The following is a 57,671-nucleotide window of genomic DNA, read 5'->3' on the forward strand; positions in this document are numbered from 1 at the left end:
GACACCGTTAGCCGGACGTGTCCTGTCGGCAGGACGCGCCGGTGCGCAGGTTCACGGAGGCGCCGGCGATGACCGAGTCGAGCCGGTCGCGGGTGTGTGTCAGATCCGCGATGTGCCGGTCGATCTGATCACGCTCGACCGTGAGGCGATCCAGAAGCTCGGGCGTGGCCCGGCCGTCGATGACGCAGGGCGTGAGCGCGGCGATGATCTTACTGGACAGACCGGCCGCGTACAGCTCCCGGATCAGATTGATCCGGTCGACCGCGGCCTCCGCGTAGTGGCGCTGGCCGCTGTCGCTGCGCTCGGAGACCAGCAGATCCTGCTCCTCGTAATACCGCAGCGCCCTGGTGCTGACGCCCGTGCGACGAGCCAGTTCCCCGATGCGCATGTCCCACTCCACGTCCCTGCGATCCGCGTCACAGCCACTTGCCTTTGACGTCAACGTCAGGTTTTAGCGTAACCAATGCGCCCTTCTCCCGGAGCTTCCTCCCGGAGAGCCCCGCTTCCCGAGGCACCGCACGCATGCCCGCCCGCCCGCACCTTCGCACCCCCGCACGCCCGCACCTCCGAAAGAGACACGCATGACCACGTATTCGGCGACCGGCCTCACCGGCCCCGCGCCCACCCCGACCGTCTCGGTCAAGCCGCTCGTCCTGCCCGCGCCGCACCGAGGCGCGGACCTGCGGGTACGGATCTCCGCCCCGGTCACCGGCACCCGTCTGCCGATCGTGCTGTTCGCGCACGGCTTCGGTTCCGACCTGGACGGCTACGGGCCGCTGGTCGACCACTGGGCCGCGCACGGCTTCGTGACCGTCCAGGCCACCCATCTGGACTCCAAGCGCTTCGGCCTCGCCGGGGACGACCCCCGTACGCCCGACCTGTGGCGCTACCGCGTCCAGGACATGAAGCGCGTCCTGGACGAACTCGGAACGCTGGAGGCGTCCGTGCCGGGCCTGGCGGGCCGGACCGACCACGGCCGTGTCGTCGCGGCGGGACACTCCTTCGGCGGTCAGACCGCGGGCATCCTGGTGGGGCTGCGCGTCAAGGACCCGCGGACCGGCCTCGCCGAAGACCTGTCCGACCCGCGGGTCATGGCCAGCGTCCAGCTCGCCACCGCGGGCAAGGGCGGCGCGGAACTCACCCCCTTCGCCCACGAGCGCCTTCCCTGGCTCCGTGACCAGGACTTCTCCCACATCACCGCCCCCGGACTCGTCGTCGCGGGCGACAAGGACGACCTCCCCCTCTCGACCCGGGGTCCGGCGTGGACCACCGACCCCTACACGCTCAGCCGAGGCGACAAGAGCCTGCTCACCGTCCGCGGCGGCGAGCACTTCCTCGGCGGCATCTCCGGCTACCGGTCGGCCGAGACCACCGACGAGGACCCCGGCCGCGTCGCTCTCGTCCAGCAGGTCACCGTCGCCTACCTGCGCCACATCACCGGCGACGACCACACCGACTGGGAGACGGCCCGCTCCGTCCTCGCCGCCGCCCACCCCCTGGGGCACCTGGAGTCCAAGTGGCCCGTACGGCGCCGGGCCGCCTCCGACGATCGCGGCGACGCCGCTGATCCGCTGACGGCCCGCTCCTGTGCGGCGGCATCGCCGAGCCCGCGTGGACGGTGACGCGTGCGGACCAGCCCGTCGCGGACCCCGGCGCGACGGCCTCAGCCGAGGACCGGGGGGCGTGGTTGCCGGCCGGTGTCGGCGCTGTCCTCGCTCGTGAGGATCGCGCTCGCGATCACGTCGAAGAGGTGGTCGGCGCGGGGGGCGAGGGAGGGCTGGTCGCCGAGCCAGGCGAGCATGGCGACGAGGGCGAACAGGTCGGCGCCGTCGATGTCGTCGCGTGCCACGCCCGCGGCCTGGGCGCGGGTGAGGAGCCGCGCTCCGGCCGCGCGCAGGGTGACGCACGAGGCGTGGAGCGCGGATTCGGCGTCCTCGATGGCGGCGGCCATCAGGACGGTCACACCCCGGTACTCGGTCGTCCAGGCGACGCAGTCGCGCAGCCACGAGACGAGGGCGTCCTCGGGTGACCCCTGTGTCTCCAAGTCGGCCGCCCGCGCCGTCAGTTCACCGAAGCTCGTGTGGAGCAGGGCTTCGAGCAGGGCCTCCCGGGTGGGGAAGTGCCGGAGCAGTGTCGCCAGGCCCATGCCGGACCTGCGGGCGATGTCGCGCAGCGAGACGTCGACACCCTGCTCGGCGATGACGGCGCCCGCGACGTCGAGCAGGTGGTCGCGGTTCTTCCTGGCGTCGGCGCGCATGGGTCCCTCTTGACTATCCGGATCAGTGGTCCATATATTCGGATCAGTGGTTCGGATAGGTGGACCACTGATCCGTTCAGCGTATCCCCCGGTGGGGGCAGGAGATTACGATGCCCACGAAGATGCCGTCAGACACGATGCGGGCGATCCGGCTGCACGAGCACGGCGGCCCCGAGGTGCTGCGTGAGGACCGGGTGCCTATTCCCGAGCCGGGACCGGGCGAGGTGCTCGTCCGCGTCCACGCGGTGGGCGTCAATCCTCCGGACTGGTACCTGCGCGGCGGGCTGACCTCGGTGCCGGGGGAGCCGGAGTCGACCGTCAGGCTGCCCGCCGTTCCGGGAACGGACGTGTCGGGTGTCGTCGAAGCCGTCGCTCCGGACGTGGACGACCTCGCCGTGGGCGACGAGGTCTTCGGTCTTCTGCGCTTCCCCGGCTTCCACGGCAGCGCCTACGCCGAGTACGTGGCCGCGCCCGCGTCGGACCTCGCGCGCAAGCCGTACGGCATCGACCACGTGCACGCCGCCGGGGCGCCCATGGCCGGGCTCACGGCGTGGCAGTTCCTCATCGAGGCAGGACACGACCATCCCTCGCCCTTCCAGGCGGCGCGGCACCGCCCGACGGCGCTCGACGCCGACAGCAAGGTGCTCGTCAACGGTGCCGCGGGCGGCGTGGGGCACTTCGCCGTGCAGTTGGCGAAGTGGAAGGGCGCGCATGTCACCGCCGTGGCGTCCGGCGCGCACGAGGCGTTCCTGCGCGATCTCGGCGCCGACCGGTTCATCGACTACACCAAGAGCCGTCCCGAGGAACTGGTGCACGACGTCGACCTCGTACTCGACGCCGTCGGCGGCCCCGACAGCAGGCGGTTCCTGCGCACCCTCAAGCGCGGCGGCGCCCAATTCCCCGTGCTTCCCGGGGACTTCGACGCCGAGGAGACCGCGAGGCTGGGCGTCACCGTCTCGACCGCCCAGGTCCGCTCGAACGGCGCGCAACTCGCCGAACTGGGACGCCTGCTCGACGCGGGCACGGTACGCGTCGCCGTCGACAGCACCTTCCCGCTCGCCCGCGCGCGGGCGGCGCACGAACGGGCCGCCCGCGGACACCTCCAGGGCAAGATCGTGCTCACGGTCGAGCAGGTCACGGCGCCGCGTTGAACAGCTTCCAGTTCCCCTCGGAGACGATCTCGACGCCGTCGTCGGTCACCTTGATGGCGGTCTGGTTGTCGATGGCGTACGCCGGGGCCTTGAGCGAGGCGGCCCACCGCTCCGCCTCGGCCATGGTGTTCTCGGGGCAGCCCGGACTGTCGAGGTGCGGGAAAAGGGAGAAGTCGACGACTCCCAGGGCGCGGTCGTCACCGGTGGGCGGCTGCCAGGCGACGAAGTGCTCCCCGACGCGGGGAGTCAGCACCATGCTCCCGGCGCTGAGCCCCACATAGACCGTGTCGTGCAGCGAGGGGAACAGGTCGGCCAGGCCGGACTCCCGCATCCAGTGAGACAGGTACAGCGCGTCGCCGCCGTTCACCAGCAGGACGTCCGTCTCCCGGACCCAGGAGACCCACCGCTCCGTGTCGATGCCGGGCAGCGCCGTGAGCTCCAGTACGCCGACCGACTTCCAGCCCAGCCCGGTCATGGGGTGAAGGGACTGTCCGCTGATGAAACGCCACGGCCCGCCCGGATCGCCGTACGGGCCCCCGTACCCGGCGGTGGGAATGCACAGGGCGTTGGCCTCGGCGATCGGTTTGCCCAGGAGATCGAGGAGCGCCGCCAGAATGCTGGCGTTCTTGACACCGGAGTCGGTAAGGAGAAGCTTCATGACGCCCCCGCACTGATCGCTCTGTGAAAGTGAGCGAGCGACGCTAACACACCCGCTGTCGGCAGAGCAGACGCGCCGAGACCGGCCGCCTCACGGCCGGGTCCAGGCGGTGTCGCGCAGCAGCCGGAGGCCGTTGAGGGCGACGACGAGAGTGGAGCCCTCGTGGCCCGCGACCCCGAGGGGGAGCGGGAGAGCGGCGGTCAGGTCCCAGACGGCCAAGGCGGCGATGAACACCGCGGCGATCGTCAGATTCTGGATCACCAGACGGTGGGCGGCGCGCGAGAGCTTCACGACGGCCGGGACGGTGGCCAACTCGTCGCGGATCACCACGGCGTCGGCGGTCTCCAGCGCGAGGTCGGACCCGGCCCTGCCCATGGCGACGCCGGTGTGTGCGGCGGCCAGCGCGGGCGCGTCGTTGACGCCGTCGCCGACGACCAGCACCTTGCGACCGCGTGCCTCCCACGCGCGTACGGCCGCTGCCTTGTCCTGTGGCAGCAGGCCGGCGCGTACGTCGGTGATGCCGACCTCTGCGGCCAACTGCCGGGCGGCCCGTACGTTGTCGCCGGTCAGCAGGACCGGGGGGAGGTCGGTCATACGGGCGAGGGCGGCGACGGTGGCGGCGGCGTCCGGGCGCAGCCGGTCCGCGATGCCCAGCACTCCCAGCGGCGTACCGTCGCGCAGCACCGCGACGGCCGTACGCCCGGCGGCCTCCACCTCCCGCACTGCCTCGCGCACGCCGTCCCGCAGCCCGTCCCGCGCCGCCTCGCCGGTCCCGAGGGGGAGGAGGCGGGCGGGGGAGCCGACCTGGACCGTGCGGCCGTCGACGGTGGCCGTGACGCCCTGGCCGGGGGCCGAGGTGAAGCCGTCGGCGGCGGACAGCGGAAGGCCGCGCTCGCGGGCCGCGCCCACCACCGCGCGGGCCAGCGGGTGTTCGCTGGGGTGCTCGGCCGACGCGGCGAGCCGGAGCAGGGCGTCCGCTTCGAGGCCGCTGCCGGGCAGCGGCCGGATGTCGGTGACGCGGGGCGTCCCCTCGGTGAGCGTGCCGGTCTTGTCCAGCGCGACGCTGTCGGTCTGCCCGAGGCGCTCCATCACGACGGCCGACTTGACGAGAACCCCGTGCCGGCCAGCGTTGGCCATCGCGGACAGCAGCGACCGCCCCGTGGACCTGCCGGAGGCGGTCGCGGCCGACTGAGGCCGCGCGCGTGCCGTCAGCGCCGGGCGGTCGGTGAACGACGGTCCTACGGCCTCACGCGTCGGCCTCCCGGGCCGCCCGCTCCAGGCGGTCACGGTGGTTCTCCCACCAGGCCGCGTCGCCCGGCGGCAGGCTGCCGTTGTTCTTGTTCATGCCCACCGCACCGTCGGTGAGTTCGCGCAGGATGTCCGCGTGCCCCGCGTGCCGGTGGGTATCGGAGATCACCCGCACCACGGCGTGATGCAATGTCACCTCGTCCCGGCCGTCGGGCCACCACGGCACCCGGCCGGTCGCGTCCAGGGCCAGCGCGTCGATCGTCGCGTCCGCATGGGCCCACGCCCGGTGGTAGAGGCCCACGATGTACTCGCGTGACTCGTCGGCGGCGGCCCACATGTCCGCGTTCGCCTCGGCCCCCGCGTCGAGCCAGGGCAACGGCTCGCCCGAGGGCCGCCCGAAGGTGTCGCCGAGGTAGCCGAACTCCACGCTGGCCACATGCTTCACCAGGCCGAGCAGATTCGTGCCGGTCGGTGTCATCGGGCGGCGCACTTCGTACTCCGAGAGCCCTTCCAGCTTCCACAGCAGGGCGTCGCGCGCGGACTGGAGGTAGAAGCGCAGGTCGGTCTTGGCATCCGTAACGGTCATGCGGCCAGTCTCGCGCCAGCCCGACCACCGGTCACGCCGTTTACGCCGTCGGTGCGGGGCCCGCGCCGGGCGGCGGTTCCGCGACGCCGACGAGGAACCCGGCCCTGGTACGGACGCTGACCGACCACTTCAGCGCGGTGAGGTCGTCGGTGAGCGTCCGGGCGTCGTGGAACACCTTGACGATGCGGTACCGACCGCCGTCGTCGGTCCTGCGCAGCGCCGACGGGGTCGCATGGCCGGTGAGGACGTCCTCGTACGTCGCCGCGCCCGGGCCGTCGTCGACGAAGACGGCCCTGCCGCCCGGGGCGAGCGCGGCGGCGACGGTGCCCCAGAACCCGGGCAGCCGGGCGGGCGGGACGTGGGAGAGCCAGAAGACGAAGAAGACCGTGTCGTAGCGGCGCGGCGGCTGCCACGCGAACACGTCGGCCTCGACGAACCGGACGGTGGAGGACCCGGTACGGGTACGGGCGATGGCCAGCACCTCGGCCGCCGCGTCGACCGCCGTCACCGACCGCGCCCGCGCCGCGAGCCTCGGAGTCCACTGGCCCGTTCCGCAGGCCAACTCCAGCACGTCCCCGGTGATGGGGAGTTCGTCGACCACCTCCAGCAGGTCCCGCAGTTCTTGGTACTGCGCGTATGTCCGGTCGTACTCGCCCGCCCGCGCCCGGTAGTACGCCATCTGCTCCGCCACGAGGGCGTCGTCGTCCATGGGTGGGTCCTCTCGTCCGGTTCCTGCCGGAGCCGCGTGGGCTCCGCTCGTCGGCTGGTCTCCACCGGCACTGTCGACCTTCACCTCCGGTCAAGGTCAAGGGTCCCGGCGGGCGCCGCCGTTCTCTCACCCTTCGGTGAACCGTCAGGGACACCGGTAGCTTCTGCGTCGTGACCTTGATCGAGACGCGCGGCCTGGTGTCGATGACGGACGGGGCGCGGCTGCGGTGGACGGCGCTGGGGACACCACGCGGCGGACGCCCGTGGTGATGCTCCACGGCGGTCCTGGGCTGCCGGACTATCCGGGCGAGGTAGGCCGCCATGGTGACGGACCTGGCGCCGGTGTACCGGTACGACCAGCGCGGCACCCGCCACTCGCCGTAGCAGGGCCCACCTGGGGCGATTCGTGCGCGCTGCGGCGGAGGTGTGGGCCGCCGCGCGCGCCGGGTTCAGTACAGCGGCAGGATGAGGGTGATCCGCTTGCCGCGCGGGGTGCCGTCGGGCGCGGGGTCGTGCGGGGTGACGGTCACCCGCAGGGCGAGCTGCTGGATCAGACGCCAACCGAATCCGCCGCCTACGTAAGGGGCTTCGGTGCCCGGCGGGCGTTCGGTGAGGCGGGGGAGCGCGGGGCTCAGGTCGTCGATGCTCACCTCGACGCCGAGCGGTACGAGGCGGGCCTGGCAGTGGGTGATACCGCCGCCGTGCACGATGGCGTTGGTGGCGAGTTCCGAGGTGGCGAGCACCGCGTCGCCCATGGCTCTGGGATCGCACGGCTCGGGGTCGGCGGCCACGGTCTCCCGCACCAGAGCGCGTACGGCGGCGGCCGTGAAGGGGGCCCGAAGCGCTCGCATACCGGTGGGGGGCGTTTGCGTGGAGCGCTGCCCACCACCCGGCGGCGGCCTGTCAGCGGCCATCTGATCTCCAGGAATTCGACATCGGGTCGCAACGGACGGCGACGGTCCGGGGAGGTCGCCCGCGGTGCGCGGTGACACCTGCGGACGTTTTTCCCAGGTCTGTCGTCAACGGGGCGTCTTGCCGACGTGCCATGACCGAAACGCATCCGGCACAGTTCGGACCCGCGCAGTTTGCCACCGGTCGCACGGGCAAGGCGACGAGGTTGACCCGGTCGGCCTTCCGAGGGCCCCGGTCGCCCCCGGAGGCCCTGGGGCACCTCCGGTACGGCTGTGACCTGCGGATCTGCCGTGGTGGGCCGCTCTGGGCGCGGCGTCTCCCGCTGGGGATGCAAGGATGGTGCCCATGGACAACGTGTACTTCGACATCTCCATTGACGGCGCTCCGGCCGGTCGGATCGTCTTCCGTCTCTTCGACGACGTCGTGCCCGAGACGGCGCGGAACTTCCGTGAGCTGGCCACCGGCGAGCACGGCTTCGGCTACGCGGGCTCGGCGTTCCACCGGATCATCCCGTCCTTCATGCTCCAGGGCGGCGACTTCACCAGCGGCGACGGCCGCGGCGGCAAGAGCATCTACGGCAACAAGTTCGCGGACGAGAACTTCAAGCTCAAGCACGACCGCCCGTTCCTGCTGTCGATGGCGAACGCCGGGCCGAACTCCAACGGCTCGCAGTTCTTCGTCACCACCGTGGTCACCGACTGGCTCGACGGCAAGCACGTCGTCTTCGGCGAGGTCGTCGAGGGCGAGGAACTGGTCAAGCAGATCGAGGGCAAGGGCTCGCGCAGCGGCACGCCCTCCGCCAAGGTCGTCATCTCCGCATCCGGCACCGTCGCGTAAGCACCCCACCAGCGACCTCGTAGGCCCGAAGGCCCCCGGCGACCCGCCGGGGGCCTTCCGCGTTCGCTGAGCGGGGCGGGCGGGACCGGGGGAAAATCGAAGAGCCGGGAGCGGGGTCCCGGCGGGACCGGGAACCGAAGCGGGGGAGCGAGAGCCGGAGAGAGGTCACCGAATGTCGACATCAGCGAGCCCTGAAGGGACGACGGCCACGACTCAGGCCGGGACGACGGCGGAGCCGCAGGCCGAGATGAAGGCGGTTCAGTACCGCACCGTGGGCGCCGCCCCCGAAGTGGTGACCGTCCCGCGCCCCGAGCCGGGCCCCGGCCAGGTGCTGCTCAAGGTCACGGCGGCCGGGGTGTGCCACTCCGACATCGCCGTCATGAGCTGGCCCGCCGAGGCCCTGCCCTTCGCGCTGCCGCTCACCCTCGGCCACGAGGGCGCGGGCACCGTCGCCGCGCTCGGCGAGGGCGTCGGCGGGCTGGAGCCGGGCGAGTCGGTCGCCGTCTACGGCCCGTGGGGCTGCGGCGGCTGCCTGATGTGCGCGCAGGGCAAGGAGAACTACTGTCTGCGCGCCGAGGAGCTGGGCATCCGCCCGCCCGGCCTCGGCGCGCCCGGCGCCATCGCCGAGTACATGATCGTCGACGACCCCCGGCACCTGGTGCCGCTCGGTGACCTCGACCCCGTCGCCTCGGTGCCGCTGACTGACGCGGGCCTCACGCCGTACCACGCGATCAAGACCTCGCTGCCGAAGCTGGTCCCCGGCAGCACCGCCGTCGTCATCGGCACCGGCGGCCTCGGCCACGTCGCCGTGCAGCTGCTGCGCGTGCTCAGCCCGGCCCGCGTCATCGCCCTCGACGTCAGCGACGAGAAGCTGGAGCTGGCGCGCGCGGTCGGTGCCCACGAGACCGTCCTGTCCGACGCCGACGCGGCCGACCGGGTCCGCGCGCTGACCGACGGCGTCGGCGCCCAGGCCGTCTTCGACTTCGTGGGCGCCGCCCCCACGGTCGCCACCGCCACCGCGTGCGCCGCCGTCGAGTCCGACGTGACGATCGTCGGCATCGGCGGCGGCAGCGCCACGGTCGGCTTCGGCACCGTCGCCTACGACGCGGCCGTCCGCGCCCCCTACTGGGGCTCGCGCGCCGAGCTGATCGAGGTGCTCGACCTCGCCCGCTCCGGCGCGGTCGAGGTCCACGTCGAGACGTACTCCCTGGACGACGCTCCGCTCGCCTACGAGCGGCTGCACGCCGGGAAGATCAACGGCCGCGCGGTGATCCTGCCCTGAAGGTCGACCTCACGTTGAGCTTCTGGGACCTTGTGGGACGTCCTGAGATCTTCGGACCGGGTACGGCCGAGGACCGCTCAGACCGGCTCGTCCGCCGGCGCCGGTGCCGGGACCTTCGCCGTACCGCCGCCCGTGGCGCGCACGTGCCGCGCCGGGATGAACGCGGCGATGAACAGCGCCGCGACGGCCGCGCCGCAGGCGACGGCGAAGGCCACCCGGAAGCCGCTGAGCGAGGGCAGCGGCGCGCCGTGGTACGTGGTGGTCATGTGGGCGAGGATCACGCCGACGACCGCGCTGGACGACGAGGTGCCGATGGACCGCATCAGGGTGTTGAGCCCGTTGGCGGCGGCGGTCTCCGCCAGCGGCACCGCGCCCATGATGAGCGCGGGCATGGCCGCGTAGGCGAGGGCGATCCCGCAGCCGATGACGGAGGCGACGACCACCACCTGCCACACGGCGTGGGTGAGGAACAGGCCGAGCCCGTAGCCGACCGCGACGACCGCCATGCCGATCATCAGGGACACGCGCGGGCCGCGGGCCGCCGAGATCCGCGCCGACAGCGGCGACACGGCCATCATCACCAGCCCGGACGGGGCCAGGCACAGACCGGCCACGAGCATGGACCGGCCGAGCCCGTACCCCGTCTCCTCGGGGAGCTGGAGGAGCTGGGGCAGGACCAGCGACATCGCGAAGAGCGAGAAACCGGCCATGACGGAGGCGATGTTGGTGAGCAGCACCTGCGGCCTGGCCGTCGTGCGCAGGTCCACCAGCGGCGCGGTGGTGCGCAGTTCGAACATGCCCCAGCCGACGAGTACGACGACGGCCGCGGCCAGCAGTCCCAGCGTGGTGCCCGAGGCCCAGCCCCAGTCGCCGCCCTTGGAGATCGCCAGCAACAGGCAGACCAGGCCCACGGACAGCCCGATCGCGCCCGGCACGTCGAACCGGCTCGGCGTGCGCACCGGGGACTCCGGCACGAGGAACAGGACCAGCGCCATCGCCGCCACGCCGAGCCCCGCGGAGGTGTAGAACAGCGCGTGCCAGTCGGCGTGCTGCGCGATCAGCGCGGCGCTGGGCAGGCCGAGCGCGCCGCCGATGCCCAGCGACGAGCTCATCAGCGCCATCGCGGAACCGAGCCGTTCCGCGGGCAGTTCGTCACGCATGATGCTGATGCCCAGCGGGATGACGCCCGTCGCGCCGCCCTGGAGCGCCCGGCCCACGACCATCGGGACCAGCGACGAGGTGAAGGCGCAGACCAGCGAGCCGACGACCAGCAGACCGAGGCTGAGCAGCAGGACGCGGCGCTTGCCGTACATGTCGCCGAGCCGTCCGGTGACCGGGGTGGCGACCGCTCCGGCGAGCAGGGTCGCGGTGATCACCCATGAGGTGTCGGAGGCCGAGGCGTGCAGCAGGCCGGGCAGTTCGGGCAGCAGCGGGACGACCAGCGTCTGCATGAGGGCCACCACGATGCCCGCGAAGGCCAGCACGGCGACGACCGCGCCACTCGCGGGCCGGTGGACACCGGCGGTGTGACCGGCTGCCGGTATGCCGGTGCCGCTTGCTGAGTCGGACATGTCGTCGCCTTCGGTGGGGGTCGTCGGGCCGCGGGCCGTGGACGACGTGGGCAGGGAGATGTGCATGATACATAGGATGTGCGTCACGCACATTGCCCAGGTCGTGGGTACTCTCGGGGGGCGGGAGCACGGACGTCACGGCGCGCGCCCCGGGTTCGTACGTCCCACGTCGTGCGTCCATACGTCATGCGGAGGCGGTGTGCTGGAGCGGCTGGAGCGGGAACTGATGCTGGTGGCCCGCCACCATGTGCTGACGCGCCGGGACAGCTCGGCCGAGCGGCTGGACAAGTCCGCGTATCTGCTGCTCGCGCGCCTCGACTCGGAGGGCCCGATGTCCATCGGACAGCTCGCCGACGCCTTCGCGCTCGACACCTCGACGGTCAACCGGCAGACCGCCGCCCTCCTGAGGGCCGACCTCGCCGAGCGCGTCCCCGACCCCGACGGCGGCCTCGCCCGCAAGCTCCGCATCACCGAAGAGGGCGCCAAACGGCTCGCGGCCGACCGCGCGTTCTACATCGCGGGCATCGACAGCGTCCTGACCGACTGGTCGCCGCAGGATGTGGAACTCCTCAGCGACATGCTCGCCCGCTTCAACCGCAGCATCGAGTCCCGCGAAGGGCGGCAGTGGCCGCGGCCGTGAGACCGCGCTCGGCGGACCGTCCGCGCGAGGGCGTACGGCCGGTCAGCCGAGCAGGGCCAGCAGACGGCCCGCCTGCCGCCGCGCCGTACCCGGCGGATTGCGCCGGGCGGCGGGATCTCCCGAGGCCAGGTCCTCGAAGGACAGCAGGAACAGCCACACCAGCGCGATCAGCCGTCGGCAGTCCCGCAGCCGTACGGTCTCCGCCGCCGTCAGCTCGACGTGCGACAGGAACGCCGCGACGTCCAGCGGGTGTTCCACCCAGCTCGCCACATGCTCGGTGATCTCCGCCAGTTCATAGGCGCGGTCGCTGCGGCCGGAGTCCTCGAAGTCCACGACCCGCACACGCGAGCCGTCCCAGAGGTAGTTGGCGAGATTGCCGTCACCGGGGCCGAAGACCGCGGGCACGGCGGTCTGTTCCGTACGGTCCGGGCCCGACGCCTCCAGCCAGGCGAGGCCCGCGTCGACAGCGCCCTCCACGGCCGCGTCCACCCGTCCCCGCACCCGCGGCGCCCAACCGCGCAGCCGCGCGCCGAGTTCGGCCGGGCCTTCCGGCCGTACGGGCACCCGCGCGAGGACGTCGGCGGGCAGCGCGCTGTGCAGCGCGTTCACCGTCCGCGCGAGACGCGTCAGCCGCTCGCCGTCCAACGGCGCGCCCCGGAGCGGCACTCCGGGCAGCAGGGACATCGAGACCACCGGCCCCGCGTCGCCCAGGTCGAAGGAGTACGGCCGCGGCGCCAGCCCCGGCGCGTGCCGGTCGAGCAGCGTCAACGCCCGCCACTCGCGCACGGCGCGCTCGTGGGCGGTGGCCGGGAACCGCTTGGTCACGCCGTCGGCCGCGAACGTCACCGCGTGCGTGCCCCACTGATGCGCGCCCATGGCAACCGATCCTGCCAGGCCCGCCGTTGGACCCGCCGGGAGGCGGCGCGGGAAACGCCGTGTGCGAAGTGCCGCCGCTCGCCGCTCGATTGATTTGGCAATCTCTTTACAACCCGGCGCCACCCCGCGTCGTCTCTCCCCTGCGAATCCCCTTACGGCCCGGCCGGCGCTCGTTCCGGAGCGCGGCAGCCGGGGGGAGAAGGGAAGACCGGACATGCGCATGAGTTCACTCGCCGTCGGCGCCGCCGCGTTCTCGACCGCGGCCAGTTTCGCCGTACTCGGAGCGTCCCCGGCGACCGCCGTCGCCCCCGCGAGCGACACATCGAGCACTCCGATGTGCGCCACCTCCCAGCTCACCGCGTCCCTCGGCGGTGAGGACGCCGGAGCGGGCAACCTCTACCGCTACCTGGTGCTGACCAACCACAGCGGCACCACCTGTCACCTCACCGGATTCCCCGGCCTGTCACTGCTCGACGCGAGCGGCAAGCAGATAGGCGCGCCCGCCACCCGCGAGCACAACGGCTACGCGGCGGTCGTGCTGCGCCCCGGCGGCAAGGTGAGCGACACCATCCACACCATCAACCACCAAGGCACCTGCCTGCCGACCTCCACGAGCCTGCGGATCTACCCGCCGGGGAACAAGGCGTCGCTGGTCTTCGCGGGGAAGATCACCAACTGCGACAACCAGTTCTCCGTCACCCCGCTCGTCGCGGGCACCGGCGGCAACCCCTCCAACTCCGCGCCCGCGCCGACGCCCGCCACCACGTCCTCCGGCTCCGGCTCGCAGGTCACCGCCGTACCCAGCGGCGCCCCCGACACCGGCCTCGCCGAGACCGCGCACTCCTCGGGCACCCACGACAAGGACACCCTCGCGCTGGCCGGCGCCGGTGTGCTGGCCGTCGGCGCCCTCGGCCTGGTCACCGGGATGCGCCGCAGGTCGCACGGCCGGGCACAGGACTGACCGTTGCCGACCGTCACCTCCCTCAGCCGTTCCGTCCCGGTACGGGCCTGGTGCGTGCTCGCCGCCGCCGTACTGGTGCTGCTGAGCGGCTGCCAGTCCGACCCGCCCGCTCGGGCCACCCCGGGCGGGACGGAGCGGACACCGTCCGCCTCGGCGTCCGCGACCTCGACGCCGTCGTCCGGCGGTACGACCCCGGCGACCACCGGGGCCGTACCGCTGGCCCGCTCGGTCCCGGTCCGGCTGCGGATCGCGGCCATCGGCGTCGACACCCCGGTGATGTCACTGGGGCTCAACTCCGACGGCACCGTGGCCGTACCGCCGATCGAGGCGCGCTCGCCCGCGGGCTGGTACAGCGGCTCGCCGACGCCCGGCGTCACCGGACCCTCGGTGATCCTCGGCCACGTCACGGTCGGACAGTACGGCGACGGCGTCTTCCGCCACCTGTCCGAGCTCGCCGCCGGCGACCGGATCGAGATCGGCCTCAAGGACGGCGCCACGGCCGCCTTCACCGTCGACTCCGTCCAGACGGTCGCCAAAGCGCGATTTCCGACGGACCGCGTGTACGGGAACGTCGACCACCCCGCTCTGCGTCTCATCACCTGTGGCGGCACCCGGATCACCGGGAGCGGCTATCAGGACAACGTGATCGTCTACGCGTCCCTGTCGTCGGGAGCGGGAACCTGAACAGGACCCCGCACCCGTCCGCCGTCCGGACACCGACCGCTCGTACGCACCGGACCCGGTCCGCGCGTACGTCCCCGGCGCCGGCCCCGAACCGGGGCCGGGGCGGGGCGGACGGCACCGGGCGGCCCGGGAGGTCTGCCCCGGCGCCACCGGGGCAGACGACGATCACCACGAGGACGACGAGTGAGGAGAGCGGCCATCCGGTCCCAAGAGCGCGCGGCCGCCGAGCTGTTCGAGGCCGTCTATCCGCGCCTGGCGGGCTGGTGCCGCCGTCTGGTGGACGACGACGGGACCGCGCACGAGATCGCGTCCGAGGCCTTCACCCGGCTGTGGGCGCGCTGGACCAAGGTCGAGGAGCCCAGCGGATACCTCTATGTGACCGCGGCCAACCTGGTCAGGGACCACTGGCGCAGACTGGAGCGCGAGCGCCGCGCCATGCGCCGATTCACCACGGAGGAAGCCGTGAAGGAGCAGCAGGACAGCAGCGACCCCTCGGTGCGCATGCTCGTCCAGTCCCTCCCGGAGCGACTGCGCGACCCGGCACTGCTGTACTACTACGCGGACCTGCCCGTACAGCAGGTGGCCGCGCTGCTCGGCCGGAACGAGGGCACGGTCAAGGCCGACCTGCACGCGGCCCGCGAACTGCTGCGCGCCAGGCTGGGGGAACACCATGACCGGACTGTCTGACGACGGTCCCGGCGGGGAGCCCTTCGACCCGCTGGAGCCGCTGCTGCGCCCGCCCGCGGTCTATCTGCCGCCGCCCGCGGGCTCGTTCGAGCTGATCCGCCGCCGCGCGGCCAGGCGCCGCCGCTCCCGCGCGATGGTCGGCGGCACGCTCGCCGCCGCCGTCATCACCGGTGCCTTCTACGTGGCCGGCGCGCTCAACAGGGACGACTCGCAGGAGGTCGTCCCCACACCGGCCAACAGCAGCGGGCCCGTCACCACGGCCCCCGGACCGACGACCCCGCCCGTCGTGCCGCCGCCCGCGCCCACCCCGACGCGGACCACGCCCACCAAGGGCCCGGGCGACGGTACGACCGTCACGTCCGAGCCGTCAGGGACCACCCCGCCCACCTCGCCGACCAGCACCAGCACCGGCACCGACTCCGCCGCCACACCGCTGTGCACGGCCGCGCAGCTCACCGCCTCCCTCGGCGACGGCGACGCGGGCGCGGGCAACCTCTACCGCTACCTGCTGCTCACCAACCACAGCGATACGGTCTGCCATGTCACCGGCTTCCCCGGCCTGTCGCTGCTGGACGCGAACGGCAAGCAGATCGGCGCCCCCGCCACGTACCAGAATCTCCCGCACGGGCCCGTCGTGCTGCGGCCCGGCGAGTCCGCGAGCGACACCATCCACACCGTCAACCAGCAGGGGACCTGCCTGCCGACCTCCACGAGCCTGCGGATCTACCCGCCGGGCAGCAGGGCGTCGCTGGTCTTCCCGGGGAAGATCACCAACTGTGACAACGAGTTCGTGGTCACCCCCTTCACCGCGGGCGCGACGGGAAACCCGCCGTCCTGACGGGGACGGCGGGGGTCGGTCCGCGCCGGCGCCGGCTCAGTGCACGTCTGGCGGGCTGGAGGTCGCGGGCGGCATCGAGTAGGTGGGGGACGCGGGGGAACCCGAGCGGACGCCCGGCGGTTTGCTGGGCGGCATCGGCGCCGCGGTGATCAGCACCCTGCCGTACGCCGCCATCGCCGCCGTCATCACGAGCAGGATCATCAGCCAGCGCAGGTGCAGCCGGGCGGGGACGCTGAGCAGCCACGACAGCATCCCGCCGGACAGCAGCAGCCCGGAACGACGCCTGCGGTTGACGCCGCGACGGCTCATCGGCGCCCCCTCCCGCCGGTGGGCCGGGTATGGGGCAGGGTGCGTCCGATCTGGTCGCGGTAGCGCAGGAGTTCCAGCGGCATGTCGAAGGCGACGGCCGCCACGATCTGCGGACCGTACGCGGTCTGCCGGGAGTAGCGGACGAGGAAGCGGTCGGAGCGCATCGAGCCCGCCATGACCTCGGTGTCCGTGCCGAGCGCGGGGATGCCCACCGCCTGGATCCGGATGCCGTGCTGTTCCGACCAGAAGCGCGGCACCGGAGTGAAGCGCGCCGCGCGTCCGGGGCCGCGCAGCAACGAGTCGGCGGCGTGCTGCCCCATCTCCACGGCGTGGATGAGATGTTCGACCCGGCGCGGCTCGGTGTCGAACCGCGGGTTCGGCCAGCGGGCCACGTCCCCGGCCGCCACCACATGCGGCGTGGTCCTGCCCCACTGGTCCACCGCGTGGCAGGTCGGCCCGCAGAGCACGCCGTCGGAGATCTCCAGACCGCTGCCCCGCAGCCACTCGGTACGGGGCTGGCCGCCGAGACCGAGCACCACGAAGTCGCAGTCGAGGACCGCGCCGTCGTCGAGCCGCAGCCGCAGCCCGTCGCCGTGGTCCTGCCAGTCGGTGATCTTCGTGCCGAGGCGGACGTCGACACCCGCGCGGCGCTGGAGCGAGCCGACCACCGCGCCGACCCTGGCGCCGAGCACCCGGCGCAGCAGCGGCGCGCTGTGGACGACGAGCGTCACGTCCATCCCGTTCTCCCGCGCGGTGCAGGCGAGTTCGCAGCCGATGAAGCCGCCGCCGAGGATCACCACCCGACGGGCGCGCGCCGCGTGCATCGCCCGCCGTATCGCCGCCGCGTCCTCGATCGTGCGGACGGTACGGACCCGGTCGCTGAACACCGGCGCCTCGGGCAGCCGCTTGGCGTCCACACCGGTCGCCACCACCAGCCCGTCGAACGGCAGATACTCCCCGCCGCGCAGTTCGATCGCGGACTTCGCCAGGTCCAGCCCCGTCATCCGGGTGTCGAGCAGCCAGTGCGCGTCCAGCGCCGCGTCCGCCCGGAAGGGCAACTGCTGCTCGGCGAGCCGGCCCGACAGATACTGCTTGGACAGCGGCGGACGGCTGTACGGCCGGTGCGGCTCCTCGCCGACCATCACCAACTCCCCGTCGAAACCGCGCTCCCTGAGTCGGGTCGCGGCGCTCAGCCCGGCGAGCCCGGCGCCCGCGACGACGATCCGCCGCAGGCTCGCCCGCGCCGCGGAGCCGCTGCGCAGCGGCCTCGCCGCCCGCCGCCCGATCGCGGCGGGACCGCCGGACGGGCTCTGCCCGCCGTGGACGGTGATGGCCTGCATCGGGCAACACCGCGCCGCCTGGCGGGCCTTGGCCGCGTAGTCGGCGGGTACGCTGCGCGTGTAGTGCAGCGAACCGCTCTCGGCGATCCGGAAGACCTCGGGCGCCTCCTGCTGGCAGATGCCGTAGATGTGGCACCGGTTGTTGTCGACGCTGATCCGTACCGGCTCCGCCTCGGGCACCAGTACGGGCCTGGCAGGCGCGAACGACTCGGCGGCGATGGGGGCTTGGGGGAGCGGCGGCGCGGTGCGAGCGGCCGGGCGGCCCTGGTGGACGACGACCGGTGTGGTGGGCCGGGCGGCGGGGGACTGACCCGGTGGCCAGGGCGCCGGGGGGATACGGCCCGGGGGAGGCGGCTGGATCATTCGGCGGCTCCCGGCCTGCCGAGGTAGGTGCGCTGTCTGAGCCGGGAGCGGGACGGGAAGGCGCGGATCAGGAAGGCCAGCAACACCGTGCCCGCGCCGGTGGCGATGCCGACCGACACCAGATTCAGATGGCGCGGCTCCGGGTGCACCAGGAAGACGTGGAGCCAGATCAACCCGAAGGCCACATAAGCGAACTGATGAGTCCGCAGCCAGCGGTGGTAGCCCAGTCTGCGCTGGAGCCACACCGAACATCCCACGGCGATGGCCAGTTCGGTGCCGAGGATGCCGAAGCCCACCGGGAGCCGCTGCACACCGCCGGTGAACGGCACGGTCAGCTCACGGCCGCCGATCCGCCAGACCGGTTGGTAGAAAAAGGTCGCGCCGTGCACGACACCGAAGATCATCGCCGAGAGCGCCAGCGTCATGTGCGCGCCGTAGAAGGTGGCCCGGTTGACCGCGTGCTGCAGGAATCTCAGCCGCAGCAGCACACCGAGGACGACGGTGGCCACCATCAGCACATACGCGATCAGAGCCGCGAGTCTCGCGATCTTGTGGACGCCCATGTCGTAGGGCACCTGCTTGTCGTACGCGTCCAGCGGGGAACCGGGGATGGGAGCGGCGGCGGAAGTGCCGCGCGCCAGGAGCAACCCCACCGTGAAAAGCACCAATACCGAGAAAAGCACCAGCAGAAGACGGGAAGCACCGCTGAGCGCGGGGGCCTTCTTACGGCTGTCGAATGCCGCGACCGTGACCATATCCTGTGACTCCTCGTATCGACGCGACTGCGACACGCGCAGGGCGAAGACCTGGGGCGATACCCGGAGCCGAGCTGTCCCGTTACCCTTTTGTGCATTCGCCGATGAATGCGGCAAAGGTGTTCGGGGCAGGCTTCTCTTCGGGCCCTTTCCCCTGAAGGACACGCTGCTTGGCGGCAGACGCTACACCAAGATTCGCGCGCGGTCGATGCATGGCCAACGGGCCCCGGGCTGGCTCGATATGACGCTAAATCACCATTGTGACGGCGAATCACCGGCCCGGATCGCGTAGCTCGCGTAAAGGCTTTGCGCGGCGATGGTGAATCACGAACCGGTGTACTGCGCGGCGAATGGTGAAGGACCGGGCCGGGCGCGGCTCAGCCCGCGCCGCCAGGACGGTCGGCCGTGCGGGGGAGCGGCAGGTCGCCGGTGAGGGAATTCTGGATCACCGGCGCGTACACGGCGATCAGCGACGGCGTGCTCGCGGATGCCAGCGGCTCGACGCGGATGATGTAGCGGGCCATGACCAGACCGATGAGCTGAGAGCCCAACAGGGCAGAGCGCAGCGCGCGTTGTGGCTCGGCCAGTGCCTGGGCCAGCGGGCCGAGCACTTCGCGGCCGAGGAATTCCCGCAGGATCCCGGCGGCCGTCTCGTGCGAGACCGCTGACCGGATCACCGCCAGCAGCGCGTCGTGCCGCTCGGCCGACTCCCACAGGCCGAGGACCGTCGTCAGCAGCCGCTCGCCCGAGGTGGCGGGATCCCCGGCGAGCACCGGCAGCAACTCCATCGGGCGCACCGCCTCGTGGACGGCGGCGGCGAACACCCCTTCCTTGGACCGGAAGAAGTGGTGCACGAGCGCCGCGTCGACCTTCGCTTCGCGGGCGATGCCGCGCACCGTCGTCCGCTCGTAGCCGTACTCGGCGAATTTCAGCCGCGCCGCCCGCAGGATCGCCTCTCTGCTGCCGCTGCGGCCCGGCCGTCGGCCGGGCCGTCCGGTGACCGCCTCTCCCATGACCGCCGCCCTGTCACGTAAATTCACCGTTCGGTGATTTATGAGAGTAGCCTCGGCGGGGTGAAACGCCAACCACCCGCCGGCCGTGCGCCGGCCACCGCCCGCGCCGCGGGCGCGGACCGCGCGCCGGTCCGGTCCGGCGCCGACGCGGCCCGGCCGCCCGCCGGGCGCTCGACACGCCTCGCCGAACCCGGAAGAATTACCCGCGAGGGTCGCTTGAAACCTCTTTGGGGCGCAAACGGGCGACCTGTCCGCGAGGGGAGTTTATCGGCGCGCCGTGACCTGTGCGGCGGCTCGGGGCATTGCCCGAAAGGGCTATAGATTTAACTTTCAATCATAACGAGCTCAAATGTTCCATGTTGATGCTGGTCAGGCGTGCGTGCTAGAGTCGAAATAACGTGCTGTTTGCTGAAGGTCGGGGGCTCGATGCTTCAGGATGGGATCACGAGAGTTCTTCTCGTCGACTCCAGAGCGGTTTCCCGTGTGGGACTCAGTGTCCTGCTGAGCAGGGAAACCGATCTGGAAGTCGTGGGCGAGGTTGCCGATATTCGGCACGCTCTGCCCTGCGTGGCAAGGTTGTCTCCGCATGTGGTGATCATCGACGCGCTGGATGTGGCGCCGGATGTTCCGCATGCCATCCAGCAGCTCGTCGTCGGCGGCGCCGACGGCTGCCCTAAGATATTAGCCCTGGTCCAGAGCCTGGAGCAGTGCGCTCAGCACTGGCAGGCGGCCGGTGCCAGGGGTGTTCTCGACAGTCAGGCGAGTCCGGAGCGGATCATCGCCGCCGTCCGGATGGTCGCCGCCGGTTACCGACTGGTGATTCCCACCGTCGGCGCCGCCACTGCCGCCGCCACCGCGGCGGCCATCACGCCGGAACCGCCGCAAGCGGAAACATCGGAGACCGATCTGGTGTCCAGTGGAATAACCCGGCGTGAGCGCGACGTGCTCCAGCTCATCATCCGCGGCTATTCGAACGCGGAAATATCAGAAGCACTTTTTCTGAGTGAGAGCACCGTGAAATCACACGTTCAGCGCATGCTGGACAAGCTGGCTCTGCGCAATCGAGTACACGCCGTTATATATGCTTATGAAAAAGGAATTGTCAGAGCCGGCGGCAATTTAGAATCTTTAGTCGGTACCAGTATGTGACACCATTTTCGCGACCTGGGAACGGTCTTTCTTGCCGTTCCCGGTTCGGGGTATCTCGTCGAAAAGGCTGAGGCTGTCGACGAGCATGTAGGTGGGGAGCCGTTCGGCGCTCCACCGCTTGAGCGCGAGCAGGCCCGGAGCGCTGTCCGGGGCCGGGACCACCACGGCGTGCAGCCGTGCCGTGAGCCCGGTCCCGAGCACGACCACGGCCACGTCCCTGACCTGCGGGTGCAGGCTCAGGACGCTCTCGATCTCGCCCAGCTCCACCCGGTTGCCGCGGATCTTCACCATGTGGTCGCGGCGCCCCAGGTACTCCAGCATGCCCGCGTCGTCGTACCGCACGAGGTCGCCGGTCGCGTACGGGCCGCTCTGCGGCGGATGGCCCCAGTACCCGAGCATCACCGTGGGGCCGGAGACCAGCAGTTCCCGCCCCGCCTGGCCCGCGACCTCGGGGCCCAGCTCCAGGGTGTCGCCCGAGCAGACCGCGCCGATCGGCAGGGCACCCGCGCGGTCGAGATCGGCGGCGCAGACCTCGTACGACGTACAGACATTCGTCTCGGTCGGGCCGTACCAGTTGAGCAGCCTGATGTCCTGCCAGGCCGCGCGCAGCCGCCGCACATGGGCGATCGGGAACGCCTCGCCCGCGAAGACGCAGGCCCGCAGCGCGCGCGGCGGCGGCCCGTCCAGCAGCCCGCCCTTGGTGATCATCAAGGTGAGCGCCGACGGCACCGAGTACCAGACGGTGATCGCGTGCTCGTCCATGAAGCGGACGAGCTGGGCCGGCGCGTAGGCCAGCGCCTCGGGCACCAGATGGACGCTGGCGCCCGCCAGGAACGCCGCGTAGAGGTCGAAGACCGACAGGTCGAAATTGAACGGCGCGTGGTTGGAGAGCCGGTCCGAGGGGACCAGCCGCAGATCGGCCGCCGCCCACCGCACGAACGCCAGCGCGTTGAGGTGGCTCAGACACACACCCTTGGGCTCACCGGTCGAACCCGACGTGAACAGGATGTATGCCGGATCGTGCTCCGAGCCCTCGACCGGCGACGGTACGGGCTGGCCCTCGCCCGTCGCCAGCAGGTCCGCGAAGGTACGGCAGGGCGCCGCGTCCCAGCCCGCGTCGGCCGCCGCGTCCGCGCCGTCCTCGTCGGTCACCACCAGCGCGGGGGCGCAGGCCGCGACGATCCGCGCCAGCCGCGACGGCGGGTTCGAGGACGCCACCGGTACGTAGACCGCGCCGCCGCGCAGGCACGCCTGCATCAGCGCCACGACGTGCAGGCTCTTCGCGCTCCACAGCACGACCCGGTCGCCCGGCCGCACCCCGCTCGCGGCCAGCGCCGCGCCGTAACGCGCCGCGAGCGCGTCCAGTTCGCCGTAGGTCAGCCGTCCGTCGACGGCGTCGACCGCGAGGGAATCCGGCGCCCTGCGGGCGGCGGCGGTGACGAATTCGTGCAGCCTCACAGTCCCAGCTCCTTCGCGACGAGCTCCTTTTGGATCTCCGAGGTACCGGAGAACAGCACGCTCGGCACCGCGTCCCGCAGCGCCGCCTCCACACCCGACTCCGACCGGTATCCGCGACCGCCGAGAATCCGTACGGCGTCCAGCGCGCTCTGCACCGCGGCCTCGGAGACGGCGAGCTTCGACAGCGCCACCGGCAGGGTCGCCCTGCCGCCGCGGTCCATCTCCCAACAGGCCCGGTAGAGCAGGAGTCTGGCGCTCTCCAGCCGCAGCTTCATGTCCACGATGCGGTGCGAGACCGCCTGGAAGCCGGAGATGCGACGGCCGAACTGCCGCCGCTCGCTGGCGAATCGGACGCACTCCTCGACCAGGCGGTCCATCAGGCCCAGATAGCCCGCGAAGAGGCAGGCGCGCTCCCAGCCCATGGACGTCTGGAAGATCGTCGCGCCCATCCCCTCGACGCCCAGCACCTGGTCGTCGGGGACGAAGCACTCCTGGAAGGTCACCGTGCCCGCCAGGCAGGAGGACAGACCCATCTTCTCGAAGGGCTCACCGCGCAGCACCCCGGGGGCGTCGGCCGGCACGACGAAGGCGGTCTGGCCGAGGTGTCCCGAGTCGGGGTCGCTGGTCGCGTACGTGACCAGGACGTCGGCGGCCGGGCCGTTGCTGACGAAGCTCTTCTCGCCGTCCAGGACGAATCCGCCGGGCACTTCGGTCGCCGTCACTCGCAGCCGCGAGACGTCGGAGCCGGACTCCGGCTCCGTCATGGCGTTGCCCGCGATCATCCGGCCGGACGCCAGCTCCGGCAGGAAGCGCTTCTTGAGGTCCGCGCTGCCGAACTCCGCGATCGGCACGGCGCAGGCGAAGAGGTGGGCGCTGGCCGCGAAGACCAGCCCGGTGTCGTGGCAGCCGCGGCCCACGGCCTCGATGACCCGCGCGGTGTCGAGCGCGCCGAGGCCGTCCCCGCCGTACTCGGCGGGAAGACAGGCGCCCAGGGCGCCGATCCGGCCGAGTTCCCGCCAGTCGGACCGTTCACCGGGGCGCCGCGGACGGTCCGCGGGGAACGCGTCGGCGGCCCGGCGGACGGTCTCCTCGTACCGCGCGGTCTGCTCGGTGCTCCAACTGAAGTCCACGCTGGCTCCTGCATCGGGAGGGGGGAGGGAGGGAGAGAGACGGAAGGTGGGGTGCTGCGCTCGGGGCTCGGGGCTCGGGGCTCGGGGCTCAGGGCTCAGGGCTCAGGGCTGGGGCTCGGGGCCGAGGGCTCCGCGCTCAGGGCTCAGGGCTCGCGGATCACATCGCGCCCACCGTGAGCAGGTCCGCCAGCGCGGAGCGCAGTTCGGCGCTGGCGAGCATCATGTGGCCGCCCCGCACGGTGGTGACCCGGCACGGCCCGGTGGTCTCCGCCGCCCACGCGGCCAGCCCCGGCGCGTCCACCACCGGGTCCAGGTCGCCGGCGAAGACATGCACCGGGCAGGACAGCGGCGGCAGTTCGGTGGGACGGCGGTAGGTCTCCGTCATCCGCAGGTCGGCGCGGAGCGGCGGAAGGAACAGGTCGAGCAGTTCAGGACTGTCCTCGACGGCGGGCAGCGCGCCCTCCAACGTCCGCAGGCCGCTCAGCAGTTGGGCGGGCGGCGCGTTGTGCAGCGGCGGCAGCGCGTGCGGGGTGCGGGGCGAATTGCGTCCCGAGACGATCAGGGCGGCGGGCGGCCCGACCAACTGCGAGAGCCGGTGAGTCAGTTCGAAGGCGACCACGGCGCCGAAGCTGTGCCCGAACACCGCGTAGGGTCCCTCGATACCGGGTGCCAGCTCGGCCGCGAGGGTACGGGTCAGCGTGCCGATGTCCTGGGCGAGCGGTTCGCCCCTGCGGCTGCCGTGGCCCGGCAGGTCGACCGGGCGGACCCGCGCCACCTCGGCGAGGCCGGGCCGCCACGCGTGGTACATCACCGCGCTGCCGCCGGCATGGGGCAGGCACAGCAACTGGGGCCGTAGGGCGGGAAGCAGCACGGCCGCGGACCTCCTGTGATCGGGCGCACCGGATGGTCCCTCGATCCTCGCCGTTGCGGCGGCACGGGGCCACGGCCGTGAGTACTCATCATTAATGAGGACCCGCACGTGAAGCGGAAGCGGCGCCTCCCCCGTAAGTACGCACTTCGGGGCGTGTGTGCGCGGGCGTAATTCATCAGGTCTGGTGAAGTCCTCCGGCGGCGCCCGTAGCTACGTTTGGGGCCCTGGCCGAGCCGACCGCGACTTCGTGGAGTCGGGGGTTCCGCCGTGTCAACCCCGGACTCCGGAAGGTCGCTACGCATGTCCGACAGTTCTGATCCGCAGCTCGGCTACGACGAAGTCCTCGCGGAGCTGAAGGAGTTCGTCGAAACGCGATTCCTGCCCGAGGGCGAGGAGGGAATCGAGCCCGATTCCCCGCTGCTCCAGCTCGGAATCCTCACGTCGCTGAACACCACCGAGCTGATCGCCCATATCCACGACAGGTACGGGCTGTTCATGCCGCCCGAGTACATCGTCGGCAGGAACTTCAAGAGCCTGGACGCCATCAGCAAGCTCGTGGTCCGGATCCAGACCGACCCCGCCGCCATGGCCTGACGCTCTGTCCGACGCCGCTGTGCCGCCGCCGCTTTGACGCGGACGCGAACCGCCCGACCGGAAGCGCGGCCCGTGCCGAGGCAGGGCCCGTCCGATCCGACTCAAGAGGAGCAGTCTTGTCCGCAGTCGACTATGACATCGGGATCATCGGTGGAGGCCCGGCAGGCTCCACCGCGGCCTCATACCTGACCAGGGCCGGACTCACCGTCGCGGTCTTCGAGGGGGAGACCTTCCCCCGCGAGCACGTCGGCGAGTCACTGGTGCCCGCCACCACCCCCGTACTGCGCGACATCGGCGCGCTCGACCTGGTCGAGCAGGCCGGATTCCCCCGCAAATTCGGCGCGGCCTGGACGTCCGCGGCACCGGCCGGCATCCCCACCATGGGCTTCGGCGGCCTCTCGCACGGCCTCGGCGCCGCCGAGATCGAATTCGACGAGCGCGACCAGCCCGGCGTCCTCCAGTCCCACACGTACCACGTGGACCGGGGCAAGTTCGACCAGCTCCTGCTCCAGCACGCCGCCTCCTGCGGCGCGAAGGTCTTCGAGAACACCCGCATCGGCAGCGTCGACTTCTCCGGCGAGCACCCGGTGATCCACCCCGTCCGCGACAAGGACACCGGTGTCACCGTCCGCATGGTCGTGGACGCCAGCGGGCGCGGCACGATGCTCGGCCGCCAGCTCAAGCTCAAGGTCCCCGACCCGGTGTTCAACCAGTACGCGGTGCACACCTGGTTCGACGGCCTGGACCGCACGGCCCTCTCGCACGACAAGAAGAAGGCCGACTACATCTTCATCCACTTCCTGCCGCTGACCGACACCTGGGTCTGGCAGATCCCGATCACCGACACCATCACCAGTGTCGGCGTCGTCACGCAGAAGAAGCACTTCACCGCCTCCAAGGACGACCTGGAGGGCTTCTTCTGGGAGTGCGTGGGAAGCCGCCCCGAACTGCGCGCCGCGCTCGAGGACTCCGAGCGCGTACGCCCCTTCAAGGCCGAGGGCGACTACAGCTACGGCATGAAGGAGATCACCGGCGACAACTTCGTGCTGATCGGCGACGCCGCGCGCTTCGTGGACCCGATCTTCTCCAGCGGCGTCAGCGTCGCGCTCAACAGCGCCCGCATCGCGACCAAGGACATCATCGCGGCGGCGGAGGCCGGGGACTTCAGCAAGTCCCGCTTCACCGAGTACGAGCGGACGCTGCGGCGCGGGGTGAGCAACTGGTACGAGTTCATCTCCATCTACTACCGGCTGAACATCCTGTTCACCGCCTTCGTGCAGGACCCCAGGTACCGGCTCGACGTCCTCAAGATGCTCCAGGGCGACGTCTACGACGACGACGAACCGCGCGCGCTCGCCGCGATGCGGAAGATCGTCGCCACGGTCGAGAACGATCCCGACCACCTCTGGTACAAGCACCTGGGCAGCCTGTCCGCGCCCTCAGCGGCGGCGCTGTTCTGATGACCGATCAGGCCCCGGAGGCGGTGGCGATCATCGGTGCCGGCTGCCGCTTCCCGGGCGGCGTGGCGGACCTGGCCGGATTCTGGCGGGTGCTGCGGGACGGCACGGACGTGATCACCGAGATCCCGCCGTCCCGCTCCGACCTCGCCCGGCACTACGACCCGGACCCCGACGCGCCAGGCCGGACGTACACGCGCTGGGGCGGTTTCATCGAGGACGAGACGCGTTTCGACGCGGAGTTCTTCGGTATCGCCCCGCGCGAGGCCCGGCAGATCGACCCGCAGCAGCGGATGCTCATCGAGGTCGCCTGGGACGCGCTGGAACACGCCGGGATCGTCCCCGGCAGCCTCGCCGGCACCCGTACCTCCGTCTTCTCCGGCGGCCTGAGCGTCGACTACTTCCTGCGGCACTCCCGCGAGGCGGGCGTCCGCGGCATCGACCCCTGGTACGCCTCGGGCAAGGAGGCCAGCTTCGGCCCCGGCCGGCTGTCGTACCTGCTCGGCCTCAACGGCCCGAGCGTGGCGCTGAGCACCGCCTGCTCCTCGTCGCTGGTCGCCGTGCACCTCGCGCGGCAGAGCCTGCTCACGGGGGAGTCCGACACCGCGCTGGTCGGCGGCGTCAATCTGCTGCTCTCCGCCGAGCTGACGGTGTTCATGTCCAAGGTCGGCGCCATGGCCAAGGACGGGCACTGCAAGGTCTTCGACGCGGCGGCCGACGGAATCGTCCGCGGCGACGGCTGCGTGGTGCTCGTCCTCAAGCGGCTGACCGACGCGCTCGCCGACGGCGACCGCGTGCTGTCCGTGATCCGCGGCTCCGCCGTCAACCACGACGGGCACAGCGCGGGACTGACCGTGCCCAGCGCCGCCGCCCAGCAGTCGCTGCTGCGGGACGCCCTGGCCGCCGCGGACGTACGGCCCGACGAGATCGGCTACGTCGAGGCGCACGGCACCGGCACCCCGCTCGGCGACCCCATCGAGATGAGCGCGCTCGCCCGGATTCTCGGCGAAGGACGCGACGCGGAACACCCGCTGCTGGTCGGCTCGTTGAAGACCAACTTCGGGCACACCGACGGCGCGGCGGGCGCGGCCGGGCTCCTCAAGGCGGCACTGGCCGCACAGCACGGCGAGATCCCCCCGCATCTGCACCTGGACCGGCTCAACCCCGGTATCCGCTGGGACCGCTGGCCGGTGCGGGTGCCGACGGACCTCACCGCGTGGCCGGACGGCGGCGGGCGGCGACTGGCCGGCGTCAGCGCCTTCGGGCTCAGCGGCACCAACGCCCATGTGATCGTCGAGGCACCGCCCGCCGTCGCCCCGCCCGCCGAGGCGGCACAGGACCGGCCGTCCCGGCTGCTCCTGCCGGTCTCCGCGCGCTCCGGCGCCGCGCTGCGCGAACTGGCCCGTGCGCACCGCGACCGGCTGCTCGACCAGCCGGAGGCCGAACTGGCCGCGTACGTCACGGCGGCGGGCACCCGGCGCACCCAGCACCGCGAGCACCGCATCGCCGTCACCGGCAGGACGGCCGCCGAACTCGCCCAGGAACTCGGCGCGTTGCTGGAGACGTCTCTCGACACCGCCGTGCCGGACCTGGCGGCGGAAGAGCGAGGCGGCGCGCAGTGGGGCGGCACGGACGCCGGGGACTTCGGCGACCCGGGCGACTCGGGCGACGACCTGCCGCAGGTCTGCTTCGTCTTCTCCGGGCAGGGCGGCCAGTGGACGGGCATGGGCCGCGAACTGCTGGCCCACGAGGACGCCTTCCGGACCGAACTGACCCGCGTGGACGAGCTGATCGCCGCGGAGGCGGGCTGGTCGGTGATCGGCGAACTGACCGCGGACGCCGAGCACGCCCGGCTGACCCGGACCGAATTCGCCCAGCCCGTCGTCTTCGCCGTGCAGGTGGCCGCCGCCGCGCTCTGGCGCTCCTGGGGCGTGGAGCCCGCCGCCGTCATCGGGCACAGCATGGGCGAGATCGCCGCCGCCCACGTGGCGGGCGCACTGACCCTCACCGACGCCGTACGCGTCATCGTGCACCGCGGACGCCTCCTCCAACGGGCCGAGGGCGGCGGCCGGATGGCCTCCGTGGCCCTCCCCGAAGCCGACCTGCTGCCGCTGCTCGCCGCATACGGCGACGACGTGACCGTGGCCGCCGTCAACGGCCCCGCGAGCACGGTCGTCTCCGGACGCACCGAGGCCGTCGAGGCCCTGGGCGCCGAACTGGCCGAGCTCGGCCACGGCTACCGCGCGATGCCCGGCGAATACGCCTTCCACAGCGCGCAGATGGCGCCCTACCAGGACGAACTCGTCGCCATGCTCGGCGAGATCACCCCGGCGAAGCCGCGCGTGCCGGTCCACCTCACCTGCGAGCCGGGCGCCGAGGGCCCCTTCGGCGCCGACTACTGGGGACGCAACCTCCGCCAGCCGGTCCGCTTCTCCGCCGCGCTCGGCCGCGCGCTCGACGCCGGTCACCGCCTCTTCGTGGAGCTGGGCCCGCACCCGGTGCTCGCCCAGCCCGTCGTCCAGAGCCTGGAGGACCGGGGAGTCGACGGGCTCGTCGTCCCCACCCTGCGCCGCGACACCGACGACGTCGCCACCGCGCGCACCTCGCTGGCCAGGCTCTACGCCGCCGGGGTCGACATCCGCTGGCCCGAGGTCAATCCGGGACCCACGTCCGTCACGGACCTGCCCGGCTACCCGTGGCAGGGCGACAAGCTGTGGTTCGACATCCCCGCGCCCGACGCGAACGCCGATGGCGACACCCTGCCGCAACTGAGCGCACTGCACGGTGAGTTGAAGCTGTACGACGAGGCCGGGCGGCTCGTCGCCGAGACCGTGGGGCTGCGCCTGAGCACTCCGGGCGCGCCGCTGTCCGAGACGGCGCCGCCCGCCCTGCCCGCGCCGGTGGACGCCGCTCCCGCCACCGCTCCGGCGACCCCGGCGCGCCCCAGCCGCGACCAGCTCGCCGACCTGGTCGCGGACGCCGCCGCGGAGGTGCTGGGGCTGGCCTCCGGCACCACCGTGGCGCGCGGTCGCGGCTTCACCGACCTCGGCATGGACAGCCTCGGCGCCGTCGAGCTGTGCAAGGTGCTGGAACGGTCCGTGCCGCTGCGGCTGCCGAAGACCGCGGCCTTCGACCACCCCACCGTGCGGCGGTTCGCCGACTACCTCGACGGCCTGCTCGGCGACGCCCCGGCTCCCGCGCCCGCCGTGTCCCGTACGACCGACACGGCGGCCGTGTCCCGTACGACCGCCACGCCCGCGGCTCCGGCCGCGCCGAACGGTACGCCCGGCGCGCCCGAGCCGATCGCCGTCATCGGCGTCGGCTGCCGCTTCCCCGGCGGCGCCGAGGGCCCGGACGCCTACTGGCGGCTGCTGACCGCGGGCCGCGACGCCGTACGCCGCGCCCCCGACGGCCGCTTCGACGACCCGCGCGTGTGGTGGGGCGGCTTCCTGGACGACGACCCGGCGGGCTTCGACGCGCCGTTCTTCCGGATCCCGCCGCGCGAGGCCAAGGTGATGGACCCGCAGCAGCGGATGTTCCTCGAAGTGGCCTGGGAGGCGCTGGAACACGCGGGCGTCCCGCCGACCTCGCTCGCCGAGTCCCGCACCGGGGTCTTCCTCGGCATGAACTCCACCGACTACGCCCAGATCGTGGGCAGCCACCCCGACAACGTGGACGCCTTCTACGGCACCGGCACCTCCTTCAGCGCCGCCGCCGGCCGCCTGTCGTACCTGCTCGGCATGCGCGGCCCGAGTCTGGCCGTCGACACCGCCTGCTCGTCCTCGCTGGTCGCGGTGCACCTCGCGGTGGCCAGTCTGCGCTCGGGCGAGAGCGACCTCGCGGTCGCCGCGGGCGTCAATCTCATCCTCGGCCCCACCATCCACCGGGCCAGCGACGCCGCCGGGGCCCTCGCGGCCGACGGCCGGTGCAAGACCTTCGACGCCACCGCCGACGGATACACGCGGGGCGAGGGCTGCGGAGCCGTCATCCTCAAGCCGCTGTCCGCCGCCCGGCGCGACGGCGACCGGGTCCTGGCGCTGATCCTCGGCTCCGCCGTCAACCAGGACGGTGCCAGCAGCGGCTTCACCGCCCCCAACGGTCCCGCGCAGGAGACACTGCTGCGCGCCGCACTCGCCGACGCCCGCGTCGGCGCCGACGACATGGACTACGTCGAGGCGCACGGCACCGGCACTCCGCTCGGCGACCCGATCGAACTGCGGGCGCTCGGCGCCGCGTTGGCCGGACGGACGACCCAGCAGCCCTGCCTGGTCGGCTCGGTGAAGACCAACATCGGCCACCTGGAAGCCGCGTCCGGCATCGCGGGACTCATCAAGACCGTCCTGGCCCTGCGGCACGAGACGGTGCCCGCGCACCTGCACTTCACGCGGCCGAGCCCCGACATCCCCTGGGACGAACTGCCCCTGGACGTCCCGACCGAGGCCCGCCCGTGGGCCCGCGGCGAGCGCCGCAGGGTCGCCGGGGTCAGCGCCTTCGGCTTCAGCGGCACCAACGCGCACATCGTGCTCGCCGAGGCCCCCGCGACCGACGCCTCTGATGCCTCCGACGTCCCCGATGCCCCCGGTACCTCCGACGCGGACGACGGCGCTGCCCTGACCGCCCGCCTCCACGTCCTGCCGCTGTCCGCCGCGTCCCCCGCCGCACTGCGCGACCGGGCCGCCGCCCTGCGCTCACTGCTCACCGCCGAGCCGGACGGCGACGCGACACGGGACGCGCACGGCGCGGAACCGGCCGCCGTGGCGCGGACCCTGGCCGTACACCGCTCCCACCTCGACCACCGGCTGGTCGTCGTGGGCCGCGACCGCGCCGCGCTCGCCGAACGACTGACCGCCGTCGCCGACGGTGACAGCGTCCCCGGCACCGTCCTCGGCAAGGCCGCCGCACGCGCACGCGGACCCGTCTTCGTCTTCTCCGGGCACGGCTCCTACTGGCCCGCCATGGGCCGCTCCCTGCTGGCCGCCGACCCGGTGTTCCGGGACGCGATCGCGGACTGCGACGCCGCGCTCGCCCGCCACCTGGACTGGTCGGTGCGCGAAGCGCTGGAATCCGCGCGCGAGCCTTCGAACGAACTCGACCAGCAGATCATGCTCTTCGCCACTCAGTACGGCCTGACGGCGAGCTGGCGCGCCCTGGGCGTCGAGCCCGCCGCCGTGCTCGGCCACAGCATGGGCGAGGTGTCGGCCGCCCTGTGCGCGGGCGCGCTCGACCTGGCGCAGGCCGCGGAGATCATGGTGCGCCGCACCCACCTGCTGCGGGCCCTGGTCGGCCAGGGCGGCATGGCCGTGGTCGGCCTCGACGCCGACCGCACCGAGGACGAACTGGCACCGTACGGCGACCGGTTGTGCGTCGCCGTGGTCAACAGCCGACAGTCGACGGTGGTGTCGGGAGAGACGACCGCACTGGAGGAACTGGGCGCCCGAATGCGCGCGCGCAACGTGTTCTTCCGTGCGGTCAACGCCGGCGGCCCGGCCCACAGCCCCTGGGCCGAGCCGCTGCGCGAACAGCTTGTACACGCCCTGACCGGCCTGGCCCCGGCCGCCCCTCGCCTGCCGATGTACTCCTCGGTGGACGGCGCGCCGCTCGCCGCCGACACCCCCCTGGACGCCGCCTACTGGGGCCGGAACCTGCGGCAGACCGTACGGTTCGCCGACGCCGTACGCGCAGCGGCGGCGGACGGACACGACACCTTCGTGGAGCTGTCCGCCCACCCCATCCAACTCGTGCCCATCGAGCAGGAGTTGCGGGCCGCGGGCACCGACGGACTGTTCGTGCCGTCACTGCTGCGCGACCAGGACGGCCCGGAGTCGCTGCTCACCGGGCTCGGCGCCCTGCACGTCGGCGGCCAGGCCGTGGACTGGCCGCGGCTGCACCCCGGGAACGGCCCGCTCGCCGAGCTGCCGACCTACCCGTGGGAGCACAAGCGGTACTGGGTCGACCAGCGCGACGCCGCCCCCGCGGACAAGGGCGCCCACCCGCTGCTGACCCGCGACGTCCGCACCCCGTCGGGCCGCGTCGTGGAGACGGACCTCGACGCCCGTACCGCCACCCGGCTCGGCGCCGAACCCGTGGGCGCCGCACTGCGGGTGCCCGGCGCCACCTGGCTGGAGCTGGCCGTCGCCGCGGCCGGGACCGCCTTCGGCCCCGGCCGCCCCGTCCGCCTTGAGGACATCACCCTCGACCGCCCCCTGCTGGTCCCGGCCGACGGCTCCGTCACCACCCAACTCACCCTGGAACGCGCCGCGTCGGGCGACCGGCCGGGTCTGGCGCTCACCTTGTGGGAGCCCGCCACCGACACCGCGCCGCGCCCCCGCCGCCTCGTCTCGGGCCGCGCCCTGCCAGGACGCGCGCCGTCCGACACCGCTGCGGACGCCCCGCCGCACCCGCGCGGCCCGGTCGACGAGGCCCTGCGCGCCTGGGTGGCCCGGCACGCCACCGGGGACTGCGCGCCGACCCCGGAATCGGCCCGGACCGCCGACGGCCGCATCGAACTCGAACTGCGGCTGCGCCCGGCCACCATGCGCTGGCACCTCGCCCCCGACCTCCTCGAACTCGCCCTGCGGCTGCCCGCGTTCCTGCTGTCCACCGACCCCGCCGACCCGGCGCCGCTCCCCGCCTCCCTCGACAGCCTCACCCTGTACGCGGCCCCCGACGACCGCGTCCTCGTCACCGCCGCCCTGCGCCCCGACACCGCGGGCGACCCGACCGCCGACATCCGCCTGACCACCCCCGAGGGCCGGCCGCTCGCCGAGATCACCGGCCTGCGCCTCGCCCCGCCGCGAGGCCGCGTCCTCAACCAGGAGGAGACCGCGCGCCTCACCACCAGCCTGTACGTCCTCGGCTGGCAGGAGCGCCCGCTGACGGTCCGTCAGCCCGAGCAGCGGCCGGCCGAAACCCAGGCTCGGCTCGAAGCCGGGACTCCGCAGCGCGGCTTGACCGCCCATGTCCCCGCCCAGCGGGACGGCCTCGGCGCATCGCGGACCGACGACCCGTCCACAGCCGCCGGGGGAGCGGGGGCGCTCCTGACCGGACCCGTCACCGTCGTCCTCGCCGACCGCGGCGGCGTCGCCGAAGAACTGGCACGGGCACTGGCCGCACAAGGCCGGCCCACGACCCTGCTGGCGGCCGACGGCGAGCCCGACACCGTACGGCAGCGACTCGCCGACGCGCTGCGGGAGTTGCGCACCGGGCCCGGCTGCCGGGACGTCGTGCACCTCGGGGCGCTGGACCTGCCGGAGCGGGACGAGCCCGACCCCCTCGCCGTGGCCGACGCGTGCGCGGGGGTGACGGCGGTCGCCTCCGTGACGGCGGCGGTCGGCAGCGGCGCACGCGTGCTGTACGTAACGCGGGGCGCGGTCGCGATGGACGAGCTGGAACTGCCCGCCGCCGCACAGGCACCGCTGCGGCAGTCCGCGATCGTCTCCGGCGTGGAACGCCCCACCGCCTGGGGCGCCGCGCTCGACCTGGACCCGCTGACCTCGGGTGTGGCGGAGGACGCGGCGGCCGTCGCGGCCGAACTGCTCGCCCACGGCGCCGACCGCGCCGGAGGCGAGGACGTCGAGGACCAGATCGCGCTGCGCGCCGGACGCAGGCTCACCGCCCGGGTGCTGCGCGCCCCGGCCCCGCCGCCGCTGTTCGAGCCGGTCGAACTGGCCGCCGACCGCAGCTATCTGGTGGCGGGCGCGGAAGGACCGCTGCCCGACCGGGTGGCCGCCTGGCTGACCGCGCGCGGCGCGGGCCGCACGCTGGTCGTGCCCCGCGTGGAGGACGCCAAGCAGGCGACCCGGCTGATCGAGGACGAGGCCGCGGCCGGACACCCCGTCGCGGGCGTGATCTGGCTCGGCGTCGGCTGGAATCTGCCGATCGACCAGGAGCCGACCGCCGCCGCGATCGCCGAGGCGGTCGAGGACCGCGCCCGCGGCGCGTGGCTGCTGCACCAAGCAGCGCTCGACACGCGTACCGACCTGGACCTCTTCCAGGTGTGGGGCACCGTGGCGTCGGCCTGGGCGGCGATCGGGGCGGGCGTACAGGCCCCGGTCGACGCGCTGCTCACCGCCCTCGCCGGGCACCGGCGCGCCCTGGGCCTGCCGGTCTGCGCCATCGCCTGGGCGCCCTGGCTCGACGTGGATCTGCTGGACCGCGACAGCGCCAACCGGCTGACGCGCAGCGGCATGCGCCCGCTCCCGCCCGGCATCGCCGTGGAACTGCTCGACCGGATCACCGCGGCGGGCCTGACCGGCGCCGCCGCGGCCGACGCCGACTGGGGCCTGCTGCTGCCGCTCTACCAACAGGCCCGTCCCTGGCCGCTCTTCGACGCCCTGGCCGCCGAGGCGGCGGCTGCGCCCGGTGACTCCGGCGCGCTGCTGGACAAGCTGCGCTCGTTGCCCGACGCGGCGCGCGGCGATCTGCTGCTGGAGTGCGTCCTGGAGGAGGTGGCGGTGGTGCTCGGCCTGGACGGACCCGGCGAACTCGAGCCCCGGCAGGGCTTCTTCGAGCTGGGCCTGAACTCCATCACGGCGCTGGAGATGAAGGTACGGCTGGAGCGCCGCTTCGGCAGCGCGCTCCCCGCGACACTCGCCTTCGAATACCCGACGGGCGACGCCGTGGCCGGATTCCTCGCCGCCGAGGTGGTCGGCGGATCGGGCGACGAACGGTCTGACGCGCCGCAGCCCGCCGCCGACAGCGTCACCCGTACCGAAGACACCGGACGCGCAGAGAACGCCGCGACCACCGGACGCGCCGAAAGGACCGAAGGCGTCGAAGGCACCGCGGACAACGCCACCGTCACCGGCGACCTCACCGATGAAGACGACTACGACGACCCCGACGACGCGGACCTCTTCGCCCGTCTGGACGCCGAAGTCGCCGCCGTGAACGCCCTCATCGAGGGAGACAAGCGATGAACCAGCCCACCGACGGTGCCGGACCCCGCACATCGGACCGTACGCCGGAGCGCGCACCGGACCAACGGTCCCGCCTCGCCCAGGCATTGGAGACCATCGGGCGGCTGCGCACGATGGTCGAGGACCAACGGGCCGCGCTGCACAGCCCGGTGGCCGTCATCGGCGTCGGCTGCCGCTTCCCCGGCGGCGCCGACTCGCCCGAGCGCATGTGGGACCTGCTGCGCGACGGCGTGGACGCCATCGGCCCCTTCCCACGCGACCGTTGGGACACCGACCCGTACTACGACCCCGACCCCGAGGCGCCCGCGAAGGCGTACGTCGTGGAAGGCGGGTTCCTGGACAGCGCCGACACCTTCGACGCGCAGCTCTTCGGGATCGCGCCGGGCGAAGCGCTCGGAATGGACCCCCAGCAGCGGATCGCGCTCGAAGTCGCCTGGGAGGCGCTGGAGCGGGCCGGCATCCCTCACGACTCGCTGGACGGCTCCCGCACCGGCGTCTACATCGGCGCGAGCACCAGCGACTACGTACGGCTGCGGCAACAGTACGGGGACCCGGCCGCGATCGACGGCTACCAACTCCTCGGCGAGAACAGCTTCATCGCCGGACGCATCGCGCACACCTTCGGGCTGCGCGGACCCGCGCAGGTCGTCGACACCGCCTGCTCCTCCTCACTGGTCGCCGTCCACCAGGCGTGCCAGGCCCTGCGCCTGGGCGAGACCGATCTGGCACTGGCGGGCGGGGTCAACGTCATCCTGTCCCCGTACGGCTTCGTGCTGGTCAGCAAGGCCGGGGCGGTCTCGCCCGACGCCCGCTGCAAGGCGTTCGACGCCTCCGCCGACGGCTACGCACGCGGCGAGGGCTGCGGTCTGGTGGTGCTCAAGCGGCTCAGCGACGCGGTGGCCGACGGCGACCGGGTGCTCGCCGTCATCCGGGGCAGCGCCGTCAACCACGACGGCCACGCCAGCGGCATCTCCGTACCCAGCGGCAAGGCGCAGCAGGAGGTCATCCGCGCGGCCCTCGCCGACGCGGGAGTCACCGCAGACCGGATCGGCTACGTCGAGGCGCACGGCACCGGCACCGCCCTCGGCGACCCCATCGAACTGCGCAGCCTGGAGACCGTCCTCGGCACCGGCCGTTCGGCGGATCACCCCGTCTACGTCGGGTCGGTGAAGACCAACGTCGGCCATCTGGAGGCGGCGGCGGGCATCGCCGGGCTGATCAAGAGCGTGCTGGCCGTCGGCCACGGCGAGATCCCGGCGAGCCTGCACTTCCGCACGCCCAACCCCAACGTCGACTGGGACGCGCTGCACCTGCGGGTCGCCGCCGAGCACACCCCGTGGCCGTCCGACGGGCAGCCGCGCACCGCGGGCCTCAGCTCGTTCGGCGCCAGCGGCACCAATGTCCACCTCGTCATCGAGGAACCGCCCGCCATGACCACCGAGCAGCCCGAGCCGGACCCGCGGCCGGGGCGGCAGGCAGAAGTGTTCGTCGCGTCGGCCCGCAGCGAACCGGCGCTGCGTGAACTCTCCCTGCGCTGGGCCGACTTCCTGCGCGCCAACCCGGCGACCCCGCTGGACTCCGTGGCCCGCACCATCGCCGCCGGCCGCTCACCGCAGCAGGTCCGCGCCGCCTTCACCGCCCGCGACACCGCCTCGCTCGCCGACCGGCTGCACGACTTCGGGACCGGCGACGGCGGCCCCGCCCCCCGCCGCGCCCAGGCCGCGCACCGCGTGAAGACCGCCTTCATGTTCACCGGCCAGGGCGCCCAGTTCGCGGGCATGGGACGGGAGTTGTACGAGGCCGAGCCGGTGTTCCGGCAGGCTCTGGAGCGCTGCGCCGAGATCGTCGACCCGGTCCTGGACCGACCGCTGCTGGAGGTCGTCCACCCCGTCGAGCCCGACGGCTCGCTCGACAGGACCGGCTACACCCAACCCGCGCTGTTCGCCGTCGAATTCGCGCTCGCCGAACTGTGGGCGTCCTGGGGCGTCCGCCCCGCCGCCGTGATCGGCCACAGCGTCGGCGAGTACGCGGCGGCGTGCGTCGCCGGAGCGGTGGACCTGGAGGACGCGCTCGGGCTGATCGCCCTGCGGGCCCGGCTGATGGAGTCGGTGACCGCGCCCGGCGCGATGCTCGCCGTACAACTGGACGCGCAGGCCGCCGAGCGGGCCATCGGCTCCCGCGCCGACCTGGTCGCCGTCGCCGCCGTCAACGGGCCCCAGGACACGGTCCTTTCCGGCGATGCCGACGCCATCGCGGAGATCCGGGCTGAGCTGGCCCGCGAGGGTGTGACCGCCAAACCGCTGACCGTCTCGCACGCCTTCCACTCGCCGCTGCTCGACCCGGTCCTCGCCCCGCTGGAGGAGGCGGCGGCGAAGATCACCTTCCGTGAGCCGCGCGTCCCGCTGATCTCCAACCTCACCGGCCGGCCGCTGGACCGCGCCACCCTCGCGGACCCCGGCTACTGGGCCCGGCACGCCCGGCAGCCCGTCCGCTTCCACGACGGCGTGCTGGCACTGCGCGAGACCGGCGTCGGCGCCTTCGTGGAGATCGGCCCCGGCCGGACCCTGCTCGGCCTGGCCGCCCGCGCCCTGCCCGACCCCGACCTGCTGTGGCTGCCGTCCCTGCGGCGCGGCCGGCCCGAGGCCGAGCAGGTCCTGGGAAGCCTCGGCGCGCTGCACGCCTGGGGCGTACCTGTCGACTGGTCGCGGGTGCACCCGGCCACCGCCGACCGGCACGTGCCGCTGCCCACGTACGCCTTCCAGCGGCTGCGACTGAACTTCCCGCTGGCCGACGACACCTCTCCGGTACTGCCAGGACCCGGCGGGGCGGTCGCGGACCCCGAAGCCGGGGACTACCCGCAGTACGCGGTGGAGTGGCGCCGCTCGCCGCGCGCGGGCCGCGCCGCGGATCCGGCCGGGCGCACCCTGCTGTTCACCGACACCACGGGGGTCGGTGAGCGGCTGGCGGCGGAGCTGTCCTCGCTCGGCGGGGAGTGCGTGCTGGCCAGGATCGGCGACGGTCCGGCCGGGCTGCCGGGCGCCCGGAGCGTCCCCGCGGGCGATCCCGCCGCGCTGCGCGCGCTGCTGGCCGACGTCGGCCCGGTCGACCGGATCGTGCACCTGGCGGCCCTCGACGCGCCCGGCGGCGACAAGACCACCGTCGAGGACCTGGCGCGGGCCCGTGTGACGGGACCCGAGACCGTGGTGCACCTGATCCAGGCGCTCGCCGAAGGTGCCGCCCAGGCGCCTCCCGGCTCCGCCTCCGAAGCCGCCACCGCCGGGGCCCGGCCGCCCCGGCTGTGGCTGGTCACCCGCGGCGCGCAGGCCACCGGCGAGGAGGAGGCCCCCGAGGGCCTGGCGGGATCGCTGCTCACCGGCCTCGCCAAGGTCGTCTCGCTGGAACACGCCGACCTGTGGGGCGGGGCCGTCGACCTGGACCCGCAAGGCGGCGCGGCCGACAGCGGCGCCGCGGAACTGGCCGAGGAACTGCTCCTCGGGGACGAGGACGACGAGGTCGCCTACCGCGGCGGCGCCCGCCTCGTCCCCCGTCTGATCCGCTCCGGCCCCCCGGCCGACGACGCCCCGCGCCTCCAAGTGACCGGCGACGGAAACTACTTGATCACCGGCGGGCTCGGCGGCCTCGGGCTGACGCTGGCCGAGTGGCTGGTCGGCCTCGGCGCCCGGCACCTGGTCCTCACCGGCCGCGCGGGCCTGCCCCCGCGTCAGAGCTGGGACGACCCGGCGCTCCCCGCGCCCGTCGCCGAGCGGGTCGCCGCGATCCGCGCCCTGGAGACCCACGGCGCGCGGGTGACCGTCGCCGCCGCCGACGTGGGCGACGAGGCGGGCATGGCGGCGGTCCTCGCGGACATCGCCGACAGCGGGCAGCCGCTGCGCGGCGTCATCCACGCCGCGGGCCTGGCCGGGGCGCAGAACATCGCGGAGGCCGACCCCGAGTCGCTGCACGCCGTGCTGCTGCCCAAGGTCGAGGGAGCCTGGACGCTGCACCGGCTGCTGGACGGCACACCGCTGGACTTCTTCCTGCTGATGTCGTCCATCGCCTCCGTGTGGGGTTCGGCGCACCTGGGCGCGTACGCCTCGGCCAACCGCTTCCTCGACGCGCTCGCCGCCTACCGCCGCGGCACCGGCGCCACCGCGCTCAGCGTGAGCTGGGGCCCCTGGCGGGTGGCCAGCGGCCTGGGCGGCGACGAGCTGATGGCCCGTCTGGAGGCCCTGGGGCTCCGGGCGATCGACCCGGAGACCGGGCTGCGGCACCTGGGCCCGCTGCTCGCCTCCGACACCGCGCACGCCGTGGTTTCCGGCGCCGACTGGACGACGCTCGGCCCGCTGCTGGAATCGCGCCGCGCCCGCCCGCTGCTGACCGAGGTCCGCGCCGACAGCGCCGGTCCCGGCCAGGACCAGGGTCCCTCCGAACACCTGCGGGCCGTCCTGGACGCGCCCGCCGACCAGCGCGAACCGCTGCTCGACGGCTACGTCAGAACCGTCCTCGCCGACCACCTCGGCGTCGCGCTCACCGAGATCACCGACGACATCAGCCTGCTCGACCTGGGACTGGACTCGCTGGGGGTGACGCAGGTCATCGCCCGCTACCGCGCCGACCTGGCCCTGCGCCTGGAACCCCGTCCCTTCTTCGAGGAACCGGCCGTCCACTGGGCACGGCTGCTCGCCGCCGAGGTCGCCCGTCAGCACTGACCCACCGATCCGGCTGCACCGGCCGAAGCCCCAGGACACACCGCCGTATCCCAGGAGGTCGCAGATGAACACCCGCCACGACGTAGCCATTCTCGGCGCAGGCATCGCCGGTTCGATCCTGGGCGCCGTACTCGCCCGCAACGGCGCCAAGGTGCTGCTGCTGGACGCCGGCACCCACCCGCGGTTCGCCATCGGGGAGTCCACCATCCCCTACACCTCGGTGCTGATGAAGGTCGTCAGCGCCCGCTACGACGTGCCGGAGATCGCCCACCTCGCCAGCTTCCAGAGCGTACGCAAGCACGTGACCGGGGCCTGCGGCGTCAAGCGCAACTTCGGTTTCGTCTACCAGCGCGAGGGCCAGACCCAACGGCCCGACGAGGTCAACCAGTTCGTCATCCCGAAGATGCTGCACACCGAGAACCACTTCTACCGGCAGGACATCGACGCCTACATGGCGTACACCGCCGCCTCCTACGGCGCGGTCCTGCGGCAGCAGACCCGGATCCAGGACGTCGACATCGACGGCTCGGGCGTCACCTTGACCACCGACCGCGGCGAGACCTTCCAGGCCCGCTACGTGGTCGACGCCAGCGGCCACCGCTCCCCGGTCGCCGAGCACTTCGGCCTGCGCGAACAGCCCACGCGCTTCAAACACCACTCGCGCTCGCTGTTCACGCACATGGTGGGCGTCACCCCGTACGACGACGTCATGCGCAACCCGTCGCAGTACGGCAACCCCAGCCCGTGGCACCAGGGCACCTTGCACCACGTCTTCGACGGCGGCTGGCTGTGGGTGATCCCCTTCGACAACAACAAGGGCGGCACCAACCGGCTGTGCAGCGTCGGCCTCACCCTGGACCCGCGCCGCCACCCGCGGCCCGACGGCCCGCCGCAGCAGGAATTCGACGAATTCCTCAGCCGGTTCCCCGACATCGCACCGCAGTTCAAGAACGCCCGCCCGGTCCGCGAGTGGGTCTCCACCGGCCGGTTGCAGTACTCGACCACCAGCACCGTCGGCGACCGCTTCTGCATCACCGCGCACGCCGCCGGATTCATCGACGCGCTCTACTCCCGCGGCCTGACCAACACCCTCGAAGTCGTCAACGTCCTGGGCTACCGGCTGCTCGACGCGATCCGCGACGACGACTTCTCCCGCGAACGCTTCGCCTTCGTCGAGCAGTTGGAGCAGGGCCTGCTCAGCGCCAACGACGACCTGGTCAACAGCTCCTTCATCGCCTTCCGCGACTACGAGATGTGGAACGCGGTCTTCAGGACCTGGGCGATCTCCACCGTGCTCGGCACCTTCCACCTCGAAGGCGTCTACGACCGGCTGCGCCGCGGCGGCGACACCGGCCCGCTGCGCGAGATGGAGCACTCCAAGTACCTCGGCTCGCCCTTCCCCACCCACGACGGCTGCAACGAACTGCTGCGCCACACCACCGCCGTCAGCGAGCAGGTGGAGAACGGCACCATCACACCGCAGGAGGCGACCCGGCGGCTGTTCGCGCAGCTCTCCGCCGCCGACTTCATCCCGCCGCCGCTCAACCTCGACAAGCCGGGCAACCACTTCTTCCACGCGACCCCCGCGCGCATGGCGCGCACCGTCGCCTGGGCCCGGACCAAGGCACCCGCCGACATCGCGGGCACGGTGACCCACGCCATGCGCGGCTTCGCCATGGAACGCGTCGCGCACGGCGGCTGACCCATCCGTATCCGACCCGAACAGGTGATGGGCACCATGAGAACCGACCCCGACCACATCGGAGACGACCAGCGTGACCCGGACGTCACCGTCCTGGGCACCGGGATCACGGCCACCTCGCTGGCCGTGATCCTCGCCCGGCACGGCCTGCGCGTCCTGCTGCTCGGCGAGCACGACACGTCCGGCAGCGAGCCGGGTGAGATGACGCTGCCGTGCACCTCGTTCCTCTACGAGGTGATCGCCGAGCGCTTCCGGGTGCCGGAGATCGCGCTGCTCGCCGACGCGGGACGGGTCGGGCGCGAACTGTCGTACAACTGCGGCGTGCAGCGCACCCTCGGCTTCGTGCACCACCACGAGGGCGCCGGGCACCGGCGGGCCGACTCCCTCCAGTTCAACATCCCCTCGGAGCACGGCGAGAGCCGCTTCTACCGGCCCGACCTGGACGCCTGGATGCTCGCCGCGGCCGTCGGGTACGGCGCCCGGGTACGGCAGCGGGTCCGGGTCGACAAGGCCGTCGCCGAGGACGACCGGGTACGCCTGACCCTGACCTCGGGCGAGGAGATACGCACCCGCTTCGTGGTCGACACCGGCGGCCCCGACTCGGCCGTGGCCCGCGCGCTCGGCGCGGAGCGGGTCTCCGGGGGCACCGGCACGCGGGTGATCGGCGCGCACGCCGTCGGCGTACGGCCGTACGAGCGGGTCGCGCCGGTCCTCAAGGGTTCGCACCCCTGGTCGCAGGGCACCTTGCACCACGTCTTCGACGGCGGCTGGATACAGGTGGGCCACTTCCGCAACGGCTCGGGTACGCCGGCCGGCTCCGCGCTCGCCACCGTCACCCTGTCGCTGGACGCCGCCCGCTTCCCCCGGCAGGGGACCGACGGCTGGGAGGAGATCCTCGCCCGCGCCGCCCGCCACCCGGCCGTCGCCGCCCAACTCGCCGACGCCCAGCCGATGTTCTGCTGGACGGCCGACTCCGGCCAGTGGCACGCCTCGCGCACCGTGGGCGACCGCATGCTGCTGCTCGACGGCTCCGCGCTCGGCGGCGACCCGGTCCTCGGCCGCGACCTCTACACCTCCGCCCAACTCGTCTACTCCGCGGCCTCCGACATCCTCGCCGCGGCCAGGGACGACGACTGGTCGGCGGGCCGCTTCCGCTATCTGGAGCGATTGCAGCACGGCATGGCGGACCGTCAGGACCGCCTGGTGGACGCCGCGTTGACCGCCAGCTCGCACCCCGCGCTGTGGAGCGCGACGGCCAGGGTCTGGCTGCTGGGCACCATGTTCGACGCGCTCTCCCTCAAGCGGAGCGCCAAGACGATGGCGTCGGGCGCCGCCGAGGCCGCCCTCACCTCGCTGCGCGCCGACCCCGCCACCGGTGTCTGCCACGAGACGCTGCCGGAATACCGCGAGCTGCTCGACTTCACCCTCGCCGCCTGCCGCGACACCGCTGAGGGCCGCGCCACCGCCCGCCAGAGCGCCGACCGGATCTTCGTCCGCCTGCGGAACGAAGCGATGGTGCCGCCGATCTACGGCTTCGGCGACCCCACCGACCGCGAGTACGTCCTCACCACCCCGCAACGGGTGCGCACCCTGCTGTGGGCGCGCAAGGAAGCACCACCGGGAGTGCTGCGCCTGGTGCGGCCCTACGGCGCGCGCGGCGGCGGAAAAGACCTCGGCCATGACGACTGACCAGGAACAGGACATCCGACGCAGACTCGCCCACCTGGGGATCGTGGACATGGAAGCAGACACCGGAACCAAGAGGTTCCCCGCCCAGGCCCTGCCGCCGGAGCCGTCCGCCATGCGCCAGGTGTGCGGGCACTTCACCACCGGCATCACCGTCGTCACCAGCGTGATCGACGGGCAATGGGTCGGCGCCACCGTCAACTCCTTCACCTCCGTCTCGCTGGAACCGCCCCTGGTGCTGTTCTGCCTGCGGCACGACTCCCGGCTGCTGGCCGCCGTCCGCGCCACCGGGACCTTCGCCGTGAGCATCCTCGGCGCGGCACAGGGCCCGGTCGCCATGGGCTTCGCCGCACCGGGACCGACCCGCTTCGACGGGCTGGACTGCCTCAGCGGCAGCGCCGGCGCGCCCATCCTGCGCGACGCCATCGGCTACCTGGAGTGCAAGGTCGCCGACGAGTACCACGGCGGTGACCACCGGATCGTGGTCGGCGCCGTCACCTCGCTCGGCACGCTGGAGGACGACGGCCCGCTCACCTTCTACCGCGGACGGCTCGCCCGGCTCGACAAGGAGCGCTGACCATGAGCATCGACCTGACGCGACAGCCCGTCGCCGAGGCCGTGCCCCCGTACCCCGACCCCTCCGCGCCGCTCGACCTGCGCACCCTGCCCGAGGTGCGCACCCTGGTGGACGCGCTGCGGCTGCGCGCCGCGACACGGCCGGACGACACCGCCTTCGTCTTCCTGCACGACGGCGAGGAGCCGCAGGACCCGCTGACCTACGGCGCCCTCGACGCCGACGCCCGGCGGCACGCCGCCGCGCTCATAGCGGCGGGACTCGCCGGCCGCAACGCCGTACTGCTCTACCCCTCAGGATTCGATTTCGTCCGCGCCCTGCTCGGCTGCATGTACGCGGGCATCGCCGCGGCGCCGGTCCAGGTGCCCAGCCGGGTCAGCGGACTCCAGCGGCTGCGCGGCATCGCCGACGACGCGGACACCCACGCCGTCCTCACCACGGCCGCCGTGGCACGCGAGCTGCGGGAGCGGTTCGGCGACCGCCCGGAGCTGACCGGCCTGACGCTGATCCCCACCGACGAACTGCCCGAGGACGCCGCCGGGGGCGCGGACCCGGAGCAGTGGCACGGCACGCTGCCGGGACCGGGCGACACCGCGCTGCTCCAGTACACCTCGGGGTCGACCGGCGACCCCAAGGGCGTGATGGTCACCCACGCCAACTTCATGGCCAACGCGCGGGAGACCGACGACCTGTGGCCCTGCGGCCCCGGCGCCACCGTGGTGTCCTGGCTGCCGCTCTTCCACGACATGGGCATGCTGTTCGGCATCGTGCTGCCGCTGTGGGCGGGCCCGACCTCCTATCTGATGACACCCGAGGCGTTCATCCGCCGCCCGGCCCGCTGGCTGGAGGCGATCTCGCGGTTCCGCGGCACGCACGCCGCCGCGCCCGGCTTCGCGTACGACCTGTGCGTGTCAGCCGCCGCGGAGGGCCGGATCGGCCCCGGCCTCGACCTGTCCAGTTGGCAGGTCGCGGGCAACGGGGCGGAACCGGTGCGCTGGCGGACCATCGAGAACTTCGCCGCCGCCTTCGCCCCCGCGCGCTTCGACCCGCGCGCGATGTGCCCCGGCTACGGGCTCGCCGAGAACACCCTGAAGGCCACCGGCGACCGTGTCGACCGGGAACCCGCCGCCCTGTGGGTCTCCGACGACGCTCTGCGGGACGGCGTGGTCCGACAGGTCGACGCGGACGCGCCCGGCGCCGTGCCGATCGTCGGCTGCGGCGCGCCGGAGCCCGGGACCCGGATCAGGATCGTCGACCCCGCGACCCTGAACCCGCTGCCCGACGGCCGCGTCGGCGAGATCTGGATCAACGGGCCCTGCGTCGCGGCCGGCTACTGGGGCCGCCCGGAGGCGAGCAAGGAGACCTTCTGGGCCCGCACCGCCCCCGCCGCCGACGACAGCCACGAATACCTGCGCACCGGCGACCTCGGCTTCCTCCACGACGGCACCCTGTACATCAACGGGCGGCTCAAGGACCTCGTCATCCGCGCGGGCCGCAACCACTACCCGCAGGACATCGAACTGTCCGCCGAGACCGCCGCCCCCGGCCTGCGCCCCAACTGCGCGGCGGCCTTCTCCGTGGACGACGGCAGCACCGAGAAACTGGTCGTCGTCGTGGAGGCCGACGGGCGGACCCTGCGCGAGACCGGTACGGAACGGCTGCACAGGCTTGTACGTGAGGCGGTCTGGGACAATCATCGGCTGGAGGCGGACGACGTACTGCTGGTGCGGCGCGGCACTCTGCCCAAGACCTCCAGCGGCAAGGTGCGACGCCGCGCCTGCCGACAGCTCTACACGGACGGATCGCTGGCCGACGCCGTCGTACGAAGCGGCTGACGTCCGGGCCCCGCGACGCCCGCACGGCCAGGTCATGACGCACCGAGGAGACACCGTGTCCGCAAGCCCAGGAAGAGGAACCACCGCCGAGCGGCTGTCCGAACTCACCCGCAGGCGGGCCGAGTCGGCGCGGCTGGCGACCGACGCACCAGCCGTCGCGCGCCAGCACGACAAGGGCAAGCTCACCGCCCGCGAACGCATCGACGCCCTGGTCGACCCGGGCAGCTTCGTCGAGCTGGACGCCATGGCCAGGCACCGCTGCCACGACTTCGGCATGGACCGCCAGCGTCCGCTCGGCGACGGCGTGATCACCGGATACGCCACGATCGACGGCCGCCGGGTCTGCCTGTTCGCCCAGGACTTCACCGTCTTCGGCGGCAGCCTCGGCGAGGTCTACGGCGAGAAGATCCTCAAGGTGATGGACCTGGCGCTGCGCACCGGCTGCCCGATCATCGGCATCAACGACTCGGGCGGCGCCCGCATCCAGGAGGGCGTGGTCTCCCTCGCCCTCTACGCCGAACTGGTCAAGCGGCACGTCCAGGCGTCCGGTGTCATCCCGCAGATCTCCCTGATGACCGGCCCCTGCGCGGGCGGCGCCGTCTACGCCCCGGCGATCACCGACTTCATCGTCATGGTCGAGGGCATCTCCCACATGTTCGTCACCGGGCCCGACGTGCTGAAGACGGTGACCGGCCACCAGATCGATCGCGAGGAACTGGGCGGCGGCTACAGCCACAACGCCGTCTCGGGCAACGCCCACCACCTCGCGCGCGACGAGAAGGAGGCGTTCGAGTACGTCCGCCTGCTCCTCGGCTACCTCCCGTCGAACAACATGGACGACGCGCCCGACTACGAGGTGCGCGCCGCGGAGGAGTTCACCGCCGCCGACCTCGCGCTCGACGAGCTGATCCCCGACGAGGCCAACCGGCCCTACGACATGCACCAGGTGATCCACACCGTCCTCGACGACGGCGAGCTCCTCGAAACGCAGGAACTGTTCGCCCGCAACATCATCTGCGGTTTCGGCCGGGTGGAGGGCCGCAGTGTCGGCGTGGTCGCCAACCAGCCCTCGCACATGGCCGGGGCGCTCGACATCGACGCCAGCGAGAAGGCCGCCCGCTTCATCCGCACCTGCGACGCCTTCCACATCCCCGTCCTCACCTTCGTGGACGTCCCCGGCTTCCTGCCGGGCCTGGAGCAGGAACGCGGCGGCATCATCCGGCGCGGCGCCAAGCTGATCTACGCCTACGCCGAGGCCACCGTCCCCATGGTCACGGTCGTCACCCGCAAGGCATACGGCGGCGGGTACGGCGTCATGGGCTCCAAGCACCTCGGCACCGACGTCAACCTCGCCTGGCCCACCGCCGAGATCGCCGTCATGGGCGGCGAGAGCGCGGTCACCGTCCTGCACCGCCGCGCCGTCGAGCAGGCCGAGGACCCGGCCGCCGAGCGCGACCGGCTGCGCGCCGAGTACGAACAGGCGCTGTGCAACCCGTACGTCGCCGCCGAGCGGGGCTACGTGGACGCGGTGATCATGCCGCACGAGACCCGCGGGCAGGTGGCCCAGGCACTACGCGCGCTCGCCGACAAGCGGGTGACGCGGCTGCCGCGCAAGCACGGGAACATCCCGCTGTGAGCGGCGCGCGCGACCCCGACATCCGGGTGGTGCGGGGCGAGCCCACCGCCGAGGAGCTGGCCGCGCTGCTCGCGGTGTGGGCGGGCGCCGGCGCCGCGCTCGGTGACGTGCCCCCGGCGCGGCGGTCGCCTTCGCGGCGATCGTGGCGGCGGGGCACGGTCCCCGCCCCGGACCGCGGCCCCGGCCAGTGGCGGCGCGGCGGCCGGAGCGGCGGCTGGACGCCGTGAGCGCGGCCGTCCGCCGCGCGGCCCCCTGACCGCCGCGGGGCGTCGGAGCCGGGAAGCCGCCGGAGTCGGGGAAGCCGAACCAGCCAAATGAGCCAAGGGAGCCATCGTGCGCAAGGTGCTCATCGCGAACCGCGGTGAAATTGCTGTCCGCGTTGCCCGTGCCTGCCGGGATGCGGGGATCGCGAGTGTGGCGGTGTATGCCGATCCGGACCGGGACGCGGTGCATGTCCGGGTGGCGGATGAGGCGTACGCGCTGGGCGGTGACACTCCGGCGACCAGTTATCTGGATGTCGCCAGGGTGCTGGCCGCCGCGGCGGAGTCGGGTGCGGACGCGGTGCATCCGGGGTACGGATTCCTGTCGGAGAACGCGGAGTTCGCGCAGGCGGTCCTGGACGCGGGTCTGACGTGGATCGGTCCGCCGCCGCAGGCGATCCGGGATCTGGGTGACAAGGTCGCGGCGCGGCATATCGCGCAGCGTGCGGGTGCGCCGCTGGTCGCGGGGACCGCTGATCCGGTGTCGGGGTCGGATGAGGTGGTGGCGTTCGCTGAGGAGCACGGGCTGCCGATCGCGATCAAGGCGGCGTTCGGCGGTGGCGGGCGGGGTCTGAAGGTGGCCCGGACGCTGGAGGAGGTGCCGGAGCTGTACGACTCCGCGGTGCGTGAGGCGGTCGCGGCGTTCGGCCGCGGGGAGTGCTTCGTGGAGCGCTACCTGGACCGTCCGCGGCATGTGGAGACGCAGTGCCTGGCCGACACGCACGGCAATGTGGTGGTGGTCTCCACGCGTGACTGCTCGTTGCAGCGGCGTCATCAGAAGCTGGTGGAGGAGGCCCCTGCCCCGTACTTGTCGCAGGCGCAGGTCGACCAGCTCTACAGTGCGTCGAAGGCGATCCTGCGTGAGGCGGGGTATGTGGGTGCGGGCACATGTGAGTTCCTGGTGGGCCAGGACGGCACGATCTCGTTCCTGGAGGTCAACACCCGGCTGCAGGTGGAGCACCCGGTGACCGAGGAGGTCTCGGGGATCGATCTGGTGCGGGAGATGTTCCGGATCGCCGACGGTGAGGCGCTGGGGTATGACGACCCGGTGCTGCGGGGGCATTCGGTGGAGTTCCGGATCAACGGTGAGGATCCGGGGCGGGGTTTCCTGCCCGCGCCGGGCACGGTGACGCGTTTCGACGCGCCGACGGGTCCGGGGGTGCGGCTGGACGCGGGTGTGGAGTCCGGCAGTGTGATCGGTCCGGCGTGGGATTCGCTGCTGGCCAAGCTGATCGTGACCGGTGCCACGCGTGAGCAGGCGTTGCAGCGTGCGGCGCGGGCGCTGGGCGAGTTCACGGTGGAGGGGATGGCGACCGCGATCTCCTTCCACCGTGCGGTCGTCACCGACCCGGCGTTCGCACCCGCCGACGGGAGTCCGTTCACGGTGCACACGCGGTGGATCGAGACGGAGTTCGACAACACGATCCCGCCGTTCGCGGGTGCGGTCGTGGACGAGGACGACGCGCCGGGCCGGGAGACCGTGGTGGTGGAGGTCGGCGGGAAGCGTCTGGAGGTGTCCCTGCCCGCGTCGCTGGGGATGACGCTGGCGCGGACGGCGGCCGCGGGGGGTGCCAAGCCCAAGCGGCGGACGGCGGCGAAGGCGGGTGCGGCGGTCTCGGGTGACGCGCTGCCCTCGCCGATGCAGGGCACCATCGTGAAGGTCGCGGTCGAGGAGGGCCAGCAGGTCACCGCGGGTGATCTGATCGTGGTCCTGGAGGCCATGAAGATGGAACAGCCCCTGAACGCCCACCGGTCGGGCACCGTCATCGGCCTCAAGGCCGAAGTCGGCACCTCCGTCTCCTCCGGCGCCGTCATCTGCGAAATCAAGGAGTGAACGGGACCGCCCGACCCGCACCGGCTCAGAGCCAGCCGCGCCGCTTGAACAGGAAGTACAGGAAGGTCACCACCGACGCCATCAGGCCGAGCACCGCCGGATAGCCCCAGACCTGGCGCAGCTCCGGCATGTGGTCGAAGTTCATGCCGTAGATCCCGGCGATCATCGTCGGGGCCGCCGCCATGGCCGCCCACGCGGAGATCTTGCGCATGTCGTCGTTCTGCCGCACACCCACCTGCGTCAGATGCGCCGCCAGGATGTCGGACAGCAGCCGGTCGAGCCCTTCCTCCGCCTCGTTGACGCGCGCCAGGTGGTCGGCGACATCGCGGAAGAACGGCTTGGTGCGCGCGTCCACGAAGGGCGCGTTGCCGCCGGCCAGCCGGGCCATCGGCTCCGAGAGCGGACTGATGGCCCGGCGGAATTCCAGCACCTGGCGCTTGAAGGAGTAGATGACGCCCGCCACCCGCGAGGAGTCGCCGCCGGTGGGGGAGAAGACCTGCTCCTCCAACTCCTCCAGATCCACTTGCAGCTCCGCGGCGATGTCCAGATAGTCGTCCACGACCGCGTCGCAGATCGCGTAGAGCACGGCCACCGGACCGTGCCGCAGCACCTCGGGGGACTTCTCCAAACGGGAACGGGCGTCGGCGGCCGTCTTCGCGTGCCCGTGCCGCACCGTCACCACGAAGGAGTCGCCGATGAAGATCATCAGCTCGTCGGCCGTGACGCGGCTCTTCTCGTCGTCGTAGCGCAACGGCCGCACGACCGTGAACAGCGCCCCGTCGTACGCTTCCATCTTCGGCCGCTGACGGGCCTTGAGCGCGTCCTCGACGGCCAGCGGATGCAGGTCGAACTCGGTGGCGACCCGGTCGAACTCGCTCGTCGTCGGCTCGTGCATGCCGATCCAGACGAAGCAGTTCCCCGACGCGCGGGCCTCGGCGAGCGCGTCGGACAGGTCGTCCGGCGTCTTCTCGCGACGACCGTCCCGGTAGATGGCGCAATCCACGATCACGCGGTGATCCCTTCGGTGAACGTCCGCGGCCGTACCACCCACGCCCGCGCGGCTCCCAGGGCCCGTCCGGCCCTGGCCCGCTCCTGCCCGGAACGCGCCGCTTCATGGCCGGATCGCGCCTCCGCCGCGCCACGCCACCGCGCGACCCGCCCGGTCGGCGCGGATCCCGGCGGCGCGGCTGACAGACTGGCCGCATGCAGGACACCTCCTTCTCGCTGACCCGTGTCCGGCTGCGGCAGTACCGCAGCATCCCGGAAGCCGACGTGGCGCTCGGCCCGCTCGTCTTCCTGATCGGGCCCAACGGCTCGGGGAAGAGCAACTTCCTCGACGCCCTGCGCCTGGTCTCCGAGGGACTGCGGACCTCCCTCGACGAAGCACTCGACCGGCGCGGCGGCGTCGCGCAGGTCCGCCGCAGGTCGGCGGGACACCCGACCCGCTTCAGCGTCGACCTCGACTTCCGCGGCCCGCACGGCGACGGCGGCTACGGAATCCAGGTCGCGGCCGAACGCGGCGGCGGCTTCCGTATCGTCCGCGAGCACTGCACCGTACGGCCCGCCGCCGCCCGCGACGGCGCGGGCACCGCACCGGCCGAGGCCGCCTACCGGGTGGACGACGGGGTGCTGACCTCCAGCACCGAGTCCGGTATGCCCGCGGCCGACCGTCACCGCCTGCTGCTCGCCGACCTCGCCACCCGCAAGCCCTTCAAGCACGTCCACGACGGCCTCGCCGACATCGGCGTGTTCACCCTCAACCCGGAGGCCATGCGCGAGCCGCGGACGCCCGGATCCGGTCAACTCCTCCAGCGCGACGGCTCCGACATCGCCGCGGTACTGCACCGGCTGGGCCGGAGCGCGCGCGGCCGGGAGGACAAGGCGCGGATCGAGAGCTATCTGCGGCAGATCGTGCCGGGCATCCACGGCGTGACCCGGCGCACGCGCGGGGGCCGCGAGATCCTGGAGTTCACCCAGGACGTGCCCGGCGCCAAGGCGCCCTGGCGGTTCGGCGCGCCCTCCGTCTCCGACGGCACCCTGCGCGCACTCGGCGTCCTCACCTCGCTGTTCACCCCCGCGGGCGGCGCCTACAGCACGGTGGCCGTCGAGGAGCCCGAGACCGCCCTGCACCCCACGGCGACCGGCGCGCTGCTGGCCGCGCTGCGGGACGCCAGCGACCGCCGCCAGATCATCGCGACCAGCCACAGTCCCGACCTCCTCGACACCGACGAGATCGACCCGGCGGAGCTGCTCGCCGTCCGCGCGCCCGGCGGCCGTACCGTCATCGCCCCGCTCGACGCGCCCGCCACCTTCGCGCTCCGCGCCCAGCTCCACACCCCCGGCCAACTGCTGCGCGCCGACCAGCTCCTGCCGCACCCGTCCCCGCCCGCGGGGGAAGAGCGCGCGCGTGTGAGGTGAGACGGGCCGCCGTCCGCCCGCCCCGCGCGTCCACCGGTGAGCCGACGGCCGCCACGACGGAGTGAAGGACCGGTCGTGGCGCGCCGGGCGGCGCGGCGGCTGCCCTAGGGTGACGACGATGACTACCACGATCGTGTTCGACATCGGCGAGACCCTGATTTCCGACGCGCGGCACTGGGCGGGCTGGGCCGACTGGCTCGGCGTCCCGTCACACACCGTCTCGGCCCTGGTGGGAGCGGTCGTCGCCGAAGGGCGCGACGACGGCGACGCGCTGCGGCTGATCACCCCCGGCCTCGACATCCCCGCCGCCTACGCCGCCAGGGAGGCGGCCGGGCGGGGCGAGCACCTGGACGAGACGGATCTGTACCCGGACGTCCGCCCCGCGCTGGCCCGGCTGCGGGAGGCCGGCATCAAGGTGCTCGCCGCCGGCAACCAGACCGCCCGGGTCGGGGAGCTGCTGCGCGGCCTCGACCTGCCGCTCGACCTGGTCGCCACCTCCGCGGAATGGGCCGTCGCCAAACCGAGCCCCGGCTTCTACGCGAAGGTCGTCGAGGTCGCGGGGGCCGAACCCGAAGAGATCCTCTACGTCGGCGACCACCCCGGCAACGACGTCTTCCCCGCGAAGCGCGCGGGACTGCGCGTCGCCCACCTGCGCCGCGGGCCCTGGGGCCACCTGTGGGCCGACGACCCCGACGTGGCCGCCGCCGCGGACTGGCGGATCAACTCCCTGACCGAACTCGTCGCCATCGCGTCCCGCTGACCGGCACCGGCACCGGCACCGGCACCGGCACCGGCACCGGAACCGGAACCGGAACCGGCATCGGCACCGGCATCGGAAGCCGTACCGCGCGCGGACCGCGACGGGATTGATCATCCGTTCCGTGGGGAGGCGGAGGAATGAGGAGAGAGGGCGGGGACATGAGCACGAGCTACCAGGACGGCTGGATCGAGTGCACACCTGACGCGCTCCGGATCCGCGGCTACTACTTCCCCTGGGGCACGAAGACGATTCCGTACGCGTCGATCCGCACGGTCACCCGCGTGAAGATGGGCGTGTTCAGCGGGCAGGGCCGCATCTGGGGCACCGCGAACCCCCGCTACTGGGCCAGCCTCGATCCGCGGCGGCTGTCCAAGACGGAAGGTCTCGTCCTGGACACCGGGAAATTCGTCCGGCCCTTCATCACCCCGGACGATCCGGCGGCCGTCGAGAGCATCCTGCGCGAGCGCTCCGGCGCCGGGCCGGACGACCGGGATTCCTAGGGCCTGACCGATCCCGTACGCCTGTCCGCTGCGGGGTCCGTCGCACGGAGGGCGTCAGCCGAGCGCACTCGCCACCGTCACGGCGGGCCCGGTCCCGCCGACGTCACCGGTCCCCGCCGCGATCAGCGCCGAGGCGGCGGCCCGGGCGGCGACGGCCGCCGAGGGGTCGCGGTCCATCCGGGCGGAGATCCCGGCGCCGTCGTAGAGCAGATGGAGCTGGCGGCCCAGCGACCGCGGGTCGGCGGCGCCCGCCTCACCGGCGAGGCGGGTGAACAACTCCCGCAGCCAGGCACGGTAGTTGTCCGCGGCCTCCTCCACGAGACTGCCGGGACCGGCCTCCGCGCCGGCCCGGACGAAGGCGCAGCCGTGGAAGTCCGGTTCCCCGAAGAGCGCGCCCTGCGCCTCGAAGACCGCCAGCAGCCGCTCGCGCGGAGTGTCGCGGCTGTCGACCGCGTCGGTGATCCGCTGGGTGATGCCCGCGTGACGGCTGTCGAGGTAGGCCCGGATGAGCTGTTCCTTGCCGCCGAAGGTGTTGTACAGCGACGCCTTGGCCACGCCCGCGTGCTCGATGACCCGGTCGATGCCGACGCTCCGCACGCCCTCGGCGTAGAACAGCTCGTCCGCGGCGGCGAGCAGTCGCTCACGCGCCGACGGCTTCGTGGTGGTCCGGGAAGTCGCCATGGCCGTCACCTTTCGGACAGATCTGTCTGCATTATGCCCCGGCGGCGGGACAAGCCCGGGGGCGGCGAGCCGGGGCGGTCGGGGGGCGGTCGCGCCCGGCCCGTGGTCCGAGGTCACACGGCCGGCCGGGGGGACTGCTCGGAGGCGGCCCAGGTCAGTTGCTTGAGCTCCATCCGGGCGGCCGGAGCCGTTCCGGGCAGCGACGCCCAGTAGGGATGGGTGGAGATCCGGACGGAGAGCCTTTGCAGGCGGCGCCGGAGCACGGTGGTCTGCGTACCGGCGGGAGCGTCGGCGAGCAGGCGGTAGGTGATGTACCAGTCGCGCTGCGCCTCGATGAGATCAGCGGGGAAGTCGTGCTGCTTCATGGGGGCAATCCTGGCACGTGTTCGAATATTTGTGCGAGTCCATCTCGTCACGTTCGTACGACAGCCGCCCCTCCGCCGCCGGTGGCCGGGGACACGGCCGGGTGGAGAGGCGGTGGAGGGGCGGAGAATGGGGGAGAGGGGGACAATCGGGGTGTTCGCCCGCGTGTCGCGGCTCACGCGCCGCGGCTCGCCCCCGGTGGAGGAGGTCCGGACATGAACGAGGCAACGCGACGGCAGGGCGCGACCGTGTGGGACCCGGCGACGGACGGCGGCACCGCGGGCCATGGCATGGGGGACCGGCCCAAGGGTCCGCACAACATCCAGAACCACTCCGAGGAGTTCGACCAGTCGGTCCGGGACGCGGAGACCGAGGCCGCCACCGCCGACCGGGCCCGCTTCCACGGCGTGTCCGTCCGGCTGCTGGAGTCGGGCACGGCGGTGCACGACATGATCCAGGCGCTGTTCAACAGGGAGACGACCGCCCCGGCCGATCTGCGGCCGGTGGCCGACGCCTTCCGTCGGCACTGCGCCGCCAAGGACGCCACGGCGGGGCGCGCGCTGGAGTCCCACCCGCCGGTCGCCGAGGCGGTCAGGCGCGACCGCGAGGAAGGCGCGTACCTCCTTGCCCTCCTCGACGGCTCCATCGCGTCGCCGGGTCCGGCCGGAACGCGCGCCCAGACCGTCAACGGTGTGCTGGCCGACATCGACCAGTTCCTCGGCCACGAACAGCGCGACTTCATCCCGCTGATCGAGCGTGAACTCCCGGTCTCGCAGAGCAACCGCCTGGCCGCCTCCTTCGACGGCTGACGGCTGACGGCTGACGGCTGGCTGCTGACGGCTGACTACTGACGGCCGGAGGACGACGCGTACGCCTGACGCCTGCGACGCCTGCGCCTCACACCTGCGCGTACGCCCGAACCCCGCCCTCCGACCGGCGGCCCCGCTGCCGCCTCACTACCTGCCCATCAGCTCCCGCGCCGCCGACGCGACCGCGTCCGCCGTCAGCCCGAAGTGCTCGTAGAGTTCGGCGGCCGACGCCGACGCGCCGAACTCCTGGACGCCGATCGACCGGCCGTCGAGGCCGATCAGGTCGTACCAGCCCTGACCGACGCCCGCCTCCACCGCGATCCGGCGGCGTACGCCCGGCGGGATGACACTGTCGCGGTACGCCGCGTCCTGCGCGTCGAACCACTCACGGCACGGCATCGACACGACGCGCGCCCGTATCCCGTCCGCGGCCAGCGCCCGCGCCGCGGCGACGGCGAGCTGCACCTCGGACCCGGTGGCGATGACCACGACGTCCGGGTCGGCCGGACCGGCCGACGGGTCCGCGACGGGCGCCTCGTACCGTACGTAACCGCCCCTGACCGCCTCGGCGGCCGAGCCGAACCCGTCCGTGCCGTCGGGGAAGACCGGCAGGTCCTGACGGCTGAGGCTGAAACCGGTCGGCCCGGCGGACCCGGCCGCGCCGAGCACCTTCCACAGGGCGACGGCCGTCTCGTTGGCGTCACCGGGCCGCACGATGTCCAGGCCCGGAATCGCGCGCAGGGACGCCAGGTGCTCGACCGGCTGGTGGGTCGGGCCGTCCTCGCCGAGGCCGATGGAGTCGTGCGTCCACACGTAGAGCGTCGGCAGCTTCATCAGCGCGGCGAGCCGTACCGCCGGGCGCATGTAGTCGCTGAAGACGAGGAAGGTGCCGCCGTAGGGACGGCTGAGGCCCGACAGCGCGATGCCGTTCATCGCGGCGGCCATGAAGTGCTCGCGGATTCCCCAGTGGACGGTGCGTCCCGCCGGGTCGGCGCCGGGCTGCGCGCTCGACGCCGGAAGGAAGGACGAACTGCCCTCCACCGTCGTGTTGTTGGAGTCGCCGAGGTCGGACGAGCCGCCCCACAGCTCGGGCAGTTCCGCCGCCGCCGCGTTCAACGCCCGCCCGAACGCCTTCCGCGTGGCCACCTGGGTGTCCGTCGCGAAGACCGGACGCGCGTCCTCGAAGGCGGCGGGGAGCCCTTTGGCCGTCAGCCGGTCGAGCAGCGCCCGCCCGTCCGGATTCCCGCGCGCCCACGCGTCGAACGCCGCGTCCCACTCCCGGTGGGCCGCCGATCCCGCCGTGCGCGCCGCCGACGTCAGCCGGTCGTGGAGATCGGCCGATACGTCGAAGGCGGTGTCCGGGTTCACGCCGAGGACGGACTTCGCCGCGCGGACCGCGTCGGCCCCGAGAGCGGAGCCGTGCGACTTCGCGGTGTTCTGCGCGCCGGGCACCGGCCAGGAGATGATGCTGCGCATCAAGACGATCGACGGCCGCGTCGTCTCGGCGGCGGCTTCCTCCAGCGCCCGCGACAGTGCGGACACGTCGATGTCGCCGTCGGCCGCGAGGCCGACCCGCTGCACGTGCCATCCGTACGCCTCGTAGCGGGCGCCGACGTCCTCGCTCGTGGCCAGGTCCGTGCTGCCCTCGATGGAGATCCGGTTGTCGTCGTAGACGACGACGAGGTTGCCCAGGCGCTGGTGCCCCGCGAAGGAACCGGCCTCGGCGCTGATGCCCTCCTGGATGTCGCCGTCGGAGCACAGGACGAACACCCGGTGGTCGAAGGGGCTTGTCCCCTCGGGCGCGTCGGGGTCGAGCAGGCCGCGCTCGCGGCGGGCGCCCATCGCCATGCCGACCGCGGTGGCGATGCCCTGGCCGAGCGGCCCGGTCGTGGTCTCCACACCCGGCGTGTGCCGCCACTCGGGGTGCGCAGGGGTGAGGCTGCCGCGCTTCCGGTAGGCGCGCAGGTCGTCCAGCGTGAGCGGATATCCGGCGAGGTAGAGCTGGATGTACAGCGTGAGGCTGGAGTGACCGCAGGACAGGACGAACCGGTCCCGCCCGCGCCACCGGGGGTCGGCGGGGTCGTGGCGCAGGAAGCGCCGGAATATCAGATGGGCGGCGGGCGCCAGGCTGACGGCGGTGCCGGGGTGACCGTGGCCCGCCTCCTGCACGGCGTCCATGGCCAGGACGCGGGCGGTGGTCACGGCCCGCTGGTCGTCCTCGGTCCAGGGTATGTGGGCATGCTGAACGTACGTGCTCGTCACGAGCGCTCCTTCGACACGAAAAGAGGGTGCGGGCGGGGCGGGGCCCGCCGGCTCACCAGAGGGTGTAGCCGCCGTCGATGACGAGGATCTCGCCGGTGACGAAGGACGAGGCGGGGCTGGCCAGGTAGAGCGCGGCCGGGGCGATCTCCGACGCCTGCGCGTACCGCTGCATGGGCACTTCGTCGATCCAGTAGTGCTTGTACTCGGGCAGGTCGATGTCCGAGATCTCGGTCTTCGTGTAACCGGGCGCGATCGCGTTGACGCGTACCGACCTCGGCGCCCACTCGGCGGCCAGGGACTTGGTCAGGTGGTGCACCCCGGCCTTGGAGACGGCGTAAGGGGCGTGCCACTGCGGGCGGTTGATGATCATGCCGGACATGGAGCCGACG

General features: G+C 72.8%; 45 protein-coding genes and 1 pseudogene (1 of these 46 running past the window's edge). 25 read left to right on the forward strand and 21 right to left on the reverse strand.

The features are described from left to right. Nucleotides 1–7 precede the first annotated feature (7 nt). On the reverse strand, nucleotides 8–388 hold the full coding sequence (locus ACIO6U_RS19125) for a MerR family transcriptional regulator (protein ID WP_401720507.1): 381 nt from the start codon (nucleotides 386–388) through the stop codon (nucleotides 8–10). Between the two features lie 193 nt (nucleotides 389–581). On the opposite strand from ACIO6U_RS19125, the gene ACIO6U_RS19130 reads away from it, so the two are divergent. Then, entirely contained in the window at nucleotides 582–1,622 is a 1,041-nt protein-coding gene (locus ACIO6U_RS19130) for an alpha/beta hydrolase family protein (RefSeq protein WP_401720510.1), read from the forward strand. Nucleotides 1,623–1,663: 41 nt separating this feature from the next. On the opposite strand, the gene ACIO6U_RS19135 is transcribed toward ACIO6U_RS19130, so the two are convergent. Beyond that, on the reverse strand, nucleotides 1,664–2,257 hold the full coding sequence (locus ACIO6U_RS19135) for a TetR/AcrR family transcriptional regulator (protein WP_401720513.1): 594 nt from the start codon (nucleotides 2,255–2,257) through the stop codon (nucleotides 1,664–1,666). Nucleotides 2,258–2,379: 122 nt separating this feature from the next. On the opposite strand from ACIO6U_RS19135, the gene ACIO6U_RS19140 reads away from it, so the two are divergent. Further along, nucleotides 2,380–3,408, forward strand: coding sequence for an NADP-dependent oxidoreductase (locus ACIO6U_RS19140; protein ID WP_401720923.1), 1,029 nt, complete (start codon nucleotides 2,380–2,382; stop codon nucleotides 3,406–3,408). On the opposite strand, the gene ACIO6U_RS19145 is transcribed toward ACIO6U_RS19140, so the two are convergent. From ACIO6U_RS19145 to ACIO6U_RS19165, 5 genes and pseudogenes are all read right to left on the reverse strand, one after another. Further along, complete coding sequence (locus tag ACIO6U_RS19145; protein WP_401720515.1) at nucleotides 3,392–4,066, reverse strand: Type 1 glutamine amidotransferase-like domain-containing protein; 675 nt, start codon at nucleotides 4,064–4,066, stop codon at nucleotides 3,392–3,394. The two genes, ACIO6U_RS19140 and ACIO6U_RS19145, sit on opposite strands and share 17 nt — an antisense overlap. 90 nt (nucleotides 4,067–4,156) lie before the next feature. Beyond that, nucleotides 4,157–5,230: pseudogene (locus ACIO6U_RS19150) on the reverse strand (HAD-IC family P-type ATPase); the annotation flags it as partial. A gap of 82 nt (nucleotides 5,231–5,312) precedes the next feature. Beyond that, on the reverse strand, nucleotides 5,313–5,900 hold the full coding sequence (locus tag ACIO6U_RS19155; protein ID WP_401720518.1) for a DinB family protein: 588 nt from the start codon (nucleotides 5,898–5,900) through the stop codon (nucleotides 5,313–5,315). A gap of 40 nt (nucleotides 5,901–5,940) precedes the next feature. Continuing rightward, nucleotides 5,941–6,609, reverse strand: coding sequence for a class I SAM-dependent methyltransferase (locus ACIO6U_RS19160; protein WP_401720521.1), 669 nt, complete (start codon nucleotides 6,607–6,609; stop codon nucleotides 5,941–5,943). Nucleotides 6,610–7,057: 448 nt separating this feature from the next. Continuing rightward, the gene (locus ACIO6U_RS19165) at nucleotides 7,058–7,459 is read right to left on the reverse strand and encodes an ATP-binding protein (protein ID WP_355334838.1); all 402 of its coding nucleotides are present in this window, start codon (nucleotides 7,457–7,459) and stop codon (nucleotides 7,058–7,060) included. 406 nt (nucleotides 7,460–7,865) lie between these two features. Between ACIO6U_RS19165 and ACIO6U_RS19170 the strand changes: the two genes are divergently transcribed. Together ACIO6U_RS19170 and ACIO6U_RS19175 are read left to right on the forward strand one after the other, a co-directional pair. Continuing rightward, the gene (locus ACIO6U_RS19170) at nucleotides 7,866–8,357 is read left to right on the forward strand and encodes a peptidylprolyl isomerase (RefSeq protein ID WP_355334835.1); all 492 of its coding nucleotides are present in this window, start codon (nucleotides 7,866–7,868) and stop codon (nucleotides 8,355–8,357) included. 247 nt (nucleotides 8,358–8,604) lie between these two features. Next, nucleotides 8,605–9,639 carry an NAD(P)-dependent alcohol dehydrogenase gene (locus tag ACIO6U_RS19175; RefSeq protein ID WP_401720926.1) on the forward strand — a complete coding sequence of 345 codons (1,035 nt, stop codon included), beginning with the start codon at nucleotides 8,605–8,607 and terminating at the stop codon, nucleotides 9,637–9,639. A 77-nt stretch (nucleotides 9,640–9,716) separates the two neighbouring features. On the opposite strand, the gene ACIO6U_RS19180 is transcribed toward ACIO6U_RS19175, so the two are convergent. Continuing rightward, nucleotides 9,717–11,210 (reverse strand): MFS transporter, encoded by a 1,494-nt coding sequence (locus tag ACIO6U_RS19180; protein WP_401720929.1) that lies wholly within the window; start codon nucleotides 11,208–11,210, stop codon nucleotides 9,717–9,719. A gap of 226 nt (nucleotides 11,211–11,436) precedes the next feature. Here ACIO6U_RS19180 and ACIO6U_RS19185 point away from each other — a divergent pair, with 226 nt between their 5' ends. Then, the gene (locus ACIO6U_RS19185; RefSeq protein ID WP_391048211.1) at nucleotides 11,437–11,850 is read left to right on the forward strand and encodes a MarR family transcriptional regulator; all 414 of its coding nucleotides are present in this window, start codon (nucleotides 11,437–11,439) and stop codon (nucleotides 11,848–11,850) included. 42 nt (nucleotides 11,851–11,892) lie between these two features. On the opposite strand, the gene ACIO6U_RS19190 is transcribed toward ACIO6U_RS19185, so the two are convergent. Next, complete coding sequence (locus tag ACIO6U_RS19190) at nucleotides 11,893–12,726, reverse strand: phosphotransferase (protein ID WP_401720525.1); 834 nt, start codon at nucleotides 12,724–12,726, stop codon at nucleotides 11,893–11,895. A gap of 214 nt (nucleotides 12,727–12,940) precedes the next feature. Between ACIO6U_RS19190 and ACIO6U_RS19195 the strand changes: the two genes are divergently transcribed. The 4 genes from ACIO6U_RS19195 (at nucleotide 12,941) to ACIO6U_RS19210 (ending at nucleotide 15,896) form a co-directional block, all read left to right on the forward strand. After that, the gene (locus ACIO6U_RS19195) at nucleotides 12,941–13,687 is read left to right on the forward strand and encodes a DUF4232 domain-containing protein (protein WP_401720528.1); all 747 of its coding nucleotides are present in this window, start codon (nucleotides 12,941–12,943) and stop codon (nucleotides 13,685–13,687) included. 3 nt (nucleotides 13,688–13,690) lie between these two features. Next, nucleotides 13,691–14,371 carry a class F sortase gene (locus ACIO6U_RS19200; protein ID WP_355334824.1) on the forward strand — a complete coding sequence of 227 codons (681 nt, stop codon included), beginning with the start codon at nucleotides 13,691–13,693 and terminating at the stop codon, nucleotides 14,369–14,371. Between the two features lie 183 nt (nucleotides 14,372–14,554). Then, the gene (locus ACIO6U_RS19205; protein WP_355334821.1) at nucleotides 14,555–15,058 is read left to right on the forward strand and encodes an RNA polymerase sigma factor; all 504 of its coding nucleotides are present in this window, start codon (nucleotides 14,555–14,557) and stop codon (nucleotides 15,056–15,058) included. After that, nucleotides 15,042–15,896, forward strand: coding sequence for a DUF4232 domain-containing protein (locus ACIO6U_RS19210; RefSeq protein WP_391047704.1), 855 nt, complete (start codon nucleotides 15,042–15,044; stop codon nucleotides 15,894–15,896). Before ACIO6U_RS19205 ends, ACIO6U_RS19210 begins: the two co-directional genes overlap by 17 nt. A gap of 36 nt (nucleotides 15,897–15,932) precedes the next feature. Here the strand turns inward: ACIO6U_RS19210 and ACIO6U_RS19215 are convergent, their stop codons facing one another. The 4 genes from ACIO6U_RS19215 to ACIO6U_RS19230 all read right to left on the reverse strand — a co-directional run bounded on the left by ACIO6U_RS19215 (nucleotide 15,933) and on the right by ACIO6U_RS19230 (nucleotide 19,676). Continuing rightward, nucleotides 15,933–16,205 (reverse strand): hypothetical protein, encoded by a 273-nt coding sequence (locus ACIO6U_RS19215; RefSeq protein ID WP_401720533.1) that lies wholly within the window; start codon nucleotides 16,203–16,205, stop codon nucleotides 15,933–15,935. Further along, the gene (locus ACIO6U_RS19220; protein WP_401720535.1) at nucleotides 16,202–17,908 is read right to left on the reverse strand and encodes an FAD-dependent oxidoreductase; all 1,707 of its coding nucleotides are present in this window, start codon (nucleotides 17,906–17,908) and stop codon (nucleotides 16,202–16,204) included. The genes ACIO6U_RS19215 and ACIO6U_RS19220 overlap by 4 nt, the downstream gene beginning before the upstream one ends. Beyond that, the gene (locus ACIO6U_RS19225) at nucleotides 17,905–18,663 is read right to left on the reverse strand and encodes a ferric reductase-like transmembrane domain-containing protein (protein ID WP_401720538.1); all 759 of its coding nucleotides are present in this window, start codon (nucleotides 18,661–18,663) and stop codon (nucleotides 17,905–17,907) included. The genes ACIO6U_RS19220 and ACIO6U_RS19225 overlap by 4 nt, the downstream gene beginning before the upstream one ends. 377 nt (nucleotides 18,664–19,040) lie before the next feature. After that, entirely contained in the window at nucleotides 19,041–19,676 is a 636-nt protein-coding gene (locus tag ACIO6U_RS19230; protein WP_355334808.1) for a TetR family transcriptional regulator, read from the reverse strand. A 483-nt stretch (nucleotides 19,677–20,159) separates the two neighbouring features. Here ACIO6U_RS19230 and ACIO6U_RS19235 point away from each other — a divergent pair, with 483 nt between their 5' ends. Beyond that, nucleotides 20,160–20,825: a LuxR C-terminal-related transcriptional regulator gene (locus tag ACIO6U_RS19235; protein ID WP_401720541.1), complete on the forward strand. Its 666-nt coding sequence runs from the start codon at nucleotides 20,160–20,162 to the stop codon at nucleotides 20,823–20,825. Here ACIO6U_RS19235 and ACIO6U_RS19240 read toward each other — a convergent pair. From ACIO6U_RS19240 to ACIO6U_RS19250, 3 genes are all read right to left on the reverse strand, one after another. Next, the gene (locus ACIO6U_RS19240) at nucleotides 20,805–22,283 is read right to left on the reverse strand and encodes an amino acid adenylation domain-containing protein (RefSeq protein WP_401720544.1); all 1,479 of its coding nucleotides are present in this window, start codon (nucleotides 22,281–22,283) and stop codon (nucleotides 20,805–20,807) included. The two genes, ACIO6U_RS19235 and ACIO6U_RS19240, sit on opposite strands and share 21 nt — an antisense overlap. Further along, complete coding sequence (locus ACIO6U_RS19245; protein WP_355334800.1) at nucleotides 22,280–23,413, reverse strand: acyl-CoA dehydrogenase family protein; 1,134 nt, start codon at nucleotides 23,411–23,413, stop codon at nucleotides 22,280–22,282. The genes ACIO6U_RS19240 and ACIO6U_RS19245 overlap by 4 nt, the downstream gene beginning before the upstream one ends. A gap of 157 nt (nucleotides 23,414–23,570) precedes the next feature. Further along, nucleotides 23,571–24,284 (reverse strand): thioesterase II family protein, encoded by a 714-nt coding sequence (locus ACIO6U_RS19250; protein WP_401720547.1) that lies wholly within the window; start codon nucleotides 24,282–24,284, stop codon nucleotides 23,571–23,573. Nucleotides 24,285–24,584: 300 nt separating this feature from the next. Here ACIO6U_RS19250 and ACIO6U_RS19255 point away from each other — a divergent pair, with 300 nt between their 5' ends. From ACIO6U_RS19255 to ACIO6U_RS19305, 11 genes are all read left to right on the forward strand, one after another. Beyond that, complete coding sequence (locus ACIO6U_RS19255) at nucleotides 24,585–24,878, forward strand: phosphopantetheine-binding protein (RefSeq protein WP_355334794.1); 294 nt, start codon at nucleotides 24,585–24,587, stop codon at nucleotides 24,876–24,878. A gap of 116 nt (nucleotides 24,879–24,994) precedes the next feature. Next, entirely contained in the window at nucleotides 24,995–26,338 is a 1,344-nt protein-coding gene (locus ACIO6U_RS19260) for an NAD(P)/FAD-dependent oxidoreductase (protein ID WP_355334791.1), read from the forward strand. After that, nucleotides 26,338–35,253, forward strand: coding sequence for a beta-ketoacyl synthase N-terminal-like domain-containing protein (locus tag ACIO6U_RS19265; protein WP_401720551.1), 8,916 nt, complete (start codon nucleotides 26,338–26,340; stop codon nucleotides 35,251–35,253). The genes ACIO6U_RS19260 and ACIO6U_RS19265 overlap by 1 nt, the downstream gene beginning before the upstream one ends. Further along, complete coding sequence (locus ACIO6U_RS19270; protein ID WP_401720554.1) at nucleotides 35,250–39,962, forward strand: type I polyketide synthase; 4,713 nt, start codon at nucleotides 35,250–35,252, stop codon at nucleotides 39,960–39,962. The genes ACIO6U_RS19265 and ACIO6U_RS19270 overlap by 4 nt, the downstream gene beginning before the upstream one ends. Nucleotides 39,963–40,026: 64 nt before the next feature. Then, a complete protein-coding gene (locus tag ACIO6U_RS19275; protein ID WP_401720556.1) occupies nucleotides 40,027–41,664 on the forward strand; it encodes an NAD(P)/FAD-dependent oxidoreductase in 1,638 nt (545 codons plus the stop codon). Between the two features lie 36 nt (nucleotides 41,665–41,700). Continuing rightward, nucleotides 41,701–43,353 (forward strand): NAD(P)/FAD-dependent oxidoreductase, encoded by a 1,653-nt coding sequence (locus ACIO6U_RS19280; RefSeq protein ID WP_391047682.1) that lies wholly within the window; start codon nucleotides 41,701–41,703, stop codon nucleotides 43,351–43,353. After that, the gene (locus ACIO6U_RS19285; protein ID WP_391047680.1) at nucleotides 43,343–43,927 is read left to right on the forward strand and encodes a flavin reductase; all 585 of its coding nucleotides are present in this window, start codon (nucleotides 43,343–43,345) and stop codon (nucleotides 43,925–43,927) included. Before ACIO6U_RS19280 ends, ACIO6U_RS19285 begins: the two co-directional genes overlap by 11 nt. Before the next feature lie 2 nt (nucleotides 43,928–43,929). After that, on the forward strand, nucleotides 43,930–45,759 hold the full coding sequence (locus ACIO6U_RS19290; protein WP_401720559.1) for a fatty acyl-AMP ligase: 1,830 nt from the start codon (nucleotides 43,930–43,932) through the stop codon (nucleotides 45,757–45,759). A 34-nt stretch (nucleotides 45,760–45,793) separates the two neighbouring features. Further along, nucleotides 45,794–47,395 carry a carboxyl transferase domain-containing protein gene (locus tag ACIO6U_RS19295; protein ID WP_391047674.1) on the forward strand — a complete coding sequence of 534 codons (1,602 nt, stop codon included), beginning with the start codon at nucleotides 45,794–45,796 and terminating at the stop codon, nucleotides 47,393–47,395. Further along, the gene (locus ACIO6U_RS19300) at nucleotides 47,392–47,622 is read left to right on the forward strand and encodes an acyl-CoA carboxylase subunit epsilon (RefSeq protein ID WP_401720562.1); all 231 of its coding nucleotides are present in this window, start codon (nucleotides 47,392–47,394) and stop codon (nucleotides 47,620–47,622) included. The genes ACIO6U_RS19295 and ACIO6U_RS19300 overlap by 4 nt, the downstream gene beginning before the upstream one ends. Before the next feature lie 106 nt (nucleotides 47,623–47,728). After that, nucleotides 47,729–49,489 carry an acetyl/propionyl/methylcrotonyl-CoA carboxylase subunit alpha gene (locus ACIO6U_RS19305; protein ID WP_401720565.1) on the forward strand — a complete coding sequence of 587 codons (1,761 nt, stop codon included), beginning with the start codon at nucleotides 47,729–47,731 and terminating at the stop codon, nucleotides 49,487–49,489. A 25-nt stretch (nucleotides 49,490–49,514) separates the two neighbouring features. Here ACIO6U_RS19305 and corA read toward each other — a convergent pair whose 3' ends face one another. Further along, nucleotides 49,515–50,498 (reverse strand): magnesium/cobalt transporter CorA, encoded by a 984-nt coding sequence (gene corA, locus ACIO6U_RS19310; RefSeq protein ID WP_355347640.1) that lies wholly within the window; start codon nucleotides 50,496–50,498, stop codon nucleotides 49,515–49,517. Between the two features lie 194 nt (nucleotides 50,499–50,692). Between corA and ACIO6U_RS19315 the strand changes: the two genes are divergently transcribed. The 3 genes from ACIO6U_RS19315 to ACIO6U_RS19325 all read left to right on the forward strand — a co-directional run bounded on the left by ACIO6U_RS19315 (nucleotide 50,693) and on the right by ACIO6U_RS19325 (nucleotide 53,167). Beyond that, nucleotides 50,693–51,907 carry an AAA family ATPase gene (locus ACIO6U_RS19315; protein WP_401720568.1) on the forward strand — a complete coding sequence of 405 codons (1,215 nt, stop codon included), beginning with the start codon at nucleotides 50,693–50,695 and terminating at the stop codon, nucleotides 51,905–51,907. A gap of 118 nt (nucleotides 51,908–52,025) precedes the next feature. Next, nucleotides 52,026–52,667: an HAD-IIIA family hydrolase gene (locus ACIO6U_RS19320; RefSeq protein ID WP_355347634.1), complete on the forward strand. Its 642-nt coding sequence runs from the start codon at nucleotides 52,026–52,028 to the stop codon at nucleotides 52,665–52,667. A gap of 158 nt (nucleotides 52,668–52,825) precedes the next feature. Then, nucleotides 52,826–53,167: a hypothetical protein gene (locus ACIO6U_RS19325; protein WP_355347631.1), complete on the forward strand. Its 342-nt coding sequence runs from the start codon at nucleotides 52,826–52,828 to the stop codon at nucleotides 53,165–53,167. 54 nt (nucleotides 53,168–53,221) lie between these two features. Here the strand turns inward: ACIO6U_RS19325 and ACIO6U_RS19330 are convergent, their stop codons facing one another. Both ACIO6U_RS19330 and ACIO6U_RS19335 read right to left on the reverse strand, forming a co-directional pair. Then, a complete protein-coding gene (locus ACIO6U_RS19330) occupies nucleotides 53,222–53,848 on the reverse strand; it encodes a TetR/AcrR family transcriptional regulator (RefSeq protein WP_401720573.1) in 627 nt (208 codons plus the stop codon). Between the two features lie 113 nt (nucleotides 53,849–53,961). Continuing rightward, nucleotides 53,962–54,213, reverse strand: coding sequence for a hypothetical protein (locus ACIO6U_RS19335; protein ID WP_355347625.1), 252 nt, complete (start codon nucleotides 54,211–54,213; stop codon nucleotides 53,962–53,964). Nucleotides 54,214–54,426: 213 nt separating this feature from the next. Between ACIO6U_RS19335 and ACIO6U_RS19340 the strand changes: the two genes are divergently transcribed. Further along, nucleotides 54,427–55,020 carry a hypothetical protein gene (locus ACIO6U_RS19340; RefSeq protein ID WP_391052503.1) on the forward strand — a complete coding sequence of 198 codons (594 nt, stop codon included), beginning with the start codon at nucleotides 54,427–54,429 and terminating at the stop codon, nucleotides 55,018–55,020. A 147-nt stretch (nucleotides 55,021–55,167) separates the two neighbouring features. Here the strand turns inward: ACIO6U_RS19340 and tkt are convergent, their stop codons facing one another. Next, the gene (gene tkt, locus ACIO6U_RS19345) at nucleotides 55,168–57,282 is read right to left on the reverse strand and encodes a transketolase (protein ID WP_401720577.1); all 2,115 of its coding nucleotides are present in this window, start codon (nucleotides 57,280–57,282) and stop codon (nucleotides 55,168–55,170) included. Nucleotides 57,283–57,334: 52 nt separating this feature from the next. Beyond that, nucleotides 57,335–57,671: the 3' portion of a glucose 1-dehydrogenase gene (locus ACIO6U_RS19350; protein ID WP_355347616.1), read on the reverse strand. It continues 431 nt past the right edge of the window; only the last 337 of its 768 coding nucleotides appear in the window; its start codon lies off the right edge, out of view; it ends in the stop codon at nucleotides 57,335–57,337.

This window comes from Streptomyces sp. NPDC087422 (assembly GCF_044744145.1).
Taxonomy (GTDB): Bacteria; Actinomycetota; Actinomycetes; order Streptomycetales; family Streptomycetaceae; genus Actinacidiphila.

Coding starts and splice junctions, on each gene's coding strand:
- ACIO6U_RS19220 (WP_401720535.1), bottom strand. CDS start 17,908: ATGATCCAGCCGCCTCCCCCGGGCCGTATCCCCCCGGCGCCCTGGCCA.
- ACIO6U_RS19280 (WP_391047682.1), top strand. CDS start 41,701: ATGAGAACCGACCCCGACCACATCGGAGACGACCAGCGTGACCCGGAC.
- ACIO6U_RS19135 (WP_401720513.1), bottom strand. CDS start 2,257: ATGCGCGCCGACGCCAGGAAGAACCGCGACCACCTGCTCGACGTCGCG.
- ACIO6U_RS19160 (WP_401720521.1), bottom strand. CDS start 6,609: ATGGACGACGACGCCCTCGTGGCGGAGCAGATGGCGTACTACCGGGCG.
- ACIO6U_RS19190 (WP_401720525.1), bottom strand. CDS start 12,726: ATGGGCGCGCATCAGTGGGGCACGCACGCGGTGACGTTCGCGGCCGAC.
- ACIO6U_RS19145 (WP_401720515.1), bottom strand. CDS start 4,066: ATGAAGCTTCTCCTTACCGACTCCGGTGTCAAGAACGCCAGCATTCTG.
- ACIO6U_RS19195 (WP_401720528.1), top strand. CDS start 12,941: ATGCGCATGAGTTCACTCGCCGTCGGCGCCGCCGCGTTCTCGACCGCG.
- ACIO6U_RS19175 (WP_401720926.1), top strand. CDS start 8,605: ATGAAGGCGGTTCAGTACCGCACCGTGGGCGCCGCCCCCGAAGTGGTG.
- ACIO6U_RS19270 (WP_401720554.1), top strand. CDS start 35,250: ATGAACCAGCCCACCGACGGTGCCGGACCCCGCACATCGGACCGTACG.
- ACIO6U_RS19295 (WP_391047674.1), top strand. CDS start 45,794: ATGACGCACCGAGGAGACACCGTGTCCGCAAGCCCAGGAAGAGGAACC.
- ACIO6U_RS19225 (WP_401720538.1), bottom strand. CDS start 18,663: ATGGTCACGGTCGCGGCATTCGACAGCCGTAAGAAGGCCCCCGCGCTC.
- ACIO6U_RS19330 (WP_401720573.1), bottom strand. CDS start 53,848: ATGGCGACTTCCCGGACCACCACGAAGCCGTCGGCGCGTGAGCGACTG.
- ACIO6U_RS19130 (WP_401720510.1), top strand. CDS start 582: ATGACCACGTATTCGGCGACCGGCCTCACCGGCCCCGCGCCCACCCCG.
- ACIO6U_RS19335 (WP_355347625.1), bottom strand. CDS start 54,213: ATGAAGCAGCACGACTTCCCCGCTGATCTCATCGAGGCGCAGCGCGAC.
- ACIO6U_RS19265 (WP_401720551.1), top strand. CDS start 26,338: ATGACCGATCAGGCCCCGGAGGCGGTGGCGATCATCGGTGCCGGCTGC.
- ACIO6U_RS19155 (WP_401720518.1), bottom strand. CDS start 5,900: ATGACCGTTACGGATGCCAAGACCGACCTGCGCTTCTACCTCCAGTCC.
- ACIO6U_RS19285 (WP_391047680.1), top strand. CDS start 43,343: ATGACGACTGACCAGGAACAGGACATCCGACGCAGACTCGCCCACCTG.
- ACIO6U_RS19215 (WP_401720533.1), bottom strand. CDS start 16,205: ATGAGCCGTCGCGGCGTCAACCGCAGGCGTCGTTCCGGGCTGCTGCTG.
- ACIO6U_RS19315 (WP_401720568.1), top strand. CDS start 50,693: ATGCAGGACACCTCCTTCTCGCTGACCCGTGTCCGGCTGCGGCAGTAC.
- ACIO6U_RS19275 (WP_401720556.1), top strand. CDS start 40,027: ATGAACACCCGCCACGACGTAGCCATTCTCGGCGCAGGCATCGCCGGT.
- ACIO6U_RS19255 (WP_355334794.1), top strand. CDS start 24,585: ATGTCCGACAGTTCTGATCCGCAGCTCGGCTACGACGAAGTCCTCGCG.
- ACIO6U_RS19185 (WP_391048211.1), top strand. CDS start 11,437: ATGCTGGTGGCCCGCCACCATGTGCTGACGCGCCGGGACAGCTCGGCC.
- ACIO6U_RS19125 (WP_401720507.1), bottom strand. CDS start 388: ATGCGCATCGGGGAACTGGCTCGTCGCACGGGCGTCAGCACCAGGGCG.
- ACIO6U_RS19165 (WP_355334838.1), bottom strand. CDS start 7,459: ATGCGAGCGCTTCGGGCCCCCTTCACGGCCGCCGCCGTACGCGCTCTG.
- ACIO6U_RS19340 (WP_391052503.1), top strand. CDS start 54,427: ATGAACGAGGCAACGCGACGGCAGGGCGCGACCGTGTGGGACCCGGCG.
- ACIO6U_RS19320 (WP_355347634.1), top strand. CDS start 52,026: ATGACTACCACGATCGTGTTCGACATCGGCGAGACCCTGATTTCCGAC.
- ACIO6U_RS19290 (WP_401720559.1), top strand. CDS start 43,930: ATGAGCATCGACCTGACGCGACAGCCCGTCGCCGAGGCCGTGCCCCCG.
- ACIO6U_RS19180 (WP_401720929.1), bottom strand. CDS start 11,210: ATGTCCGACTCAGCAAGCGGCACCGGCATACCGGCAGCCGGTCACACC.
- ACIO6U_RS19230 (WP_355334808.1), bottom strand. CDS start 19,676: ATGGGAGAGGCGGTCACCGGACGGCCCGGCCGACGGCCGGGCCGCAGC.
- ACIO6U_RS19140 (WP_401720923.1), top strand. CDS start 2,380: ATGCCGTCAGACACGATGCGGGCGATCCGGCTGCACGAGCACGGCGGC.
- ACIO6U_RS19170 (WP_355334835.1), top strand. CDS start 7,866: ATGGACAACGTGTACTTCGACATCTCCATTGACGGCGCTCCGGCCGGT.
- ACIO6U_RS19325 (WP_355347631.1), top strand. CDS start 52,826: ATGAGCACGAGCTACCAGGACGGCTGGATCGAGTGCACACCTGACGCG.
- ACIO6U_RS19210 (WP_391047704.1), top strand. CDS start 15,042: ATGACCGGACTGTCTGACGACGGTCCCGGCGGGGAGCCCTTCGACCCG.